The organism is Kitasatospora sp. NPDC101155 (assembly GCF_044768305.1).
Taxonomy (GTDB): domain Bacteria; phylum Actinomycetota; class Actinomycetes; order Streptomycetales; family Streptomycetaceae; genus Kitasatospora.
Window position 1 is genome coordinate 146560 of sequence record NZ_JBIWPN010000002.1, and the last position, 56198, is coordinate 202757.

The 56198-nt window shown below is 72.4% G+C and carries 52 protein-coding genes (2 of these 52 only partly in view); 24 read left to right on the forward strand and 28 right to left on the reverse strand.

Features of this window, described 5'->3' with window-relative positions; all coding sequences use genetic code 11:
* From ACIRYZ_RS03175 to ACIRYZ_RS03195, 5 genes are all read right to left on the reverse strand, one after another.
* Nucleotides 1–288 carry the 5' portion of a hypothetical protein gene (locus tag ACIRYZ_RS03175; protein ID WP_402938808.1) on the reverse strand. The gene continues 945 nt to the left of window position 1, outside the view, so only the first 288 of its 1233 coding nucleotides appear in the window; it begins with the start codon at nt 286–288; the stop codon falls past the left edge of the window.
* Nucleotides 288–1109: an SAF domain-containing protein gene (locus ACIRYZ_RS03180; RefSeq protein ID WP_402938811.1), complete on the reverse strand. Its 822-nt coding sequence runs from the start codon at nt 1107–1109 to the stop codon at nt 288–290. The genes ACIRYZ_RS03175 and ACIRYZ_RS03180 overlap by 1 nt, the downstream gene beginning before the upstream one ends.
* Nucleotides 1110–1228: 119 nt before the next feature.
* Entirely contained in the window at nt 1229–2032 is an 804-nt protein-coding gene (locus tag ACIRYZ_RS03185; protein WP_402938813.1) for a hypothetical protein, read from the reverse strand.
* 128 nt (nt 2033–2160) lie between these two features.
* The gene (locus tag ACIRYZ_RS03190) at nt 2161–2784 is read right to left on the reverse strand and encodes a hypothetical protein (protein WP_402938816.1); all 624 of its coding nucleotides are present in this window, start codon (nt 2782–2784) and stop codon (nt 2161–2163) included.
* Nucleotides 2785–2920: 136 nt separating this feature from the next.
* Entirely contained in the window at nt 2921–3772 is an 852-nt protein-coding gene (locus tag ACIRYZ_RS03195) for a hypothetical protein (RefSeq protein WP_402938818.1), read from the reverse strand.
* Between the two features lie 142 nt (nt 3773–3914).
* Here ACIRYZ_RS03195 and ACIRYZ_RS03200 point away from each other — a divergent pair, with 142 nt between their 5' ends.
* The 6 genes from ACIRYZ_RS03200 to ACIRYZ_RS03225 all read left to right on the forward strand — a co-directional run bounded on the left by ACIRYZ_RS03200 (nt 3915) and on the right by ACIRYZ_RS03225 (nt 10141).
* Nucleotides 3915–4373, forward strand: coding sequence for a pyridoxamine 5'-phosphate oxidase family protein (locus tag ACIRYZ_RS03200; protein WP_402938820.1), 459 nt, complete (start codon nt 3915–3917; stop codon nt 4371–4373).
* Nucleotides 4374–4558: 185 nt separating this feature from the next.
* Complete coding sequence (locus ACIRYZ_RS03205; protein WP_380614796.1) at nt 4559–5011, forward strand: MaoC family dehydratase; 453 nt, start codon at nt 4559–4561, stop codon at nt 5009–5011.
* Nucleotides 5012–5295: 284 nt separating this feature from the next.
* A complete protein-coding gene (locus ACIRYZ_RS03210) occupies nt 5296–6516 on the forward strand; it encodes an MBL fold metallo-hydrolase (protein ID WP_402939504.1) in 1221 nt (406 codons plus the stop codon).
* 313 nt (nt 6517–6829) lie between these two features.
* Nucleotides 6830–7525 carry a response regulator transcription factor gene (locus ACIRYZ_RS03215; RefSeq protein ID WP_402938823.1) on the forward strand — a complete coding sequence of 232 codons (696 nt, stop codon included), beginning with the start codon at nt 6830–6832 and terminating at the stop codon, nt 7523–7525.
* Nucleotides 7518–8624 (forward strand): sensor histidine kinase, encoded by a 1107-nt coding sequence (locus ACIRYZ_RS03220; protein WP_402938826.1) that lies wholly within the window; start codon nt 7518–7520, stop codon nt 8622–8624. Before ACIRYZ_RS03215 ends, ACIRYZ_RS03220 begins: the two co-directional genes overlap by 8 nt.
* A gap of 281 nt (nt 8625–8905) precedes the next feature.
* Entirely contained in the window at nt 8906–10141 is a 1236-nt protein-coding gene (locus ACIRYZ_RS03225) for a serine hydrolase domain-containing protein (protein ID WP_402938829.1), read from the forward strand.
* Nucleotides 10142–10267: 126 nt separating this feature from the next.
* On the opposite strand, the gene ACIRYZ_RS03230 is transcribed toward ACIRYZ_RS03225, so the two are convergent.
* The gene (locus ACIRYZ_RS03230) at nt 10268–10429 is read right to left on the reverse strand and encodes a hypothetical protein (protein ID WP_402938832.1); all 162 of its coding nucleotides are present in this window, start codon (nt 10427–10429) and stop codon (nt 10268–10270) included.
* 126 nt (nt 10430–10555) lie between these two features.
* Here ACIRYZ_RS03230 and ACIRYZ_RS03235 point away from each other — a divergent pair, with 126 nt between their 5' ends.
* Together ACIRYZ_RS03235 and ACIRYZ_RS03240 are read left to right on the forward strand one after the other, a co-directional pair.
* Nucleotides 10556–11464, forward strand: coding sequence for an acyl-CoA thioesterase (locus ACIRYZ_RS03235; protein ID WP_402938834.1), 909 nt, complete (start codon nt 10556–10558; stop codon nt 11462–11464).
* Nucleotides 11465–11564: 100 nt separating this feature from the next.
* Complete coding sequence (locus tag ACIRYZ_RS03240; RefSeq protein WP_387615530.1) at nt 11565–12215, forward strand: TetR/AcrR family transcriptional regulator; 651 nt, start codon at nt 11565–11567, stop codon at nt 12213–12215.
* Nucleotides 12216–12294: 79 nt separating this feature from the next.
* Here the strand turns inward: ACIRYZ_RS03240 and ACIRYZ_RS03245 are convergent, their stop codons facing one another.
* Nucleotides 12295–13506, reverse strand: a complete 1212-nt coding sequence (locus ACIRYZ_RS03245; RefSeq protein ID WP_402938837.1) for a sulfite oxidase — start codon at nt 13504–13506, stop codon at nt 12295–12297.
* A 212-nt stretch (nt 13507–13718) separates the two neighbouring features.
* On the opposite strand from ACIRYZ_RS03245, the gene ACIRYZ_RS03250 reads away from it, so the two are divergent.
* From ACIRYZ_RS03250 to ACIRYZ_RS03260, 3 genes are all read left to right on the forward strand, one after another.
* Nucleotides 13719–14498: an alpha/beta fold hydrolase gene (locus ACIRYZ_RS03250; protein ID WP_402938840.1), complete on the forward strand. Its 780-nt coding sequence runs from the start codon at nt 13719–13721 to the stop codon at nt 14496–14498.
* A gap of 42 nt (nt 14499–14540) precedes the next feature.
* On the forward strand, nt 14541–14912 hold the full coding sequence (locus ACIRYZ_RS03255; protein WP_402938842.1) for a MerR family transcriptional regulator: 372 nt from the start codon (nt 14541–14543) through the stop codon (nt 14910–14912).
* 364 nt (nt 14913–15276) lie between these two features.
* Nucleotides 15277–15462, forward strand: a complete 186-nt coding sequence (locus ACIRYZ_RS03260; RefSeq protein ID WP_402938845.1) for a hypothetical protein — start codon at nt 15277–15279, stop codon at nt 15460–15462.
* A 374-nt stretch (nt 15463–15836) separates the two neighbouring features.
* Here the strand turns inward: ACIRYZ_RS03260 and ACIRYZ_RS03265 are convergent, their stop codons facing one another.
* Nucleotides 15837–17633 (reverse strand): DUF2398 family protein, encoded by a 1797-nt coding sequence (locus ACIRYZ_RS03265; RefSeq protein WP_402938848.1) that lies wholly within the window; start codon nt 17631–17633, stop codon nt 15837–15839.
* 232 nt (nt 17634–17865) lie between these two features.
* Between ACIRYZ_RS03265 and ACIRYZ_RS03270 the strand changes: the two genes are divergently transcribed.
* A complete protein-coding gene (locus tag ACIRYZ_RS03270) occupies nt 17866–18573 on the forward strand; it encodes a lysoplasmalogenase (RefSeq protein WP_402938851.1) in 708 nt (235 codons plus the stop codon).
* 71 nt (nt 18574–18644) lie between these two features.
* Here ACIRYZ_RS03270 and ACIRYZ_RS03275 read toward each other — a convergent pair whose 3' ends face one another.
* The 7 genes from ACIRYZ_RS03275 to ACIRYZ_RS03305 all read right to left on the reverse strand — a co-directional run bounded on the left by ACIRYZ_RS03275 (nt 18645) and on the right by ACIRYZ_RS03305 (nt 26436).
* Nucleotides 18645–19232, reverse strand: coding sequence for a hypothetical protein (locus tag ACIRYZ_RS03275; RefSeq protein WP_402938854.1), 588 nt, complete (start codon nt 19230–19232; stop codon nt 18645–18647).
* Between the two features lie 163 nt (nt 19233–19395).
* Nucleotides 19396–20199 (reverse strand): exodeoxyribonuclease III, encoded by an 804-nt coding sequence (locus ACIRYZ_RS03280; protein ID WP_402938857.1) that lies wholly within the window; start codon nt 20197–20199, stop codon nt 19396–19398.
* 100 nt (nt 20200–20299) lie between these two features.
* Nucleotides 20300–22087 carry a gamma-glutamyltransferase gene (ggt, locus tag ACIRYZ_RS03285; protein WP_402938860.1) on the reverse strand — a complete coding sequence of 596 codons (1788 nt, stop codon included), beginning with the start codon at nt 22085–22087 and terminating at the stop codon, nt 20300–20302.
* Between the two features lie 302 nt (nt 22088–22389).
* The gene (locus ACIRYZ_RS03290) at nt 22390–23496 is read right to left on the reverse strand and encodes an ROK family glucokinase (RefSeq protein WP_402938862.1); all 1107 of its coding nucleotides are present in this window, start codon (nt 23494–23496) and stop codon (nt 22390–22392) included.
* Nucleotides 23493–24377: an ATP-binding cassette domain-containing protein gene (locus ACIRYZ_RS03295; protein WP_402938865.1), complete on the reverse strand. Its 885-nt coding sequence runs from the start codon at nt 24375–24377 to the stop codon at nt 23493–23495. Before ACIRYZ_RS03295 ends, ACIRYZ_RS03290 begins: the two co-directional genes overlap by 4 nt.
* Complete coding sequence (locus ACIRYZ_RS03300) at nt 24374–25420, reverse strand: ABC transporter permease (protein ID WP_402938867.1); 1047 nt, start codon at nt 25418–25420, stop codon at nt 24374–24376. The genes ACIRYZ_RS03295 and ACIRYZ_RS03300 overlap by 4 nt, the downstream gene beginning before the upstream one ends.
* A complete protein-coding gene (locus tag ACIRYZ_RS03305) occupies nt 25417–26436 on the reverse strand; it encodes a sugar ABC transporter substrate-binding protein (protein ID WP_393024495.1) in 1020 nt (339 codons plus the stop codon). The genes ACIRYZ_RS03300 and ACIRYZ_RS03305 overlap by 4 nt, the downstream gene beginning before the upstream one ends.
* A gap of 310 nt (nt 26437–26746) precedes the next feature.
* Between ACIRYZ_RS03305 and ACIRYZ_RS03310 the strand changes: the two genes are divergently transcribed.
* Entirely contained in the window at nt 26747–27886 is a 1140-nt protein-coding gene (locus ACIRYZ_RS03310) for an alpha/beta hydrolase (protein WP_402938869.1), read from the forward strand.
* A gap of 76 nt (nt 27887–27962) precedes the next feature.
* Here ACIRYZ_RS03310 and ACIRYZ_RS03315 read toward each other — a convergent pair whose 3' ends face one another.
* The gene (locus tag ACIRYZ_RS03315) at nt 27963–29570 is read right to left on the reverse strand and encodes a PucR family transcriptional regulator (RefSeq protein WP_402938870.1); all 1608 of its coding nucleotides are present in this window, start codon (nt 29568–29570) and stop codon (nt 27963–27965) included.
* Between the two features lie 425 nt (nt 29571–29995).
* Between ACIRYZ_RS03315 and ACIRYZ_RS03320 the strand changes: the two genes are divergently transcribed.
* The 5 genes from ACIRYZ_RS03320 to ACIRYZ_RS03340 all read left to right on the forward strand — a co-directional run bounded on the left by ACIRYZ_RS03320 (nt 29996) and on the right by ACIRYZ_RS03340 (nt 36799).
* Complete coding sequence (locus ACIRYZ_RS03320; RefSeq protein ID WP_402938871.1) at nt 29996–30883, forward strand: FAD binding domain-containing protein; 888 nt, start codon at nt 29996–29998, stop codon at nt 30881–30883.
* Nucleotides 30880–31371, forward strand: coding sequence for a (2Fe-2S)-binding protein (locus ACIRYZ_RS03325; RefSeq protein ID WP_393024483.1), 492 nt, complete (start codon nt 30880–30882; stop codon nt 31369–31371). Before ACIRYZ_RS03320 ends, ACIRYZ_RS03325 begins: the two co-directional genes overlap by 4 nt.
* Entirely contained in the window at nt 31368–33734 is a 2367-nt protein-coding gene (gene pucD, locus ACIRYZ_RS03330) for a xanthine dehydrogenase subunit D (RefSeq protein WP_402938873.1), read from the forward strand. The genes ACIRYZ_RS03325 and pucD overlap by 4 nt, the downstream gene beginning before the upstream one ends.
* A 307-nt stretch (nt 33735–34041) precedes the next feature.
* On the forward strand, nt 34042–35526 hold the full coding sequence (locus ACIRYZ_RS03335; RefSeq protein WP_402938876.1) for an NCS2 family permease: 1485 nt from the start codon (nt 34042–34044) through the stop codon (nt 35524–35526).
* Nucleotides 35527–35617: 91 nt separating this feature from the next.
* Nucleotides 35618–36799, forward strand: a complete 1182-nt coding sequence (locus tag ACIRYZ_RS03340; RefSeq protein WP_402938877.1) for an XdhC family protein — start codon at nt 35618–35620, stop codon at nt 36797–36799.
* 268 nt (nt 36800–37067) lie between these two features.
* On the opposite strand, the gene ACIRYZ_RS03345 is transcribed toward ACIRYZ_RS03340, so the two are convergent.
* From ACIRYZ_RS03345 to ACIRYZ_RS03400, 12 genes are all read right to left on the reverse strand, one after another.
* Entirely contained in the window at nt 37068–37760 is a 693-nt protein-coding gene (locus ACIRYZ_RS03345) for a hypothetical protein (RefSeq protein ID WP_402938878.1), read from the reverse strand.
* Nucleotides 37761–37913: 153 nt separating this feature from the next.
* The gene (locus ACIRYZ_RS03350; protein WP_402938879.1) at nt 37914–39674 is read right to left on the reverse strand and encodes an SDR family oxidoreductase; all 1761 of its coding nucleotides are present in this window, start codon (nt 39672–39674) and stop codon (nt 37914–37916) included.
* Complete coding sequence (locus tag ACIRYZ_RS03355; protein ID WP_402938880.1) at nt 39671–40570, reverse strand: M24 family metallopeptidase; 900 nt, start codon at nt 40568–40570, stop codon at nt 39671–39673. The genes ACIRYZ_RS03350 and ACIRYZ_RS03355 overlap by 4 nt, the downstream gene beginning before the upstream one ends.
* A gap of 22 nt (nt 40571–40592) precedes the next feature.
* Complete coding sequence (locus ACIRYZ_RS03360; protein ID WP_402938882.1) at nt 40593–41681, reverse strand: PDR/VanB family oxidoreductase; 1089 nt, start codon at nt 41679–41681, stop codon at nt 40593–40595.
* Nucleotides 41682–41796: 115 nt separating this feature from the next.
* Nucleotides 41797–42714, reverse strand: a complete 918-nt coding sequence (locus ACIRYZ_RS03365) for a metal-dependent hydrolase (protein WP_402938883.1) — start codon at nt 42712–42714, stop codon at nt 41797–41799.
* A gap of 215 nt (nt 42715–42929) precedes the next feature.
* The gene (locus ACIRYZ_RS03370; RefSeq protein ID WP_402938885.1) at nt 42930–43709 is read right to left on the reverse strand and encodes an IclR family transcriptional regulator; all 780 of its coding nucleotides are present in this window, start codon (nt 43707–43709) and stop codon (nt 42930–42932) included.
* Between the two features lie 327 nt (nt 43710–44036).
* Complete coding sequence (locus tag ACIRYZ_RS03375; protein WP_402938887.1) at nt 44037–45497, reverse strand: catalase; 1461 nt, start codon at nt 45495–45497, stop codon at nt 44037–44039.
* Between the two features lie 62 nt (nt 45498–45559).
* A complete protein-coding gene (gene alc / locus ACIRYZ_RS03380) occupies nt 45560–46819 on the reverse strand; it encodes an allantoicase (protein ID WP_402938889.1) in 1260 nt (419 codons plus the stop codon).
* Nucleotides 46820–46862: 43 nt separating this feature from the next.
* On the reverse strand, nt 46863–48242 hold the full coding sequence (gene allB / locus ACIRYZ_RS03385; RefSeq protein ID WP_402938890.1) for an allantoinase AllB: 1380 nt from the start codon (nt 48240–48242) through the stop codon (nt 46863–46865).
* 114 nt (nt 48243–48356) lie between these two features.
* Nucleotides 48357–49499, reverse strand: coding sequence for a glycerate kinase (locus ACIRYZ_RS03390; protein ID WP_402938892.1), 1143 nt, complete (start codon nt 49497–49499; stop codon nt 48357–48359).
* 385 nt (nt 49500–49884) lie between these two features.
* A complete protein-coding gene (locus ACIRYZ_RS03395; protein WP_402938894.1) occupies nt 49885–50778 on the reverse strand; it encodes a 2-hydroxy-3-oxopropionate reductase in 894 nt (297 codons plus the stop codon).
* A gap of 158 nt (nt 50779–50936) precedes the next feature.
* Nucleotides 50937–51779, reverse strand: a complete 843-nt coding sequence (locus ACIRYZ_RS03400; RefSeq protein ID WP_402939506.1) for a TIM barrel protein — start codon at nt 51777–51779, stop codon at nt 50937–50939.
* A gap of 216 nt (nt 51780–51995) precedes the next feature.
* On the opposite strand from ACIRYZ_RS03400, the gene ACIRYZ_RS03405 reads away from it, so the two are divergent.
* The 6 genes from ACIRYZ_RS03405 to ACIRYZ_RS03430 form a co-directional block, all read left to right on the forward strand.
* Nucleotides 51996–52241, forward strand: a complete 246-nt coding sequence (locus ACIRYZ_RS03405) for a thiamine-binding protein (RefSeq protein WP_402939509.1) — start codon at nt 51996–51998, stop codon at nt 52239–52241.
* Complete coding sequence (locus ACIRYZ_RS03410; RefSeq protein ID WP_402938896.1) at nt 52238–52618, forward strand: helix-turn-helix domain-containing protein; 381 nt, start codon at nt 52238–52240, stop codon at nt 52616–52618. Before ACIRYZ_RS03405 ends, ACIRYZ_RS03410 begins: the two co-directional genes overlap by 4 nt.
* A 203-nt stretch (nt 52619–52821) precedes the next feature.
* Entirely contained in the window at nt 52822–53325 is a 504-nt protein-coding gene (gene uraD, locus ACIRYZ_RS03415; protein WP_402938898.1) for a 2-oxo-4-hydroxy-4-carboxy-5-ureidoimidazoline decarboxylase, read from the forward strand.
* 108 nt (nt 53326–53433) lie between these two features.
* Entirely contained in the window at nt 53434–53769 is a 336-nt protein-coding gene (uraH, locus tag ACIRYZ_RS03420) for a hydroxyisourate hydrolase (RefSeq protein ID WP_393024432.1), read from the forward strand.
* Between the two features lie 30 nt (nt 53770–53799).
* Nucleotides 53800–54720 (forward strand): factor-independent urate hydroxylase, encoded by a 921-nt coding sequence (pucL, locus tag ACIRYZ_RS03425; RefSeq protein ID WP_393024429.1) that lies wholly within the window; start codon nt 53800–53802, stop codon nt 54718–54720.
* A 272-nt stretch (nt 54721–54992) separates the two neighbouring features.
* Nucleotides 54993–56198, forward strand: partial view of a nucleobase:cation symporter-2 family protein gene (locus ACIRYZ_RS03430; protein ID WP_402938902.1) — the 5' portion only. The gene runs 273 nt beyond the window's last position; 1206 of the gene's 1479 nt are visible here — the first part of the coding sequence; the start codon lies at nt 54993–54995; its stop codon lies off the right edge, out of view.

Consider the following 56198-nt stretch of genomic DNA (forward strand, 5'->3'; position numbering starts at 1 on the left):
GGGCAGCAGCAGCCGCTCGGCGTTGCCCTCGGGCGAGAGGTCGATCAGCTGCTCCCAGATGGTCTGGGCGAGCAGCCCGCGGCGGTCGGCGACGGCGAGGTTGCGCAGCCCGTACACCGCCTCGACCCGGCCCTCCAGGGCGCCCGCGAGCACCGCGCCGCCGTCCGGGTCGGCCTCGACCAGCAGGATCCGCCGACCGGGCGGCAGCGGCCAGGCCAGCAGCAGCGCCAGGGCGGTCGTGGTCGCGCCGGGCGCGCCCGGACCGCCGACCACCGCGATCACCGCCATCAGGCGCCGCCCGTTCCGGCCGGGGTCGCGGGCGCGGTGGCCACGCCGGAGGATGGTGCGCCGGTGGGGGCCGCCGACGTAGCGCCCGAGGGGGCCGCCGACGTAGCGCCCGAGGGGGCCGCCGCAGCCCCGGTGCCGCTGGGGACGGCGCGCGGCGCCAGCAGCACCTGGATCCGCCCGCCGGCCACCCACTGCGCGAGCCGCGGCCCGTCCGCCGAGCCGACCGCCACGTCGATCACCTGGCTGCCGTCGGTGTCCACCCGGCCGACCGTGATGACCGTCGCGGGCAGCGAGTCGGCCCGGCCGTTGTCGGGGGTGTTGACCACGACGATCTGCACCCCGGGCTGGAGCCGGCTGGCGGGCAGCTGGCTGCGCTTGGCCGACACCCCGACCACGATCTGCCCCGGCTGCACCGACAGTCCCTGCGCCAGGTCGGAACCGGTCAGCATGGCCCCGCGCTTGAGGTCGGTGGCGGCCCGCATGCCGACCGCCTTGCCCCGGTCCTGGGCGGACACCGGCCGCAGCGCCGGATCGCCCGCGATCCGGGCCACCACCAGGTCGTCCTCGGTGATCACCTGCCCCCAGGGCACGTCCCGGGCCAGCGCCAGCACCGCGACCCGCTGTCCGGTGCTGTTGTAGAGGGCGGCGCCGCCCAGCCCGCCGGCCGCGATCAGCGCGACCGCCATCGCCAGCACCGCCGGGCGCCGCCGCCGGGCCCGCATGGTCCGCCCGGGCGCGTGCGGCACCGCCCGCCCCCGGCCGCGGCCCGCGCCGCGGCCCTGCTGCTCCTGGCCCGGCTGCTCCGGTACCGCCACGGACACCGCGGCACCTGCGGGTGTGCCGGATCCCGGCGTCGCGAATGTACGGTTCTCCACCGGGTTCCGCCCTTCCCTCGTTCGCTGTCTGACTGATCAGTGGCCGAACGGCCGCCGTAGCGCGGTCAGTTGAGGACCTGCACCTCGGCGACCTTGAGCGCGAGGTCCGATCCGCGCGGCATGTCGATGTCGAAGGTCTTCGCGTTCGGCCCGGTGATCACCACATGGGCCCGCCAGTGCGCCGTCACGGTGCCGGTGAAGACACCCCCCTGCCGGGCGCCCGAGCCGACCGCGAACTCGTAGCCGCAGTCAGGGGATTTCGCGTCCCCGTACTTGGGGTCGTACGGCGTCCCGGCCGTGGCGCAGTCCACCACCATCCCCTGGCCGAAGTCCCAGGTCATGCCGTTCAGTTGCGCGGTGACGGTGACCGAGGCACCCGGAACCGCGAGCGAACTCGGCTTGGGCGCCACCATGCCCTCGGCCCAGAGCCAGACCGGCGCCTTCACCACGGCGGTGTCCTTGGGCGCGACGCTCGCCTTGGGCGTCGGGAAGGCCATCCGGTCGGCGAGCAGCTTCGCCTGGACGGTCAGGTCGATCACCGGGGTCGCGCCCGGCGCGTTGCCTTGGAAAACGATTTCGGCGCCACCCTGCCCACCGTTCGTCTGCGGGCAGACCTTCGTGTAGAGCGAGCCCTCGGACGGCTTGTGTCCCTTCCAGGCGTCGTCACCCTCGGCGGGCGGGTTGTCCAGGGGTCGGAAGTAGCAGCCCCAGTCGCTGTTGAAGTAGCCGCGCTCCGGGTCGTAGCAGGCCCACTGGACGTCGTGGTAGCTGCACAGCTGCGGGCCGCTGTTCCCACCGTCGCCGCCACCGCCCTGCGAGGGGCGGGGAGTCGACGTACTTCCTCCGCTGCCCGCGTGCGAGCAGATCACGCTCGGGGCACATTGTTCGGCTCCGACGTCCGGTGGTTCGTCCGCCGTCGCCGTTACCGCCGAGGACAACAACAGCCCGGCGGACAACGATGCGACGACCGCGAATCGCCGGGCCGGTTTCCGCGAGTTCAGCATGTCCGGTCCACCTCCCGCTTGAAGTCGTAGATCAGCCAGTGCGCTTGGAACCATCGCAGGGAAGCGGTCGCGACATAGCGGTTCAACCGGTCGGCCGGTTCCTTTGCGGTGCGGGTGACGGCGTCGACGCGGTGCCAGTCCGAGAGGTCGACGCAGTCCTCGATCACGGCGGCCTGCGGATCGGCTTTCAGGTCAATGGTCTTCACCACGGCCGAATTCCGCGGCGTTCCGGTCATCACCAGTTTGGCGTCGTGGAGTTGACGGAGGCCGACCAGGGTGTCGGACAGGGCCCGCCCGGAGGAGTACGCCTCAAGCGCGGAACCGTCCGAATCCGTACGCCCGAAAGCCTCGGCCTGAGCCTGCCACCAGTCCTGATATGTCCTCAAGGCCAGTCGGCCCCGGGCCCCTTCCGGACCGTCGGTCGGCGCGATCGAGGCGTTTACCGAACCACCCGAAGGGGTTAACGGGTTCACTCCCGCAACAGTGGCCGCAGGCGACCCGAGACGATCGACGGAACCGTCGGCACCACCGCTCGCACAAGCACCGAGCAGCAACACCAGAACCGCCCCACCGACCACAACCGCCCCAGGACGCAACACATTTCCGCGCTGCCGCATCGCCCACCTCGTCGCGACCGAGCCGATCCGTGATCCACGGCCGCCAGGAGAATTCCGCCGTCCCACGGGTGTTTCCGCTGGGGATCGATTCTTCGCCAACCCACCCCATCACGGCAACACCTCAGGCCCCCTGACCTTACGCGGAAGGCGGTTCCGTCGGGGCGCTTTCCCGCCACAGAACGGCCAACAGTTCTTCGGAAAGCGACAATCCGGCCAATGCGCCCCGAACCGCGGCCCGATTGCGCATCAACAGGCGTCCACTGCGCGGCGGAACGAGCAGGCGCGCGACCGGCGCACCCGAACTACCGGCCGGCTCTCCCCCGTCCAGCAACCCGGCGACGGCGGGCTGGAGGTCCAGCGGGGCGACGGCCGCGGGGGCACCCGGGACGCCGTGGCGCAGGACGGTGGTGAGCGCCCGGCTGAACGAGCCCTCGCCGCCCGGCAGTACGGCGTCCCGGCCGCGTCTGCCCGGACTGTAGCGGCCGATCCGGCCCCACAACGGAACCCGGGAGTAGCTGAGCAGTTCACCCGCGCTGTCCTCGCCGCCGCGCTCCAGCGCCGCCCAGGTGTCCCGGTCGGCCACCGCATCGACCAGCAACAGCGCCTCCTCGTGGTCACCGTGCACCATCGCGCTGACCACCCAGTCCCAGGCCAGGCCGCGCCGGTAGGCGTTGGCGGCGGTGCTGCCGCCGGTGACCAGGGCGAGCCGGCGCCCGCGCGGGTCGGCGACCAGCTGGCCGACCAGGCAGACCACCAGCCAGCGGCCCGGCTGCTGGGCCGCGTTCCGGACGGCGGTGAGCATCGCATTGGCGTCCGCGTCCGGCGCCGTACCGACGACCCGGCAGCCGGCCGCGCCGGTGTCGAAGCACATCCCGGGCAGCACCTCGGTCAGCAACCGGGCCCCCTCCGACGCGCGCGCCGAACCGCCGTACGCCCGGTCCGGCCCGCCGTCCGCCCCGATCACCACCAGATCGACCCCGCCGGCCATTCGTCCGCCCCCCTCCTCCACCATTCCTCCACCCGCCGGGCAGGCTACCGCTCCGGGCGGCCGCCGAGGGGGCTCCCGGCCCGTCCGCTCAGGGACCATGGGCCCTATCGACGCGCGTACCGACCGGAGGACGATCGGACGCATGGAGCGTGAGGACCGTGTGGAGACCCTGAGCGAGGCCGAGAGCCTGCGGCTGCTCAGCACCGTGCCCGTCGGGCGCGTGGTGTACACCGAGCACGCACTGCCGGCCGTGCTGCCGGTCTCCTTCGAGGTCCTGGACGGGCGGCTGGTGCTCGCCGTGCGCCGGGGAAGTGCCACCGCGCGCGGGGTTGACGGCTCGGTGGTGGCCTTCCAGGCGGACCTGCTGGACCCGGTCACCCGCACCGGATGGAGCGTGCTGGTGCACGGGCGGGCCGACGCGGTGAGCGACCCGGAGCAGGTGCGGCGGGTGCTGCGCTCCGGGCGGCGGCCGTGGGTGGGGGACCCGGAGCCGCTGTTCATCGCGTTGGTGCCGGAGCTGGTCAGCGGGCGGCGACTGTTCCCGACCGGGCAGGGCTCGCGGGGGTCGGGCCCGCTGGGGCGTACGGCGCTGCGGCCCTGAGCCCTCCCCTCCTTCCTCTCGTCGTCGGTGCACTCGTCACCGGTGCACTCGTATCAGTGCTCTGCCGTCGTCAGTGCTCTGTCGTCGGTCCTCTCGTCGTCGGCTCCTGACAGGAACCGGTGGGTAGGCATACGCTTCCGGCGTCCTGACCCCTTGCCGGGCCCGTCCCCTTCCAGGAGCGCACCGTGACGACCTTCGCCTCCCTCGCCGAACTGACCGCCGCCGTCGGCACCGAACTGGGCACCAGCGAGTGGCACACCATCGACCAGCGGCAGATCGACCTGTTCGCCGAGGCGACCGGGGACCACCAGTGGATCCACGTGGACCCGGAGCGGGCGAAGGAGAGCCAGTTCGGCTCGACCATCGCGCACGGTTACCTGACCCAGTCGATGATCCCGGTGCTGGCCAAGGAGTGCTACGGCGTCGAGGGCGTGCGGATGGCGCTGAACTACGGCTCGGACAAGGTGCGCTTCCCGGCTCCGGTGCCGGTGGGTACGGCGATCCGGGCCACCGCCGAGCTGATCTCGGCCACCGAGGTGCCGGGCGGGGTCCAGGCGGTGGTCCGGTTCACCATCACGAGTGAGCGAAGCGCCAAGCCGCACTGCGTCGCGGAGGCGATCACCCGTTTCTACGCGTAGCGCCGGCGCGGTACCGCGACCCGCGTCGAGTACGCCGATTGGACCGTGCGGGACTCTCCACCAGGTCCGGACGGCGCACGGAGCGTAGTCTCCGACGAGATGGTTGTCGTACCGCAGTGGCCTCATCTGCCCCTTGGGTGCGCGCCCCGGCATGCCCGGTAGCCGTGACCGTCCCTGGAGGAGCCGTGCCCCGCCCCGTCCCGTGGTTCTCCCGCCTCGCCGGTCTGATTTCACAGCTCGTCCCGCCGTCCGCCGGGCCGGCCGCCGACCGCGCCGTCCCGGGCCTGGCCGGACTCCCCCGCGCGGCCTGGCACCGGGTCCGGACCGACGCCTTCGGGGCCGAGCCCCGAGGCGAGCGGCTGGCCCGGATCCGCCGCTCGCCCCAGTTCGTCGACGGAGCCTTCCGCAACCCGGTGCCGACCCGCCGCCTGGTGTACGAGCGGAGCCCGCTGGAGATCGCCCGCGCCCAGCTGACCGGGAACAAGACCCGCCGGTCGCCGACCGCCGCCGTGCCGGTGCACCGGCTGCTGCCGGTCGACCTGTCCACGCCACCGGAGTCCGGGCTGCGGCTCACCTGGCTCGGGCACGCCACGGTGCTCGCCGAGATCGGCGGGCGGCGCGTCCTGATCGACCCGGTCTGGGGCGAGCGCTGCTCCCCGTTCGCCTGGACCGGGCCCAAGCGGATGCACCCGGTACCGCTGCCGCTGTCCGAACTCGGGCCGGTGGACGTGGTGGTGGTCTCACACGACCACTACGACCACCTCGACATGGCCACCGTGCGGGCACTGATCGGCAGCGGCGCGGCGTTCGCCGTACCGCTGGGGGTCGGGGCGCACCTGGAGCACTGGGGGGTGCCGACGGCGCGGATCGTCGAGCTGGACTGGTGGGAGTCGGCCGAGGTCGCCGGGCTGACCCTGACCGCCACGCCGGCCCGGCACTACTGCAGCCGCGGGCCGCGCACCAGCACGCTGTTCCTGTGGTCGTCCTGGGTGGTCGCGGGCGGCGGGCACCGGATCTTCCACAGCGGGGACACCGGCTACTTCCCGGGCTTCGCGGAGATCGGGCGCCGGCTCGGACCGTTCGACGCGACGATGATGCAGGTCGGCGCGTACAGCGAGTTCTGGCCCGAGGTGCACATGTCCCCCGAGGAGGGCGTCCGGGCGCACCTGGACCTGGGCGGCGAACTGCTGCTGCCGATCCACTGGTGCACCTTCAACCTGGCGACCCACCCGTGGGAGGAACCCGCCGAGCGCGTCGTCACCGCTGCCCAGATCCTCGGCGCCCGCCTCGTGGTGCCCCGCCCCGGCAAGCCCTTCGAACCCGCCGACCCGCCGGCGCTGCGGCTCTGGTGGCGCGCGGTGGCGGCGGCCCCGCGTGGCATCGAGCCGCTGGTCACCGCCGAAGCGCAGACGGCGGCGCGGACAGGGGCACGGACGGAAGCACGGACAGAGATGCGCGAACCGACGACAGGTTTCAGCGAACAGATTTCAAACTCTGTCATCTGAAATCTGTTCGCCGACAGCTGTCAGCCGCACGCCAACCGCCAGGTCCGCCGTAGCGGTCTGTGCACGTCGTGCTGGATGCCCGAGAGCGAGCCCGACATCCTCTTCTGCGACGGCGGCAAGTACCGCAACTTCAGCCGGCTTCTCCAACTGTTCGCGTGACCGCTTCTGCGGCCCTACAGCCGAAGCGCCGCCCGAAGCCACCTCTTATGGCTTCGGGCGCCGCTTTTCGTGGTGCGGTGTCAGGCGCGGGTGGTGCGATGTAGCGCTGAAGAAGCATATGTCGGCGATATGCCGTGCTGCTTAGGCTCCAGGTATGCGCGTGTTGATCGTGGAGGACGAGCCCTACCTGGCCGAAGCCGTCCGGGACGGTCTGCGGCGGGAAGCGATCGCCGCCGACATCGCCGGCGACGGCAACTCCGCTCTGGAACTGCTCAGCGTCAACTCCTACGACCTTGCGGTCCTCGACCGCGACATCCCCGGCCCCTCCGGCGACGAGATCGCCCGACGAATCGTCGCCTCCGGCAGCGGCATCCCGATCCTCATGCTCACCGCTGCCGACCGGATCGACGACAAGGCGTCCGGGTTCGAGCTCGGCGCCGATGACTACCTCACCAAACCGTTCGAGCTCCGGGAGCTCGTCATGCGGCTGCGGGCGCTGGACCGCAGACGCGCGCACGCCCGACCCCCGGTCAGCGAGATCGCGGGCCTGCGGCTGGACCCCTTCCGTCGGCAGGTCTTCCGTGACGGACGCTACGTCGCGCTCACCCGGAAGCAGTTCGCCGTGCTCGAAGTCCTCGTCGCCGCCGAAGGCGGTGTCGTCAGCGCCGAAGAACTCTTGGAGCGGGCCTGGGACGCCAACGCCGACCCCTTCACCAACGCCGTCCGCATCACCGTCTCCGCCCTGCGCAAACGACTCGGCGAACCATGGCTCATCGCCACGGTGCCCGGCGTCGGCTACCGAATCGACACCGGCATGGACACCACCCACCCTGGCAGCACTCATGAATAGGCGCCCAGGGCTCAGCGCCCGCCTGAAACTCACCATCAGCTACGCCGGATTCCTCCTCATCGCCGGCACTCTCCTGCTGGCCGTGGTGTGGGTGTTCCTGCTGCGCTACGTACCCGACAGCCCCCAGGGCCTTCTCGGGGTCGCACCCAACCGCTACCTCCTCGTGCGCGTGTTCGCCCCCGCCGCGGCCATAGCACTGGCCTTTCTGCTGGCGTTCGGCCTCCTGGGGGGATGGATCCTCGCCGGCCGGATGCTCGCACCACTCACACGGATCACAGACGCGACACGGATGGCCGCGAACGGATCACTGTCCCACCGGGTCCGCATGCAAGGTCCCCGAGACGAATTCCGCGAACTCGCCGACGCGTTCGACATCATGCTCGAACAACTCGAATCCCACGTCACCGAACAGCAACGATTCGCCGCGAACGCCTCCCACGAACTGCGCACCCCACTGGCGATCTCGAAGACACTCCTCGACCTCGCCCGCAACGACCCCACGCGGGATCAGGGCGAAATCATCGAACGCCTCCACACCGTCAACACGCGGGCGATCGACCTCACCGAGGCCCTCCTGCTGCTCAGCCGCGCCGACCGCAAGAGCTTCACCCGCGAGCCCGTCGACCTGTCCCTCATCGCCGAAGAAGCCACCGAAACGCTGCTTCCCCTCGCCGAAAAGCGCCAGATCACGCTCGACGTCACCGGCGAGAAGGCACAGACCCCCGGCTCTGCGGCGCTCGTTCTGCGGATGGTGACCAACCTCGTCCAGAACGCCATCGTCCACAACCTCCCCTCCGGCGGCACCGTAACGGTCCACACCGAATCGCAGCACGACGCGAGCGTGCTGCGGGTCGAGAACACTGGCCAGAGGGTCCCGGCGGAACTCCTACCGACCCTCACCGAACCCTTCCAACGCGGAACGGAACGCACACGCACCGACGAACATGTCGGGGTCGGCCTCGGGCTGGCCATCGTGCACAGCATCGTCCGGGCACACGACGGGACCGTCGACCTCGCACCCCGCCCCACCGGCGGTCTCCTCGTCACGATTCGACTTCCCGGCACGCCGCAGGCATCGCCCCCGAGTGGTGCCCACTAGATCGTTGATCGGCTCCGCGAGGGAGAGGGCGTTCACGGTGGGGGCAGGTGGGCGGGCGTGACGGCGAACTCGTCCTGACCATCGCACTGCCGGCATGCGCCAGTTCCTTGATGCCGGGGATTCGGTGTATCGCGGGCGTATCGAAAACCGCATACGCCACCGCAACAGCCTTCCGTCTTCAGTGGAGGCACGGGGACCACATGGGTGGGTGATCGATTGCCGATAGCGGTCGCCGGTAGACCTGCAACGGTCGATTTGTCGATCAGGAAAGGACCGTGATCATGGACTCGGATTCCGTACGTGGTATCAATCGGCGGCGGCTGCTCGGGTGGGGCGGGTTGGCGGCCGCCGGCGTGGTGGCGGCCGGCGCGCCGCTGGTGGGCGCCCGACCCGGCCGCGCCGACCCGGCCGCGACCGACTCCGACATCCCACCGGCCACCCGTCCCGGCGGAGCCTACGACCAGTACCTGGCGAAGCTGGCCGCCGAGGGGAAGTTCTCCGGCGTGGTGCTGTTGTCGCACCGAGGCAGGACGGTGCTGTCCCGCAGCTACGGCATGGCCGACAGGGAGAAGGGGATTCGCAATCACGAAGGCATCGCGTTCAGCCTCAGCTCGGCGGGCATGCCGTTCGGCGCGGTGGCCATCTTGCAGCTGGCACAGCAGGGCGGGCTGAGCCTGTCGGACACGGTGGGCACCCACCTGAAGGGCTTCGCCAAGGACATCGCCGAGCAGGTGACCATCCACCACCTGCTCTCCGGCACCTCCGGGCTGAGCACCCCGGACGAGGACGTGCAACGCGTCTTCCAGAGCCGGGAGGAGGTGTACGGGTACTACGAGCAGTGGGTCCGGCAGTCCGAGCTGGTGGCTGTCCCCGGCACTCGCACCAGCCACTCCGGCGCCGATGTCGGCATCCCCGCGTTGATCGTGGAGGCCGTGAGCGGCAAGACGTACTGGGACTACGTGCAGGAGAACATCTTCGGACGCTGCGGCATGACCGGCTCGGCGTTCCACACCAGGCCGCAGTGGCTCACCGACGAGCACATCGCGCACCCGTACATGACGCTGGCCGACGGCAGCCAGGTGGACGCGGTCCGCAATCTGGACAAGGGCAGCCCGCACCCGGACGTACTCGGCAAGAACCCGGGCCGCGGCTTCATCGATGCCCCCGGGGTCGGCGGCTTCGCCACCGCGCCGGATCTGGTCCGGTTCGCGCGCGCGCTGGGCGACGGCACGGTGCTGGACCGGCCCTGGGCCGAGTTGCTCACCGGAGCCAAGATCCCCCACGGTGGTTCGTCGTTCGGGGCCTACGACATGCCGGTCCACATCGTCAACGGCCAGTGGGTCTTCGGGCGCGGCGGTGGCAACCCCGGTGTCAGCGCCAACTGGAACATCTACCCGTACACCGGCTGGGTCGGCGTAGTCCTCGGCAACTGCGACGGCCTGCCGCCGCAGGAGATCACCGGGCGGGAGATACAGGCCGTCACCGGGGCTTCGCCCGGCGACGGGGGTGGTGGCTGAAACGGTCCGGCGGCAGACACGGAGAGAGGGGATCTCCTCCAGCCCGGTGTGCCGGGCACGCGCAGGGCGCCATCGGCGGTTCCGTTTCGAGGTCGGCTTATCGGACTTCCACTGTCTGATGGCTCGTCAGGGTGACGCCGCAGTAAATGCCGAATTTACTGCGGCGGCGCCGGAAGGAGTCGACGGGATGACGCCGCCGGAGGTGGCCAGGTCGAGGCTCCGGCCGGCGGCGCCGTCCAGGACGGCCGACGGACGCAGATAGGCGTACGCGTGTGCGGATTGCGCCATGCGGAGCACGCTGGGTGACGGGCCTGACAGCCCGTCGGGGTCACCGTGGAGTGAAACACGTTCTATCCGTCGAAAGCGTTACCCAGGTCACACCGCCACACGGTTGGCTTCTGCCACTATGGCCCGGTGACCGACCTGACCGAACAGCAGATCCCGACCGAGCAGGCGCCCCGCCCGGCCGCCCAGTTCGCCGAGCTGCTGGAGATCGAGCAGCTGGATGAGAACACGTTCCGGGGGCACTGCCACGCCGGGGCCCCGATGCGCGCCTTCGGCGGCCACGTCGCCGCCCAGGCCCTCGCCGCCGCCGGACGCACCTGCGACGGACAGCGCGCGGTGCACTCGCTGCACAGCTACTTCCTGCTGCCCGGCAACCCGACCCGGCCGATCGACTACGAGGTCGAGCGGCTGCGCGAGGGCCTCACCTACGCCACCCGCCGGGTCCGCGCGGTGCAGGACCGGAACGAGATCTTCAGCCTCACCGCCTCCTTCAAGCGCCCCGAGCCGACCGGCGAGCGCCACCGCGAGATGCCGCCGGTGCCCGCCCCGGAGACCCTGCCCGACGCCTTCTCACAATGGGACGAGGAGCTGCGCGCCGCGATCAAGGCCTCCGACGGCTTCCGCGACCTCGAACTGCGCTTCGTCCCGGCGGACGCCCCGGGCGTGCCGCCGGCCGTCCCGGGGATGCCGCAGCAGTTCGTCTGGGTACGCATCGCCACCCCCTTCCCGGTCGACGACCCGCTGCTGCACACCTGCGCGCTCACCTACCTGTCGGACCTCACCCTGGCCTCCACCGCCGGGCTGCACGAGCAGCCCAACTTCTTCCAGCGCACCGAGCCGCCCCGGCTGCTGATGGCCTCGCTGGACCACGCGATGTGGTTCCACCGCCCGTTCCGGGCCGACGAATGGCTGCTGTTCGCCCAGCGCAGCCCGTCCGCCTCGGACGGCCGGGGCCTGTCGCTCGGCGAGTTCTACGACCGGGACGGCCGACTGGTCGCCTCGGCCGTCCAGGAAGCGCTGATCCGCAGGCTGTCCTAGCCGGCGCGGGCCCCCGGACACCGCGGTGGCCACCGGGCGAACGGAAGGGGGCCGGTCGGCGTCATACTCCTGAGCGGCCCCGGCCCGTATCATGGTGCGGGTGACCAAGGTTGACCTGTCACCACGGCCGGTGGAGGCGATGTCTCCGCGTCAGCTCGAACGCCGCGAAAGCCTGATCGCGGCCGCGCTCGCCCTGGTGAACGAGATCGGCGTCGAGCGGCTGCAGATGAAGCAGGTCTGCGAGCGGTCCGGAGTCGCCCTGGGGACGGCGTACCGCTACTTCTCCTCGAAGGACCACCTCCTGGCGGCGGCGATCGCCGAGTGGCACCGCCTGCTGCTGGCCGACCTGGTGGCCGAGCTGCGCGGACCCCGCGCCGGGCTGGGGGCCACCGACCGGGCGGTCCGGTTCGTCCGGGGCGGGATGCGGGCCTACCAGCGGCAACCCGAGCTGGCGCGCCTGCGGGTGGCCGTCGCCGCCTCCACCGACCCGTTCGCCAGCGAGGCCCTGCAGGGGATGGCCCGGGCCGACAGCGCGGCCCTGCAGGCGGTGACGGCCGAGGTGCCGGCGGCGGCCAGCGACCTGGTGCGGCACATCGTCGCGCACGCCTGGCAGGGGGAGCTGACCGCCTGGGTGACCGGCCGCACCACTCTCGGGGACGCCCGACGGCGGCTGGAGGACGTGGTGCGGCTGGTGCTGAACCCGTACGAGACCCACTACCCGGCCCCGTACGAGGTCCAGTCCACCGGCTGAGCCCCGGGCACGCGGGCTCAGACCACCGTTGGCCCAGAGCACCGTTGGCCCAGAGCACCGTGGACCCAGGCCGCCGCGGTCAGACCACCGTCACCGGGTGCGCCACCACCGCGCCGAACAGGTAGCCCTCCCGGTTGAACGGCGCCCGCTCCGGCTGGCCGCCGCCGAGGCGGTCCGTCGCGCGGGCGCGCAGCTCGTACGGGCCGGGCCGCTCGGGGCGCCAGTCGACGCTCCAGCGCGTCCAGTTGTCGGCGCGCGGCTCCTCCCGCAGCTCGGCGGGCCGCCAGGTCCGGCCGCCGTCGGTGCTCACCTCGACCCGGTCCACCGGGGCGGCGCCGGACCAGGACCGCCCGTGCAGCCGATGCTCGCGCCCGGCCGCCAGCACCGCGCCGACGGCCAGTTCGAAGGCCGACTTGACCAGCTGGGTGCTGAGCGGGGCGCCACCGCCGGGCGGGTAGTCCGGGCCGAACATCCGGTAGAAGTCGGTGTTCCACGGCGACTGGAGCGGGTGGTCGGCCACCTCGATGCTGCCGACCCACTTGATCGAGGCGATGCCCACCCAGCCGGGCACCACCAGCCGGGCCGGCGCGCCGTGGTCGGGGGTCAGCGGCTCGTCGTTCATCTCGTAGGCGAGCAGTACGTCGTCCAGCGCCTTGGCGACCGGCAGCGGGCGGCGCACCGGGCCGTAGTTCTCGCCGCCGACCACGTAGTCCGGGTCCAGGCCGACCGGCAACAGGTCCACCGCGTCGTCGGTCAGCCCGGCCGCCCGCAGCAGCTCGGCCAGCCGGACCCCGCGCCAGCTCGCCGAGCCGATGCCGCCGAGCCTCCACGGCGTGCCGGGCACGCTCTGGTGCTGCTGGCTGCGGTAGTAGCTGCGCCCGTTGCCGGCGCACTCGATCAGCGCGTCGATCCTGGTCGACGGCAGCGCCCGCAGGTCCTCCAGGGCGAACTCGACCGCCCGACCGGCCGTCGGGGCGCCGCGCAGGCCGCTGCCGAACAGCCTCAGCCGCCAGCGGTCCGGATCGATCAGCGGGGTACCGGTGTGGTTGCGGACGAAGAACCGTTCCGTCGGCACATGGCGGCCGATCACGGCCTTGCCGTCGGCGTCGCGCAGCGCGTCCCAGCGCATCTCGGCGTTGGTGTCGTGCGGGACGAACCACTCGGCAGGAAGCGGTTTGACGATTCCGGGCACGGGCCTGGGCACCTCCTCGGCAGCCGCGCGGCCCGGGGCGAACACCGGCGCGGCCGACGCGGGCACGGTGAGCGCCCCGGCGGCGGAGCGCGGCGGCATCCGGACGGCACTGTCCGGATGGCGCTCCTTCCCTCAGCGTAGGCGCTCCGGCGCGTCACGTAACCACGAACGCCGACCGGACTTCCCGCCCGGTCTCCGCCCGAGCGGCCGCCGTGATCCTCCACTTGACCTTCTCACCGGTGTGAACTCCTAGCGTTCCCGTTGTCGGAGCAATCCCACGCGATCCCGTCCGCCCCACCGAGGAGGCCCTCATGCCGTCCACCAGCACGCCGTTCGCCCCGCTCGCCCGGATCGTCCAGGGCTCCGGCCCCGGTCTGCTGCTCGCCCACGGCGCCGCGGGCAGCGCCCGGGACAACTGGGGCCCGCTGCTGCCCGACCTCGCCGCGCACCGCACCGTCGTCGCCCCCGACTACCCCGGCTCCGGCGACAGCCCGTACGAGCCCGGCGAGCCCACCCTCGACGAGCTCGCCGAGCGGCTGGTCGCCGCCGCCGACGAGGAGGGCCTGTCCACCTTCGACCTGGCCGGCTTCTCGCTGGGCGCGGCCGTCGCGGCCCGGATCGCCACCCGCCACCCCGAGCGGGTCCGCTCGCTGCTGCTGCTCGCGGGCGTGGCCGGCGGCTCGGCGCGGCTGAGCATGCTCTCGGAGCTGATGGTCGCGCTTGAGGACCGGCCGGCCGACCTCGCCCGGCTGATGCTCACCGTCGTCTTCGGCCACAGCTGGGTGGACGCGCTGCCCGCCGAGCAGCGCGCGGAGCTGGAGGAGGCGCTCAAGTCCCCGCTGCCCGCGGGCTTCCGGCAGCAGTTCCGGCTCGCCGCCCGGGTCGACGTGCGCGAGGAGCTGGCCGCGATCGCCGTCCCGACGACCGTCGTCGGCACCGCCGAGGACATGCTCGTCCAGCCGTCCCAGCACCGCCTGCTGGCCTCTGGCATCCCCGGCGCCCGCTTCGTCGAACTCCCTGGCGGACACCTGCCGACGATCGACGCGCTGCCCCAACTGCGCGACGTGATGCTGGAGTTCGTGAAGGCCTGAGACAGGTGGGAACACCCCGCCCACCGGCCGCGTTGCCCGATCATGCGCATCGGAGAACTCGCCCGCCTGACCGGGGTGTCCACCCGCCTGCTCCGCTACTACGAGGAGCAGGGCCTGCTCCGGCCCGCCCGCACCACGGCCGGCTACCGGGAGTACGGCGAGGAGGACACCGTACGGGTGTGGCAGATCCGCAGCCTGCTCGCGGCCGGACTGTCCACCCGGGTCATCGCCGAACTGCTGCCCTGCGCCACCGGCCCGATACCTGTGCTGGAGGCCTGCCCGAACCTGGTCGCCACCCTGCGCGGCGAACTCGCCGACCTGGACGCCCGGATCGACGACCTCACCCGCAGCCGCCGGGCCCTCTCCCGCTACCTCGCCGCCACGCACCAGCCGAGCGAGCATCAGGCGGCCTGACGCTCCCTTTCGACGACCTGACGGGACGTGGACCCCCACCGGGATTCACCACGGCGTGAAGGTGGCCGCTACCACGCCCCGACGGTTGCCACCCCGCTGACCGACTCCGCGTGGACCCGGCCGCCGGCCCTCGCGCCTCCACCGCGCCCACGACCTCCGCGACGCCGTACGGATCGCGCCGTACGGGTCGCCGTACGGGTCGCCGTCGGCGAGGCCTTCACCGAACTCGGACGACCCCGCTGACCAGCGCATACGCCCCATCCGCCGGCCGGGTGGGGCGTATGCGGCCAACCGACGCCCAACCCCCGTCCGGACTTCACCCGCGCGTACCGACCGTTCACACCGCCCTGAGAGCCTTCCTGTCATGAACGCCAGCCCTCAGGCGCCCTACCAGGAACCGCGCTTCCCCCTCCCCCAGCGCCACCGCCGCCTCCTCGCCTGCACCGCCGTCCTCGCCTCCATCGCCCTCGGCACCCTCGGTGTCGGCGCCACGGTCGAGACCCTCCAGCACGGCCCCCTCGCCGCCGCCGCCACCACCGCCAGCAAGTAGCCGGCCCCACCCAGCACCGCCATCCACCCCGGACGCGGTGCTTTCGCGTTCCCGCCCCCGGCAGGCTCGACGGCCCTACCGGCGGTCGCCACCGACCGCCGGGGCACCGAACCGGTGGTCGACGGCGGACTCTTCTCGGCCCGCTGCTTCCCGGGCCACCGACTCGGGGCGGCCCGGTCGACTTCCTGCGGTTCACCTTGGCCGGGGCAGCAAGCGCGAAGCGCGAGAAGTCGGCCCGGTCGACTTTCCGCGCGAGCACCGCCGTCTCGCCGGGGACACGTGCCGCACGCGGGAGGAGCACCGACTGCGGCCGCCTCACGCTGCCCTGCGCCCCGCTCCTGCCCGCACGGGCGGGCGGGCGGTTCCGGCTTCTGCTACGCCCGCTGCTCCGCGCGTGCCGCCGCCGGGGGTGGGGTGGCCGGGCGGGAGTGGCGGCCGGTGCCGGGGGTGGGGTGGAGGTCGGGCGCCGGGGCGTAGCGGGCGGCCGGGGGACGGAGGAGCCAGGTGGTGCGGGGGGTGGGGGTGATGAGGCCGAGGCGGTGGAGGAGGTCGAGGGCGTCGCGGCGGAGGGCGGTGCGGTCGGCGAGGTAGTGGGTGGGGAGGCCGTACTCGTCGGTGATGTCGCCGAGGACGCCGTCTATCAGGGCGTCCGCGATCGGGACGTCGCCCTCGGCGGTCTCGCCGGGCAGCGGGCGGACCTCCTCGACCAGGCGCTCGACCAGTAGCAGGGCGGCCTGGGCGAGGGTGCCGGTACCGGGGAGGGCGAGGTCGGTGAGTTCGGCGGCCGGGTCGAGCAGGGCGACGCCCTCGGCCCGCAGTTCGGTCTCCAGGCCGAGGAAGTCGGCGAGCGCGGCCGGGCCGCTGAGCCGGTGCTCCTGCAGCCAGCTACGCCGGTCCTCGGGGAGGTCGGCGGCGAGGACGGCGGGCGTCTCGGCGAGGAGGCGGCGGACGGCGGTGGCGGGCTCGGCCTCGGCGGCGCGGCGGATGAGGTCGGCGGCGTCGTCGGCGAGGGCGGGCGGACCGGCCGGAACGGCGCGGGCGAGTTCGCGGTCGACGGTCAGCACGAAGGCGGAGTCGGCCGGGTCGGACGGCAGTTCGCCGAGCACCTGCCAGCTGGCGAGCGCGGCGAGCGCCAGCGCGAGGTCGGCGGGCGCGGCGGCGAGTTCGGGCGCGGCGGCGCGCATCGCGTCGAGCAGTCGCCCGTACCGGAGTTGCCGGGGGGCGTCGACCAACAGCGCGAGGGCGAGCGCGAGTTGGGCGTAGCCGGCCGGGGTGAACGGGGCGCCGGTGGCGGGGTGTTCGAGGCGGCGGGCGGCACCGGGGCCGAGGCCCGCCTTGCAGAGCCGGGCGTGCCAGGGGCCGACGACCAGGCGGTAGCCGAGCAGGGTGTCGAAGCGTTCGATGAGCCAGTCGCGGTGACGACGGATCAGCGGGAAACCGTCGGCGTGCGGGCCGGAGGCGGTGACCAGCGGGTGGGCGAGCAGCAGCCGGGCGGCGATACGGCGTTCGGCGTCCGGGAGCTCCGCGTCGGAACGATCCTGCGAGCCGGCGGTCGCGCCCGCGGGCGCCCGGAGCCGCTCCGGCTTGCGGTGCCTGCCGGGCCTGCCCGGCTTGGCGCCTGACCGGACGACGGGCAGTGCGGCCTCGTCGCGCCGGGCGCGGCGCAGGCCGCCGTCGGTCCGGGCCTCACGGGCACGCGGGACGGTGGCGCCGTGGGCGGTCGGGCCGTGCCACCAGCTGATGCCGGGGTCGGCGGGCTCGGCGGGGGAGCCGAGGTGGCGGGCGGGGTAGAGGCCGAAGGAGGCGGTGCACAGGTCGTCCGCGGTGCCGGGGGTGGCGGCGGCGAACCAGTGGGCGAGCCGCAGCAGTCCCGGGTCGGGCGAGAGGACCTCTCCGACCGCCTGCGGGCCGTCAGCACCGCCCTCGGGGGCGGGCTCAGGTAGCGCGTCAGCATCGGCGGGATCGAAGTCCGGCTCGGAGGCCGGCAAGGCGTCCGGCGAAGCGCCCGACGAGAGGTCCGTCGAAGAGCCCGGTGAGGAGCCCCGCGGGGAGCCGGCTTCGCGTACGGCGAGGACGGCGTCGGCGGCTCCCCGTCCTGCCCCGCCCGTGCGTCCGTCCGGCCTGCCGACGGCCACCCGGGTGGCGCCGACCGCGTACTCCTGCTGCTCCATGTCGGGATCCAGACTAGTCGGTGACCGGGTCACCCGGTGGCACCAACCGCTCTCCTGAGCAACTCTCCGCAAGAGCCCTCGAAGCGGCCGCGCGCCCTCCGCTACCCGGGCGTCCCGTCATCCGCCGCACCCGGCCCGGGTTACGCACCGGTAACCTGCTGTTCCCCGGCCCGGTCGGCTCCCTTAGGGTCGGTGGATCCCCCACCCGAGTGACTCCGGAGGCAGCAGCCGCATGAGTATCCGTACGACCACCCGTGCCACCGGCCTCGGCGAGCGCCTGCGTTCGGCCACCGGCCTGCTCGGCGGCTTCGCGGCCGCCTCGGCGACGCACCTGGGCTCGATCCTGTCCGGGGCCTCGGTGGTGCAGAACGCCACCAAGCCCGCCCTGATGCCGCTGCTGGCCGCGCACAGCGTGACGGCGGCCACGACGGCCGGGCGGCAGGCACCGAAGCTGCTGGCGCCGGCGCTGCTGGCGAGCGCGGGCGGGGACGTACTGCTGCAGCTGAAGAACGACCCCGCGTTCCTGGCCGGCATGGGCTCCTTCGCCGCCGCACACGTCTGTTACGTGACGATGTTCGTCCAGCGCGGGGCGCTCACCGACCGCCGTCGCACACTGGTGGTCGCGGCCGCGTACGCGACGGCCTGGGTGGGCCTGGTCAGTCAGCTCTGGCCGGACCTCGGGGAGCTGAAGGTCCCGGTGGCCGGCTACAGCCTGCTGCTCACCTCGACGGCCGTCTCCTCGACCGGGCTGGGCTGGCGGACCGGGTTGGGCGGGGCGCTGTTCCTGCTGTCCGACACGCTGATCGCCACCCAGCTGGCGAAGTGGCGCGAGCTGCCGGGGCATCAGTTCTGGATCATGGCGACATACGTCCTGGCCCAGTACCTGCTGGCCAGCGGCATCCTCCAGCACGAGGAGCGGCAGGAGCGGGCGGCCCTCTGACGCAGCACCGCACCGCCGGTCCCGTCAGGGGCCGGCGGTGCGACGCGGCAACGCGAAGGAGGCGAGGGCCGTCAGGCGCCACGCCTCCGGAGCAGCCAGAAGCCGCCGACACCGCCCACGACCAGCGCCAGACCGCCGGCCAGCTCCCCCGGGTTGCCCGCGACCGAACCGCCGAGGCCGGAATTCACCGCGCCGTTCGGGGCGACCTGCTGGCTGCCGACGCCGGACTGGCCGAGCGAGCCGGCCCACTCCCCCGCGGCCTTGCCCCACTCGCCGAGCCCCTTGTCGGGGCTGGCGTCCGCCACGGTGGTGACCGTGACGCCGGTCGAGAAGGCGCTGCCGTTCGGACAGGTGCCGTCGACCTTGCTGTCCCCCTGGTGCTGGGAGGCCAGCCGGGCGGAACCGGTGTGCTTGCCGTCCGCGCCCAGGGTGAGCGTCGCGGGGCCGCCCTCGAAGGCGGCGGAGTGCGCGGTGACGGTCTTGGCGTCGGGCTTGTCCGACTTCTCGCAGGAGACCGTGACCGTCACGGTCTGGCCCGGTGCGGCCCGGGACGGGCTGACTGAGGCCGCGCCGTCCCTGGCTGAGGCGAGGGGGGCCGTCAGACCGGTCAGTACCGTCGCACCGATCAGGGCGGCGGCGGCCGTACGCATGGGGCGCATGCCGGAACCTCCGGGATTCTCGGGCGCAGCCGGGGGACTCCCATGTCCACGTGGTGTTTCAACTGCACCCGGTCATTCACCGACGGTAGGAAGGCACTCCACGCTCGGCCACCGCTCAGGACCGTTCGAGCGACAGCCCGTCACCCAGCGTGATTCTCGTGACTCAGAGGTCGAGGTCCACCACGACCGGGGCGTGGTCCGAGGTGCCCTTGCCCTTGCGGGCCTCGCGGTCCACGTAGCTGTCGGTGACGGCGTCGACGAAGGGCTTGTTGGCATAGGTGAGGTCGATCCGCATGCCCCGGTTCTTCGGGAAGGCCAGCTGGCGATAGTCCCAGTAGGTGTAGGGGCGGTCGTACTTGAGCGGGCGCGGCAGCACGTCGTGCAGGCCGATCCCGTCGAGCGCCTCCAGCGCGGCGCGCTCGGTGGGGGTGACGTGGGTGAGGCCCTCGAAGGCGGCGACGTCGTAGACGTCCTCGTCGGTGGGGGCGATGTTGAAGTCCCCGAGGACGGCGAAGGGGCGCGGGCCGGCCGCGTCCTCGGCGGCGGCCTTGCGCAGCGCCTCCAGCCACTCCAGCTTGTAGTGGTAGTGCGCGTGGCCGACCTCCCGGCCGTTGGGCACGTAGACCGACCAGACCCGGACCGGGCCACAGGTGGCCGCGATGGCGCGCGGCTCGACGTCGGGCAGCAGGGCGCCGTCGGCGAGGAAGCCGGGCTGGTCGGGCAGGCCGCGCACGACGTCCTCCAGGCCGAGCCGGGAGACGATGGCGACGCCGTTCCACCGGCCCGTGCCGTGCGCGGCCGTCTCGTAGCCGAGCTCACGGACCTCGTCGTACGGGAAGACGTCGGCCGCGCACTTGAGCTCCTGGAGGCAGAGCACGTCGGGCTTGGCGCTCTCCAGCCATGCCAGGAGCTTGGGCAGCCGCGCGGTGACGGAGTTGATGTTCCAGGTGGCGATGCGGACGGTCACGGCGGGCGGCCTTCCCGGTGGTTCGGTCGGTACGGACGGGGGTGGGCCCCCGAGGAGGCCCACCCCGAACATACCGCCCGCCTCCGACAGGCCGATCCGATCAGCCCGCGGGTCGGACCACCGCGGCCGAGCCGCCGCCGCGCCGCACCGGTTCGGCGGCGGCCACCCAGCGGCCGTCCGGCAGCCGCTCCACGCCCGTGGCTGCGCCTATCTCGGCCACGGACGTGAACTGGTGCCCGAGGCCCTCCAGCTCGGACCGCTCGGGCAGTGCCAGGAAGCCGGGCTCGGCCTGGGTGGCGACGGTGTTGCGCTGGCTGGCGCGCGGTGCGGCGATGGCCTGCTCCAGGCTCAGGCCGCGGTCGAGGCGCCCGAGCAGCACCTGCAGGGTGGTGGTGATGATGGTCGCGCCGCCCGGGCTGCCGGTGGCCAGCAGCGGCTCGCCGTCGCGCAGCACGATGGTCGGGGACATCGAGGAGCGCGGCCGCTTGCCCGGGCCGGGCAGGTTGGGGTCGGGGACGCCCGCGGTGAGCGGGGCGAAGTCGAAGTCGGTCAGCTCGTTGTTCAGCAGGAAGCCCCGGCCGGGGACGGTCATGCCGCTGCCGCCGGTCTGCTCGATGGTGAGGGTGTACGAGACGATGTCGCCCCAGCGGTCGGCGACCGTCAGGTGGGTGGTGTTGGGGCCCTCGTACGGCTCGGCGACGGCCTGGCCGGTGTCGGCGCAGTCGGCCGGGTGGCGCGGGTCGCCGGGGGCGAGCGGGCTGGTGAGGGCGCGGTCGGGGCTGATCAGGCAGGCCCGAGAGGCGGCGTAGCGCTCGGAGAGCAGTTGCCTGGTCGGAACGTCGCTGAAGGCCGGGTCGCCGACCCAGCGGTTGCGGTCGGCGAAGGCGATCCGGGAGGCGTCCAGGAAGTGGTGGTAGTACTGCGTGCTGCTGTCGGTCGAGAGGTCGCCGTCCTCCAGGATGTGGAGCGCCTCGCCGACGGTGGTGCCGCCGGAGCTGGAGGGGGCCATCGAGTAGACGTCGTAGTCGCGGTACGCGACGTGGGTGGGCTCCTGGCGGCGGACCTGGTAGGCGGACAGGTCGGCGGTGTCGACCTTCCCGGGACGGGCGTTGCGGCCCGAGGCCGGGTCGACCGGCGGGTGTTGCACGGTGTTGACGATGTCCTTGGCCAACTCGCCCTGGTAGAAGGCCTTCACGCCGTCCTTGGCGAGCAGCCGGTAGGTGGCGGCGAGGTCGGGGTTGCGCAGGACGGTGCCGGCCTCGGGGGGCTTGCCGCCGGGCAGGTAGAGCTTGGCGGTGGCCGGGAAGTCCTTGAACCGGTCGTAGTTGTCGGCCGTCTGGCCACGGAAGGTGTCGTCGACGACGAAGCCGTTCTCGGCGATCCGCTCGGCGGGTTCGAGGTTCTGGGCGAGCGAGCGGGTGCCCCACTGGCGCAGGGCGGAATCCCAGGTGGCGGGGGTGCCGGGGACGCCGACGGACAGGCCGCTGGTGACGGCGTCGGCGAAGGCGAGCGGCTTGCCGTCCTCCAGGAACAGCCCGCTGTCGGCGGTACGGCCGGCCACCTCGCGGCCGTCGATGGTGTGCACCCGGCCGGTGGCGTGGTCGTAGTAGACGAAGTACCCGCCACCGCCGACCCCGGACGAGTACGGCTCGGTCACCCCGAGCGCCGCCGCGGCCGCGACCGCCGCGTCCACCGCGTTCCCGCCCTTGCGCAGCACCTCGATCCCGGCCGCGGTGGCGTCGGCGTCCACGCTGGACACCGCTCCTCCCCACCCCACCGCCTCGGGCGCCTTCGTCGGCGGCGCCGCGGCCCCGGCCGGCCCGGTGGTGGCGCACACCAGGGCGGTGGCGAGCAGCAGTTGTGGCGCGAGACGGGTCAGAGCCCTCATCCGAGTCCTCCTGGGTCGACGTCAACTCATCAGTTGTTCCACAGGAGGAGTGATCCGACAACCGCACCGTGCCACTACCAACGGGTAGTTGACGCGGCGGTGGACGGCAGGACGGCGGGCGCCGCGGCGGCGGAACGCCGGGGAACAGCGAAGAGCCGACAGATTTCAGCAAACAGAAAACGAAATCTGTTCGCTGAAATCTGTCAGCTGAAAGTTGTCCCCCGCCAGGGCCGCCCCGGGGCCCTGGCCGGACCCGCAGCCGGCGCCGCGCCGCCCCACCCCGAGGCGCCCCGCCTCCACAGCTACAGCGTGCTGCGCTCCACCCGCCGCCGCTTGATGGTGCGGAAGCGGCGGGCGACCTGACGGGCCAGGTCGGCGGCGCCGACGAGCCCGGCCTCGTTGCCGAGCGCGGCGTGGACGATGGTGGCCTCGGGGCGGAATCCGCGGCCGGTGAGGGTGCGGCGGAAGGTGTCGCGGGCCGGCCCGATGAGGAGGTCGCCGGCCTCGGAGACGCCTCCGCCGATGACGAAGCGGCCCGGGTCCAGGGCGGCGGCCAGGTTGGCGATGCCCACGCCCAGCCAGGTGCCGACCTCGTAGAGCAGCTCGGTCGCGGTCGGGTCGCCGTCCTGGGCGGCCTCCGTGACCAACGGCCCGGTGATGCCCTCGACCGTGCCGCCCGCCCGCGCGAGCAGCGGCTGCACCACCGGGGACTCCTCGGCGACCAGCTCACGGGCGTCCCGTACCAGCGCGTTGCCGGAGGAGTACTGCTCCCAGCAGCCCCGGTTGCCGCACGGGCAGCGGTGGCCGCCGGGCACCACCTGCATGTGCCCGAACTCGCCCGCCAGGCCGAACTTGCCCCGGTCGACGTAGCCGTCCCGGACCACCGCGCCGCCGATGCCGGTGCCCAGGGTGAGCATCACCATGTGGTCCTCGCCGCGCCCCGCGCCGAAGCGCCACTCGGCCCAGGCGGCCGCGTTGGCGTCGTTCTCCACGATCACCGGGAAGCGCAGCCGCTCGCTGAGCACCTGCTGGAGCGGCTCGTTGCGCCAGTTGAGGTGCGGGGCGAAGAGCACCCGGGAACGGTCGGCGTCGACCCAGCCGGCCGCGCCGATGCCGACCGCGTGGACGTCGTGCCGGTCGGCGAGCTGCAGCACCAGCTCGACGATGACGTCCTCGACGATCTTGGGGCTCTTGCTCTTGTGGGGGGTGTCGGTGCGCAGCTTCTCCAGCACCTTGCCCTCACCGTCGACGACTCCCGCGACGACCTTGGTGCCGCCGATGTCGACGCCGATGGTGGGCAGCCGCAGTATCCCCGCGGGCAGGGCGCGGCGCCGGCGCTCGGCGCGCGGGCCGAGGCCGAGCAGGGTGGGCAGGACGGCCGGCCGGGTGCTGCCTTGGGGGCTGGTCACGGCTGCGGACGCTCCTCACGGGAATCTCGGGGGTCACTGGAATCACGGAGATCACGGGAATCGGGGCCGATGCGGGGCTCGGCGGAACCCGGCCGGGCCAGCTCGTGCGAGAGCTCGGCGAGGTCGGAGCCGCCCGCCATCTCGGTGGTGAGCTGCTCCAGGCCGATCTCGGCACGCGGGTGGCTGCCGGCCATCCGCCCCCGCTTGAGCAGGGTGAAGTGGTCCCCGACCAGGTAGGCGTGGTGCGGGTTGTGGGTGATCAGGACGACCCCGAGCCCGGCGTCGCGGGCCGCGGTGACGTACTTGAGCACCACCCCGGACTGCTTGACGCCGAGCGCCGCGGTCGGCTCGTCCAGGATGAGAACCTTGGCGCCGAAGTGCACGGCGCGGGCGATCGCCACGCACTGGCGCTGGCCCCCGGAGAGGGTGCCGATCGGCCGGTCGACGTCGTGCAGGTCGATGCCCATCCGGGCGAGCGCCTCGCGGGTGGTGGCCCGCATGCCGTCGGCGTCCAGCCGCAGGCCGCCCCAGCGGCGCATGCCCCGCTCGGAGCCGAGGAAGAAGTTGCGCCAGACCGGCATCAGCGGGACGACCGCGAGGTCCTGGTAGACGGTGGCGATGCCGCGGTCCAGGGCCTGGCGCGGGGAGTCGAGGCGGACTTCCTCACCACCGACGGTGTAGCGGCCCTCGTCGTGCTGGTGCAGCCCGGCGATGATCTTGATCAGGGTGGACTTGCCGGCCCCGTTGTCGCCCAGCACGCAGCTGATCTCGCCGGCCCGCAGGGTCAGCGAGACGTCCTGCAGCGCCCGGACCGTCCCGTAGGTCTTGCCGACGCCTTCCAGAGACAGAAGCTCGCCGCCCAGGGAGAGTTCGGCAGTCATCGCGGCCCCCGTTCCGCCCGGCGCTTGACGTAGGCGTTGAGCAGCGCGGCCAGCAGCAGCATCGCGCCGAGGAAGAACTTGAACCAGTCCGGGTTCCACTGGGCGTAGATGATCCCCTTGCTGGCCATCCCGAAGATCAGCGCACCGAGTGCGGAGCCGACCACCGAGCCGTAGCCGCCGGTGATCAGGCAGCCGCCGATGACCGCCGCGACGATGTAGATCAGCTCGTTGCCGACGCCCTCGCCGGACTGCACGGTGTCGAAGGAGAACAGCAGGTGCTGCCCGAGCACCCAGGCGCCGAAGCCGACGCCCAGGTAGAGCACCGTCTTGGTCCGGGCCACCGGCACGCCGACCGCGCGGGCGGCGGCCGCGTCGCCGCCGACGGCGAAGATCCAGTTGCCGAAGCGGGTGCGCAGCAGCACCCAGCTGCCGACCGCGAGCAGGCCGAGCCACCACCAGACGGTGGCCTTGACGGTCAGTCCGCCGACGGTGACCTCGGAGGCGAACAGCCAGCGGCAGGACTCGAAGCCCTGCATGTCCGCGATCGACTTGGTGGAGACCGTTCCGGAGATCGCCTTGGTGACGCCCAGGTTGGCGCCGGTCAGCATCAGGAAGGTGCCCAGGGTGACGATGAAGCTGGGCAGCTTGGTGCGGCCGAGCATCCAGCCGTTGAACCAGCCGACCGCCAGCGTGGTCACCAGCGAGACCAGGACGCCGACCCAGGTGACCGCGGTGAACTGGTACGAGACCATCGAGGAGGTCAGCGCGGCGGTGGTGCCCAGGACGCCGGCCGACAGGTCGAACTCGCCGCCGATCATCAGCAGCGAGACCGGTACGGCCATGATCCCGATGGTGGACGCCGCGTAGAGCACGGTGCCGAGCGAGGAGACCCGCAGGAAGGGCTCGGCGGTGGTGGCGAAGACCGCGAACACCGCGACGGCGGCAATCAGCGAGCCGAGCTCCGGGCGGGCGAGGATCCGTCGCAGGGCCGCCGGGCGGTCCTGGAGCAGGCCGTCCCGGGCGAGGAGGTCGGGGGTGCTCACCTGGTCCCCCTCGCGACGTACTCGGCGAGCGCGTCGGCGTTGTCCTTGGTCAGGATCTGCGGGCCGGTCGCGACGGGCTTGCCGCCGCCGAGCATGTCCAGGTTGGACTTGTACAGCCAGAGCAGGTCGACGCCCTCGTAGCCCTGGAGGTAGGGCTGCTGGTCGACGGCGAAGCCGACGCTGCCGGACTTGAGGCCGGCCACCACCTGCTGGCCGAGGTCGAAGGTGTCCAGCTCGACGTTCCGGTGGGTGTCCTGGATGGCCTGCAGCCCGGTGGCGGCCATCGGGCCGGAGAGGGTGAGCACGGTGTCGATGTCCGGGTCGGACTGCAGCTTGGCGGAGATCGCGGCGCGGGCGTCGGGCATGTCGACGCCGTTGACGTAGAGCACCTGGAAGGCGGCGCCGGCCTTGGACTGGGCGCCGGAGCAGCGCTGCTCCTGGCCGACGTTGCCCTGCTCGTGGATCACGCACAGCACGTTCTTGCGGCCGCGGGAGGCCAGCTCCGCGCCGGCCGCCTGGCCGGCCGTGGTCTCGTCCTGGCCGATGTGGGTGAGCGCGCCGAACTTGGCGGAGAACTCCTGGCCGGAGTTGATGGTGATCACGGGGATGCCGGCCGCCTTGGCCTTGCCGAGGACGTCGGCCATGGCGTCGCCCTTGGCGAGGGTGACCAGCAGGCCGTCGACCTTCTGGTCGATGGCGGCCTGGACGAGCTGGACCTGGTTCTGGGTCTGCGCGTCGTTGGAGTACAGGAAGGTGATGTTGTCCTTGGCGGCGGCCTGCTCGGCGCCCTTGCGCACGCTGTCCCAGAACGCGTCGCCGGCGCCGGCGTGGGTCACCATGGCGACCTTCCAGCGCGGGGTGGTGACGGCGCTGCCACCGGCGGCCGCGGCCTTGGCGCGGGCCTCCTCGGCGCGTCTGCCTCCGGTACTGCTGCAACCGGCCGCGGTGACCGCGAGGGCCAGGACGGCGCACACGGGCCAGAAGCGGCGGGACGGGCGAAAGCGGGTTGTGCTCATCCCCATAGTCTCTCTGGCCCGGCCGCGGGCGATCGCACCGCCTCGCCCAGCGGCGCGCACCGCGCGGGAGGTAAGGTGCCCCGGGGGACCTTCCTGGTAGTTCGCTGAACATCTGGTCCGGACCACGGCCGTCCGGGTGGCAGACTAGGCGCCGATCCGAAGCTGGGGCATCACCGCGACGTGATGTTCCTCTCAGGTTCCGCACAGATTCGGACGGCAACCGATCACCGGTTCTCAGCCGTCTGATGCCATTGACGTGCGTCCGGGCGAGTGGGACCCGGACGGCGAGCGACCCGGATACGAGAACTTGATGGAACTGACAGGTACGCCATTCTTCATCCTCACCGTCATCCTTGTGCCGGTCTCCATCGCAGTGGCGTTGCTGTTCTGGGGGAAGGTGCGCGGCCCCCATCCGGTGCAGGTTCTCTCCCGGATCGTCATGATCATGTTCTGTCAGGTCACGGCCGTGCTGATGGTCTTCGTGATGGTCAACAACGCCAACCTGATCTACGGCAACTGGGACGACCTGCTCGGCACCGGTGACCACGTCCGCGCGGTGCCCTCGGTGCCGCCGGCGGACCCGGCCGGGGGCAACGCCCAGAACGGCCAGTCCGGCGACGCCGGCAAGCAGCCCCCGAAGGTGCTGCAGAAGTTCGGCGGCGTGAACGACCCGGCGGTGCCCGGCGACGTCCAGAAGACCGACCTCAAGGGCCAGGTCTCCGGTGTCGACGGCGAGGTGCTGGTCTGGCTGCCGCCGCAGTACAACGACCCGGCGTTCAAGGACAAGAAGTTCCCGGTGGTCGAGCTGATCCCGGGCTACCCCGGCTCCTCCTCCACCTGGTACGGCACCCTCAAGGTGTCCGAGCAGCTCAAGCCGCTGATGCAGCAGGGCAAGGTCGCGCCGTTCATCCTGGTCTCGCCGCGCACGCTGCTGCTGGGCAGCCACCAGGACGCGGGCTGCACCGACATCCCCGGCAAGATCAACGCCGACGCCTGGATCACCCGCGACGTCCCGCAGATGGTGATGGACAACTTCCGCGCCGACCCGTCCGCGGACCGCTGGGCGATCGCCGGCTACTCGGCCGGTGCCCACTGCGCCGCCAAGCTCTCGCTGGCCCACCCGAACCGCTACCGCGCCGGCATCGCGATGTCCGGCTACAACGACCCGGCGAGCGAGCCGGACTCGCTGGTCGGCAAGGACGCGAAGCTGCGCGAGGCCAACAACCCGGTCAACATCCTCAAGACCGCCCAGCAGCCGCCGAAGGTCGCCCTGCTGGTCAGCGGCGCCAAGGGCGACGGCTACGAGGACGGCCAGGCGATCGCCGCCGTGGCCAAGGATCCGACCAAGGTCCAGGTCGAGGAGAGCACCGGCCCGCACACCACCGACATGTGGAAGCGGATGGTCCCCAGCGCCTTCGAGTGGCTGACCACGATCATCCCGGTCCAGTAACCGACCGTCAGCACGACCGAGGGCCCGCCGCGAACGTTCGCGGCGGGCCCTCGGCGTTCTCCCGGGCCGGGTGCCGTCAGGCCAGCTCCAGCGCCAGGTAGAAGTCCACCCGGTCCTCCAGCCGGGAGAGGTCCCGCCCGGTCAACTCCTCGATCCGGCCGATCCGGTAGCGCAGGGTGTTGACGTGGACGTGCAGCTGCCCGGCGCAGCGGGTCCAGGAGCCGTCCGAACGCAGGAAGGCCTCCAGGGTGCGCACCAGGTCCGCCTGGTGCTCGATGTCGTACCCGATCACCTTGTCCAGCAGCCGGCTGCGGAAGGCGCGGCGGACCTCGTCCGGGACGGCGGCCAGCAGCAGCACGTGCGAAGCCAGCTCCTCGGGGCCGGCCACGCAGACCCGGCCGACCCGGGCGGCGGCGATCCGGCGGGCGTGCCGGGCCTCCTCCAGGGCCCCGCGCAGGCCGCCGGCCTCGGAGGCGGGGGCGGAGACACCGAGGGTGATCCGCCCCTCCGAGCCGAGTCCGGCCTCCAGCGGGGCGAGCAGGTCGCGCAGGGTGTCGGCGGGCACCGGGCTGTCCAGGGCGGGCAGCACCACCACGGCGCCGTTGCCCGAGCCGGCGACCAGCGCGCGGTCGGTGGTGCCGCCGAGCGCCTCCTCCAGGACGGCCCGCACCGTGCCGTCCGGCAGGCCGGTGCCCTCGGCGCTGAGCACCAGCCAGGAGTCGTCCTGGGGCTGGGACTTGGGCTCGGGGCTCTCGTAGCGGGCGGCCATCGCCGAGGAGGCGTACAGGGTGCGGCTGATCTCCGCCGGGTCGGCGTCGCGGCGCAGCAGGGCGAGCAGTTCGTCGGCCAGGCGGCGGCGCAACCGGCGGCCCTCGTCCCGGCGGTGGCGTTCGGCGGCGACCAGCCGGGCCAGGTTGTCGGCGAGCTGCTGGCGCTTGGTGGTCCACTCGGTGACGTCGCCGGCGACTACGAGCAGCCAGTCGGCCAGCAGCCAACCGGCCTGTGGCGCCTCGTGCTCGGCGGAGGCCGCGGCGGGCAGCAGCGAGTAGGCGCCGCCGGCCAGTCGGGCCCGGTGCGGGGGACGGCGGCGCTGGCGCTGGGCGGCGAGGTGGGCGCGGACCAGCTGGTCGCGGTCCTCGGCAGTGAGCCGATCGGCGGGACCGGCGATCACCGCGCCGGTCGGGGTGAGCACCCAGCAGTCCAGGTCGAGGTCGCCGCCGAGCAGGTCCAGCACGGCGTCCAGCCCGCCGCCGCCGGCCGCCGAGACCAGCAGCCGGTGCCGGTCGACCAGGGCGGCGAGGTCGGCGGCGCGGTCGGCGGAGACCTGACGGCCGATGAACTCGGTGACGGTGCCGAAGGCGATGTCGTCGGGGACGGCCAGCAGCGGCATCCGGTGCCGGCGGCAGGCCTCGACCAGGTCCTCGGGCACCGGGCCGACCTCGGCCTCGCCGGCCGCCAGGGCGACCGCGCCGCCGGCCGCGATGGTCCGGACGAAGCGCTCGGAGTCGGCCGGGCCGCCGCGCCAGAGCATCCCGGTGAGCACCAGCTCGCCGCCGTGCAGGTAGCGGCCGGGGTCGTGCAGGTCCGTGGTCATCACGCCGCTGACCTGCCGGTCCAGCTCCTCCTCGGCCGCGAGCAGGCGCAGTCGCGGGGCGCCGGGGGCGAGCAGGTCACGGACACGCATCCGCGGACTCCTTAAGGGGGCTGGACCAGAAGGCTGGAACAGGGGGCTTGAGCAGGGGGCTTGAGCAGGGCTGGAACGACGGCTGGGACGGGGATCAGGGGGCCTGATCGGGGGGAAGCGATGGTCGGACGTCCGGTCCGGGGGTGACAGTGTGCCCGAACATCAGTGCTCGGCGTTACGTACCAGCGGGTCACCGGGTCACGAGCCCGTAGACCGTCCGTCACGGCCGGATTACGGTCGTAGGTAGCACTCGGCGAACACCTGGGCTGCGGGATTGTCTCCCTTAGAGGAACGTACAGGATGCCGGGCGGGACCACAGCCGGGGCTTCATGCCATCGGTGACTGCCAGTGGCCCCCGTCACAGGAGTTCACTGGGCGACACGCCACCGGACACCCGGTAGGCGAAGACTTGAGGAGACACCCGCATGGAGTTCCTTCGGCCCGCCACCTGGGACGAGGCTCTCGCGGCGAAGGCTGAGTACCCGACCGCGCTGCCCATCGCGGGTGGCACGGACGTCATGGTCGAGCTGAACTTCGACGTGCACCGGCCATCCGCGATTCTCGACCTGAACCGCGTCACCGAGCTCACCGAATGGACGAACGACGGCAACGTCGTCCGGCTCGGCGCCTCCGTCCCGTACGCCCGGATCATCGCGGAGCTGTCCGGGCCGCTGCCCGGGCTTGCGCTGGCGGCCCACACCGTCGGCTCGCCGCAGATCCGCAACCGCGGCGGCGTCGGTGGCAACCTGGGCGCGGCCTCCCCGGCCGGCGACTCCCACCCGGCGCTGCTGGCGGCCGGGCGGGACGTGTTCGTCGAGGCGGCCTCGGTGCGCGGCACCCGGATGATCCCGATCGACGAGTTCTACGTCGGGGTCAAGCGCAACTGCCTGGAGGCGGACGAGCTGATCCGGGCCGTGCACATCCCGGTCGCGGACGGCCCGCAGCAGTTCTCGAAGATCGGCACCCGCAACGCCATGGTGATCGCGGTCTGCGCGTTCGGCTTCGCCCTGCACCCCAGGAACGGAACCGTCGGCACCGGTATCGGTTCGGCTGCCCCCACGCCGCGCCGCGCCGTCGAGGCCGAGGAGTACCTGCAGGGCGTGCTCGCCGAGCGCGGGCTCTGGCAGTCCGGCGAGCTGCTGGGCACCGAGGTGATCCAGCGCTTCGGCGAGCTGGTGAAGGCTGCCGCCTCCCCCATCGACGACGTCCGGGGCACCGCCGACTACCGGCGGCACGCGCTGGCCGTGATGGCCCGCCGCACCCTCACGTGGTGTTGGAACGACTACAGCAAGCAGATCAGGAGCGCGGCATGAGGGTCACGTTCACCGCCAACGGCAAGCCGGTCGAGGCCGACGACGTGTGGGAGGGCGAGAGCCTGCTCTACGTGCTGCGCGAGCGCGTCGGCCTGCCGGGCTCGAAGAACGCCTGTGAGCAGGGCGAGTGCGGCTCCTGCACCGTCTACCTGGACGGCGTGCCGGTCTGCTCCTGCCTGGTCGCGGCCGGCCAGGTGCAGGACCGCGAGGTGCGCACGGTCGAGGGCCTGGCCGAGGAGGACGGCGAACTGGGCCTGGTCCAGCAGGCGTTCATCGACGCCGGCGCGGTCCAGTGCGGCTTCTGCACCCCGGGCCTGCTGGTGCAGACCGACGCGCTGCTGGAGCGCGACGCCCAGCCGAGCGACAACGACATCCGCGAGGCGCTGTCGGGCAACCTGTGCCGCTGCACCGGCTACGAGAAGATCATGGACGCGGTGCGGCTCGCCTCCGCCCGCAAGTGCGCCGGTGAGGGGGCTGGTTCGGCATGACTGCCCGTACCATCCAGGGTCAGAAGAACCTGCAGAACATCAACCAGGCGTCCAAGGACGGCATCGGCGGCTCGCCGCTGCGCCCGGACGGCAACCTGAAGGTCAAGGGCGAGTTCGCGTACTCGTCGGATCTGTGGCACGAGGACATGCTGTGGGGTATGGCGCTGCGCTCGCCGCACCCCCGGGCGAACATCCTCTCGGTGGACATCTCCGAGGCGCTCAAGGTGCCCGGCGTCTACGCGGTGCTGACCCACGAGGACATCCCCGGCGCCAAGTACTACGGCCTGGAGATCCAGGACCAGCCGGCCCTGGCCATCGACAAGATCCGGTACCACGGCGAGGCGATCGCGCTGGTCGCCGCCGACCACCCGGAGACGGCCCGCCGCGCGGTGAAGAAGATCAAGGTCGAGTACGAGGTGCTCACCCCGATCGTCACCGAGGAGCAGTGCCTGGACCCGGAGACCCACGGGTACGTGCACGAGCCGCACGAGTACAAGTCGCACGCGTACGGCAACATCTGCCACGAGCAGAAGCTGGTCTCCGGCCTCGGCGTGACCGACGAGGTGCGGGCGATGGCGGACGTCATCGTCAGCGGCGACTACGAGGTCGGCATGCAGGACCAGGCCTTCCTCGGCCCCGAGTCCGGCCTCGCGGTGCCCGCCGAGGACGGCGGCATCGACCTTTACATCGCCACCCAGTGGCTGCACGTGGACCGCGAGCAGATGGCCCCGGTGCTGGACCTCCCGGAGGAGAAGGTCCGGCTCACCCTGGCCGGCGTCGGCGGCGCCTTCGGCGGCCGCGAGGACATCTCGATGCAGATCCACGCCTGCCTGCTGGCCCAGCACACCAACAAGCCCGTCAAGATCGTCTACTCCCGGGACGAGTCCTTCTACGGCCACGTCCACCGCCACCCGGCCCGGATGCACTACGAGCACGGCGCCACCCGGGACGGCAAGCTGGTCTTCGCCGACTGCCGGATCGTGCTGGACGGCGGCGCGTACGCCTCCGCCTCCCCCGCCGTGGTCGGCAACGCGGCCTCGCTCGGACACGGCCCGTACGTGATCCCGAACGTCAAGATGCACGCCATCGCGCTCTACAGCAACAACCCGTCCTGCGGGGCGATGCGCGGCTTCGGCGCAGTGCAGGCGGCGTTCGGCTACGAGTCGCAGATGGACAAGCTGGCGGCCGAACTCGGCATGGACCCGGTGGAGCTGCGGCAGCTGAACGCGATGTCGGAGGGCGACTTCATGCCCACCGGCCAGCAGATCGACTCGCCCGCGCCGGTGGCTGAACTGCTGCGCCGCGCCAAGGAGATGCCGCTGCCGCCGCCGCTGGACACCGCGCACCTGGACGTCCGCGCGCTGCCCGGCGCGCTGTCCAACACCTCGCACGGCGAGGGCATCGTGCGCGGCGTCGGCTACTCGGTCGGCATCAAGAACGTCGGCTTCTCCGAGGGCTTCGACGACTACTCCACCGCCCGGGTGCGCCTGGAGGTGATCGGCGGCGAGCCGGTCGCCATGGTGCACACCGCGATGGCCGAGGTCGGCCAGGGCGGCGTCACCGTGCACGCCCAGATCGCCCGCACCGAGCTGGGCGTCGAGCAGGTCACCATCCACCCGGCCAACACCGAGGTGGGGTCGGCCGGTTCGACCTCCGCGTCGCGCCAGACCTACATGACCGGCGGCGCGGTGAAGCTGGCCGCCGAGGCCGTCCGGCGGGAGCTGGTCGAGAAGGGCCGCCGGCGCTACGGCTGGACCCACAAGGACATCACACTGGCCGGCGGCAAGGTCGTCTCGGAGAGCGCCGGTGTGCTGGTCTCCATGGTGGACCTGCTCGGCGACGAGGCCATCGACCTCACCCGCGAGCACCACCACCGGCCCACCCAGGCCTTCGACAAGGAGACCGGCCAGGGCTTCGGCCACGTCCAGTACACCTTCTGCGCCAACCGCGCAGTGGTGGACGTGGACGTGGAGCTGGGCCTGGTCAAGGTGGTCGAGCTGACCGCCGTCCAGGACGTCGGCAAGGCGCTCAACCCGCTCTCCGTGGTCGGCCAGATCCAGGGCGGCTGCACCCAGGCGCTCGGGCTCGCGGTGATGGAGGAGATCATCGTCCGGGACGGCAAGGTGCGCAACGCCTCCTTCACCGACTACCTGATCCCCACCATCCTGGACACTCCGCCGATCCCGGTGGACGTCCTCGAACTTCCCGACCCGCACGCCCCGTACGGGCTGCGCGGCGTCGGCGAGGCGCCGACCGTGTCGGCGACGCCCTCGATCGTGGCGGCCATCCGCAACGCCACGGGCCTGGCGCTCAACCGGATCCCGGTCCGGCCCGAGCACCTGACCACCGAACAGCCCGGCTGATCCCGGCAGTTCGCCCCCCCCGGGAGCACGACCCCCGGAGGGCTCCGGATGCCTCCGCAACCCTCCGGACGTACGGACCTCCCCGGGGCGGTGACGCGTCTTCCCCACCGCCCCGGGGGCCTCCCCCACCCGCTGCCCTGCCCACGCCGGGGTTCCGCAGTGGTGCGCACCACCCTCATCTGCACCGCTGGCACTCCCCGACGAGTGCCCCCACAGTGAGTCGATACCGTCCCCCTGTGCCAACTTCGTTGACTGGCAGTCAGGTCGGCTCGCCCACCCCAACCCCCTTTGACACTTGGGAGTGGACATGACCAGGATCCCCACGGAGCCCGGCACCACCGAAGCAGACAGACCCGCCGGGGACGAGACCCACCCCTCGTCCCCGGCACCACGCCCGAACGGCGCGCTCGACGCCTACTTCAAGATCTCGGCCCGCGGCTCGACCCTCGCCAACGAACTGCGCGGCGGCCTGACCACGTTCATGGCGATGGCGTACATCATCCTGCTCAACCCGCTGATCCTCAGCGGCGCGGACGTCAACGGCGTCAAGCTCGACCACGCCGCGCTGACCACCGCCACCGCGCTCGCGGCCGCCGTCACCACCCTCCTGATGGGCCTGGTCGGCAACGTGCCACTGGCCCTGGCGGCAGGGCTCTCCGTCTCGGGCGCGGTCTCCGCGCTCGTCGTCCCCCACACCACCTGGTCGCAGGCCATGGGCCTGTGCGTGATCTACGGCCTGCTGATCGTGCTGCTGGTGGTCTCCGGGCTGCGCGAGAAGATCATGAACGGCATCCCGCTGCCGCTCAAGCACGCGATCACCATCGGCATCGGCCTGTTCGTCACGATCATCGGCCTCTACAAGGCCGGCTTCATGCACACCGGCGGCCCCACCCCGCTCTCGCTCGGCCCGGCCGGCGAGCTGACCGGCTGGCCGGTGCTGATCTTCTGCGTCACCCTGCTGGCCATCTTCGTACTGATGGCGCGCGGCATCCGGGGCGCGATCCTGATCGGCATAGCCGGCGGCACCGTGCTCGCGATGATCGTCAACCAGGTCGCCCACGTACCGGCCTCGGCCTGGAAGAACTCCGTCCCGGTGTGGCCCGGCAGCCCGGTCTCCGCGCCCGACTTCAGCCTGTTCGGCCACGTCGACCTGTTCGGTGCCTTCGGCAGCCACGGCATGGGCGCGATCAGCGCCTTGGTCGCGGTGTTCACCCTCGTCCTGGCCGGCTTCTTCGACGCGATGGCCACCATCATCGGCGTCGGCACCGAGGCCGGACTGGCCGACAAGCAGGGCCGGATGCCCGGCCTGTCCAAGGCGCTGTTCATCGACGGCGCCGGCGGCGCGGTCGGCGGCCTGGCGGGCGCGTCCGGCCAGACGGTCTTCGTCGAATCCGCGACCGGGGTCGGCGACGGCGCCCGGACCGGCCTCGCCTCCACCGTCACCGGCGGACTGTTCGCCCTGATGCTGTTCTTCTCGCCGCTGGCCGGCATCGTCCCGGTCGAGGTCGCCTCCGCCGCCCTGGTGGTGATCGGCTCGATGATGATGAGCCAGGCCCGGCACATCGACTGGTCCGACCGCGAGGTCGCCATCCCGGCCTTCCTGACCTGCGTGCTGATGCCGTTCACGTACAGCATCACCGCGGGCGTCGCGGCCGGCGTCATCTCGTACTCGGTCATCAAGGCCGGCCAGGGCAAGTGGCGCGAGCCCGGGCTGCTGATGTGGATCCTCACCGCGGTCTTCGTGCTCTACTTCGCGCTCACTCCGATCAAGTCCTGGCTGGGCGTGCACTAGGCACCCCGTGCGCACCACCGCCGCCGTACGGGATCGCTTCCCGTACGGCGGCTCTCCCGCTACTGTCGAAACCGTGTAAGGAGCCTCAGACATGCAGGACATCGCCGAGCAGCTGCAGGCCTGGCACGCGTCCGGGCGCTCCTTCGCCGTGGCCACCGTGGTCGGTGTCTCCGGCAGCGCCCCGCGCGACCCCGGGGCGGCACTGGCCGTGGACGCGGCCGGGGAGGCGGTCGGCAGCGTCTCCGGCGGGTGCGTCGAGGGCGCGGCGTACGAGCTGTGCCAGGCCGCGATCGAGAGCGGCGAGCCGGTGCTGGAGCGCTTCGGCTACAGCGACGAGGACGCCTTCGCGGTCGGGCTGACCTGCGGCGGGATCCTCGACGTGTTCGTCCAGCCGGTCGTACCGGGGGCGGACCCCGGCATGGACGCGGGCCTCGCGTTCATCGCCGCCGGGACCCCGGTCGCGCTCGCCCGGGTGATCGCCGGACCGGCCGGACTGCTCGGCGCCACCCTCGCGGTCACCGCCGACGGCGTCCGCGGGGCGCTCTCGGTGGGGCCGTCCACCGTCGGCGCGCTGGAGCGGGCGCTCGTCGCCGAGGCCCGGGCGATGCTGGACGCCGGACGGACCGGCCGGATCGTGCTCGGCCTGGACGGGCGGCCCTGCGACGAGCACGAGCAGGGGACCGTCACCTGCTTCGTCGAGTCCTACGTGCCCGCGCCCCGCATGCTGGTCTTCGGCGCGATCGACTTCGCCGCCGCCGTGGTGCGGATCGGCAAGTTCCTCGGCTACCACGTCACGGTCTGCGACGCCCGGCCCGTCTTCGCCACCACGCGCCGCTTCCCCGAGGCGGACGAGGTGGTGGTCGACTGGCCGCACCGCTACCTCGACTCCCAGCTCGGCCGGATCGACGGGCGCACCGTACTGTGCGTGCTCACCCACGACGCCAAGTTCGACATCCCGCTGCTGGAGCGCGCCCTGCGGCTGCCGGTCGGCTACGTCGGCGCGATGGGCTCGCGCCGCACCCACCGCGACCGGGAGGCCAAGCTGCGCGAGGCCGGGCTGACGGACGCCGAACTCGCCCGGCTGCGCTCCCCCATCGGCCTCGACCTGGGCTCCCGCACCCCCGAGGAGACGGCGGTCTCGGTCGCCGCCGAGATCGTCGCCCACCGGCGCGGCGGCAGCTGCCTGCCGCTGAGCGCCGGGAACGGACCGATCCACCACGACCTGACGGCCGCTCCCGAGGACACCGGGACGCCCCGGACGCACGCCGCCTGAGCGTCGCGCCGCGTGAGCGTCACGCTGCGTGCCCGCCGGGCGGCGGGGCGCCGGAGGAACGGACTCGCCGCCGGTTCGGCGGCTGACGGCTGCCGACGGGAGCGGACGACGGAAGGCCTCCCGGTGCCGCTCGGGGAGCGGGACCGGGAGGCCTTCCGGGTCAGCGGGACGGCGGGGTCGGCGGACCGTTCCGGGGTCCGTCGGCCCGACGCCGTCGCGATGGCTGGGCCTGCCGCCGCGGACCGCTGGGATCGAGGGGTGTCGGGGACTACTGCACCTGGCAGCCGCGCTGCCAGTTCCAGCCGACGAAGGTGTGGCGCAGCTGCACGTCGAAGGTGCAGGAGTAGGTGAGGTCGGGGTTGAGGGTCAGGTACGTGTGGTGGGTGTTGTCGTACCAGTTGCCGGTGACGTCGAAGATCCCCTTGTAGGAGAAGTCCGCGTGGGCCTGGGAGTTGACCACGGCGCAGTTGGTGGTGCAGTCGTCGCTGTTGGTGGCGGAGGCCACCGACCAGCCGGCGTTCCACGGCTCGCGGTTGAAGCCCTGGGTCACGGTGGTGGCCGCAGTGGTGATCTGGCCGTCGGTGGTGTTCCAGTCGGAGGTGGTGTACAGACCGGTCATCCGGATGTTGCAGCAGTCGTACATCTCGTTCGCGCTGGTGATCCGGCGGTGGCCGGTGGCGGTGGTGCCCGCCGCCAGGGCCTTGGCGGCGGTGCGGGCGGTCGGGGCGGCGGCCGGGACGTAGGTCACCGGGCCCTCCTGCGGCTTGCAGTCCGAGCCGATCGTCACCGTCTGCTGGACCGACATGCCCGCGGGCGGGACCGGCAGCGAGCCGGTGAGCGTCACACCGTCGCAGGTTCGAGCGCTCGGCACATCGGCGGCGGGTGCCGCGACGGCCCCCGGGGCCATCGCCATGAGCAGACCGGCCGCACCGAGCGCTACCGAAACCAGACGCTTCTTCACAGTCCCTGTTCCCCCTCGTGAGTTACCTGCCGGTCAGCCTAGGGTGGCCGGTCACCGGGTCCGAGAGCGTTGGCAGGAAACTGCAACTCCTGATGTCGCCGGGGCTGCCGGGACTGCTGGGGTCCCTGCGGCGGCAGGGGCCCCAGCGCGGTTTCAGGTCACGTTCAGACGGGCAGCCAGGCGCAGCAGGCCGGGGCTGAGGCGGGAGAGCAGGCGGGCGGCCTTGGCCTCGGGGGTGACCGGGACGACGGACTTGCCGGTGCGCACGGCGCCGACGATGGCGGCGGCCACCTTCTCCGGCGGGAAGCCGCGGCGGGCGTAGAGCCTGGCGGCGCGGGCCTGCTTGGCGGACTGCTCGGCGGCGGTGGTCGCGGAGAAGGTGGAGGTGCGGGTGATGTTGGTGTTGACGATGCCGGGGCAGATGGTGGAGACGCCGATGCCGTGACCGACGAACTCGGCGCGCAGGCAGTCCGAGAGCATGAACACCGCGGCCTTGCTGGTGGCGTACGCGGTGAGCGCCTTGGCGGGCAGGTAGGCGGCGGCCGAGGAGACGTTGACGATGTGGCCGCCCTGGCCGCGGTCGGCCATCAGGGTGCCGAAGGCGCGGCAGCCGTGGATCACGCCCCAGAGGTTGACGTCCAGGACGCGCTGCCACTCCTTCTCGGTGGTCTGCAGGAAGGTCCCGGAGTGGCCGATGCCCGCGTTGTTGACCATCACGTCGGGCACCCCGTGCTCGGCGGCGACGGTCTGCGCGAAGGCGTCCATCGCGGCGCCGTCGGAGACGTCCACCCGGTAGGCGCGCGCCGTCGGGCCGATCAGCGAGGCGAGTTCGGCGGTGCGCTCGGCGGCCGCGAGGTCGAGGTCGCAGACCACCACCCGGGCGCCGTCCTCGGCGAAGGCCAGCGCGGTGGCCCGGCCGATGCCGCTGCCGCCGCCGGTGACGACCACCAACCGGCCGTCGCCCTCGGCGGCTCGGGCGTCGCCCGTGCTCCCGGTCTCGATCCGGGCGGTGAACTCGCGGACCATGCCGGCCACGGTGGCCCCCTTCTCCAGCAGCGCCGACCAGTGGCCGGCGTGCAGCGTGCGTCGGGTCAGGTCGGATGCCCAGCGCTCCAGGCCCTCGGACAGGTAGGTGCCGACGTAGCGGTCCCGGGTGAGAGTGATCAACTGGACCGGCACCTCGGTCGGCCGCTCGCGCGGACTGCCCATCGTGGGACGGAAGTTGGCGCGGTACAGCTCGATGCCGCGGACGGCGTCGCGGCGCAGCGTGCGCTGGGGGTGGTCGGCGCGCGGGGTGACGTGCTCCAGGTCGCGCAGCACCCGCGGCCAGGCCCGGGCCAGGCCGAGGCGCCAGACGGCGGGGGCGAGGAAGGGCAGGTGGAAGGCGGTGATGTACCAGGAGTGCAGGCCCTGGTGGAGCAGCTGCCTGAGGTGGCGCGGGGTGGGGCGGCGCAGCCGGTGACGCAGCCAGTAGCCCATGTGGTCCAGGGACGGGCCGGACATGGTGGTGTACGAGGCGATCCGCCGCTCGGCGCCGGGGGTGGTCACGGCCTCCCAGGACTGGATCGAGCCCCAGTCGTGGGCGAGCAGGTGCACCGGGCGGTCCGGGCTGACCGCGTCGGCGACGGCGAACAGGTCGTCAGCGAGCTGCTCCAGGCGGTAGCCGCTCCGGTCCGCGGGGACGCCCGACTCGCCGGCGCCGCGCACGTCGTAGCGGACCACGTGGTGGTCGCGGGCGAGGTCGGCGGCGATGTCGTCCCAGACGGCGTGGGTGTCCGGGTAGCCGTGCACCAGGAGGACGGTGGGGGCCTCCGGGTCGCCCTGCTCGAAGACGGCGAGCGGGAGGCCGCCGGAGTGGACGGTCCGGCGGCGGATCGGGGGCGTCGGGGGCGTCGGGGTCGTCGGAGTCGTCATCGGGTGGCCTCCAGGGCGGTCGGCTCGTCGGTGGCGGCCGGCTCGTCGCTGGCGGCCGGCTCGTCGCTGGCGGTCCAGCGGCGGACGTGCGGGAGGTCGTCGTCGAGCCAGTAGGCGTCGCCCTCGGTGATCACCAGCAGTTCCTCGAACTTGATGCCCACGCCGCGGAAGCCGATGTGCGGCTCGACCGCCCACAGGCCCGGCGTGGGCGCGTGCCGGGACGAGCGGCCGTCCGCCCACAACGGCGAACGGCCGTGCAGGCGCTCGGAGATGAGCTCGCGACCGAGGGTTTGCAGGGTGCGCACGCCGAAGCCGAAGACGTTCACCCCCGCCGGGCCGCGCACGGTGGTGCGGGTGACCTGGTGGCCGATCACCCGCCCCGGGTAGACCTGGTGGCGGTTGTCGTAGCCGTGCGCGGCGATCTGCGCGTCCACGGCCGCGTACACCTCGTTGAGCGGCTTGCGGGCGCGCACCTCCGCGAGGATCAGCTCGCGGTAGACCTTGAGGTCGGCGGCCAGACGGTCCCACACCTTGTTCTCGCCGGCCTTGCCGCCGTAGCCGATGTCGGCGGTGTAGCCGTCCACGACGGGCGCGCAGTCCAGCACGTACGGCATGCCCTCCTCAAGGCGGCGGTTGCCGGCGAAGAACTGCAGCGGGGTGTGGAAGTGCCGGAAGGCCGTACGGTCACCGAACCAGGCGAAGGGGACGTGGAAGAAGTCCTGCACCCCGGCGGCGACCAGGCGGCGGCGCAGCTCGGCGGTGGCCTGCCGCTCGGTGACACCCGGTTCGATCCAGGCGGCGACCTGTTCGGCGCAGTGGTAGGCGAGTTGCTGGGTCTCGCGGAAGCGGTCGAGCTCGCGCTCGGTGTAGCGGAACGTCGGGATCGCATTCGCCATCGGGGGCATCGGGGGGCTCCTTCTAGACGTCGAGCACGAGGGTCTCGCCCTCGGCGGCCCGTGAGACGCAGGGCAGCAGGGCGCCGGCGGCGCGCTGCTCGGGGGTGAGGCGGCGGTCCCGGTGGTCGGGCGTGCCGGACCGCAGGCGGACCTCACAGGTGCCGCAGAAGCCCTGGTGGCAGGAGTACGGGAGGTCCGGTCGGGCCTCGCGCAGCACGTCCAGGGCGGAGCGGTCGACGGGGACCTCCAGGGTCGGACCGTCGGTGCCGAGCCGGACGGCGAAGGGCTTGCCGTCGGTGATCGGGGCGGCGCCGAAGCGCTCGAAGTGCAGGGCGGAGGCCGGGGACTCGTCCAGGGCCTGCTGGACGGCGGCGAGCATCGGGGCCGGGCCGCAGCAGTAGACGGCGGCGCCGCGCGGGGCGGGGGCGAGCAGTTCGGCGCCGGTGGGGACGCCACCGTGCTCGTCGTCGGTGCGCAGCACCACGCGGTGCGGGTCGAGGGCGCGCAGCTCGTCCGCGTACGGGAGGGTGTCGGCGCTGCGGCCGACGTGGACGAGCTGCCAGTCCAGGCCGTGGCGCTGGGCCTCGCGGGCCATCGGCAGCAGTGGGGTGATACCGATGCCGCCGGCGAGCAGCAGGACGGTGGGCTCGGCGCAGAAGGCGAAGCCGTTGCGCGGGCCGCGGGCGGTCAGGCGGGCGCCGGGGTGCAGGGTGTCGTGGATCTCGACGGACCCGCCGCCGCCCTCGGGCAGCTTCCGGACGGCGATCCGGTAGCTGCGGCGGTCGGCCGGGTCGCCGCTGAGCGAGTAGTGGCGCTCGCGGCCGGAGGGCAGGACGAGACGCAGGTGGGCGCCGGGCTGCCAGCGCGGCAGCTGGCCACCGGAGGGGTCGGCGAGGCTCAACTCGATGACGTCTGCGATGAGTTCGCGGCGGGCGGTGACCACCAGCTGGAGCTGCGCGGCGGGTCGGCTGAGCGGGCGGCGCGGGCTGCGCCGCAGCAGGGGGCCACCGAGGGCCTGCACGTACCGGTCCTGGATCGCGGTGAGGCGGGTCAGGAAGCGGTCCGCCCGGGGGCGGCCGTACAGGTCGGGGGGCGGGGTGAGCAGATCCATCCGGCGATCCTTGGCATGGGGAGGGGTGGCGAGTGTGGCTGACGAGCGTTCAGGTTTCAGCGAACGGATAACAGATGACGTTCTCTGTTCTCTGAAAGCTGTCGTCTGAAATCTGTCAGCTGTTCGCTGCGGCGGCGCGGGCTGCCGGAGAGGAGGCGAGGTAGCCGAGGGCCTGACTGGAGGAGCCCTCCTGGGTCGGGTGGTAGCCGGGCTTGAAGTACCGCAGGCCGGAGCGAAGCGACTTGACCGGGTCAGGCAGCAGCCCACGCTTGGTGATCCGGTACGCCTCCAGCCAGCTCGGTCGCAGCCGCCCCCTCAGCGTCGGGTCGGCGGCCAGCAGGAAACGCACACCGCGCACCCAGAGCTGCACCAGCAACGGGCCGGCCATCATCATGGTGCGCACCCGGCGCATGTAACCAGGGTCCAGGTGGACCAGCAGGTCGAAGGCGACGCTGCGGTGTTCGACCTCCTCGGCACCGTGCCAGCGCAGCAGGTCGAGCATCGTCGGGTCGGCCTCGGCCCGGTCCAGACCCGGGGAGTTGAGGATCCAGTTGCCAAGGAACGCGGTGTAGTGCTCGATCGCCGCGATGGCGGCGACCCGCTCGATCAGGCCCTCGCGCTGCTTCACGGGACTCAGCCCAGGCCGCTCCCCGAGCACCCGCTGGAAGACCCAGGCGACCTGGCGAACGTACGGGCGCGGGTCGAGCCCCTGGCCGAGCAGGTGGTCCAGCACCTCCTGGTGCGCCTCGGCGTGGATGGCCTCCTGCCCGATGAACCCGAGCACCTCCTCGCGCAGTTGCTCGTCCCGGATGAGCGGCAGCGCCTCCTTGAACACCTTGACGAACCAGCGCTCACCCTCGGGCAGCAGCAGGTGGAGAACGTTGAGGATGTGGGTGGCCATCGGCTCGTCCGGGACCCAGTGCAGCGGCAGTCGGGCCCAGTCGAAGCGGACGTCCCGGGGCTCCAGGACGAGGCTGTCGTGCACGCGCACGGCGGGGGCGGCGACGGCGGGGACGGGGGTGGATCGGGGCATGGCAGGCCCTCCTGACCTGGGAGCGGCGGCTCGGCTCAGGGAAACGTACTCGCCGGTAGTGGCAGCGACAAGGGTTTCGGCGCCCCTTATCGACATCGAGTCTAATAAGTGATGCGCACTGGAGGGCGCCTCCGGAAACACTCCGTCGGAAAGCAGCGGTAAGCAGACGGGCCCCGCCGGACGCGATACGTCCGACGGGGCCCGGCGACCTGGGCTCAGACCGCCATCGCCAGCATCAGCGGCGCCGCCCGGGCCGCCAGCAGTTCGGCGGCGGCCTTCAGCTTGTGGATATTGCCCACCGGCATCGAGGTGGCCAGGCAGCCGACCGTGCTGCCCGCCGTGATCGGCACCGCCGCGCACACCGTGCCGAGCGCGTACTCCTGGATGTCCAGCACCGGCACCGTCGCGGGTTGCCGCTCCAGCCGGTGCATCAGCTGGTCGGTGTCGGTGACCGTACGGGAGGTGAGCCGGGCGACCGGGTGTCGGGAGAGGTGGTCGCGCCGCCCGTCCACGTCCAGCTGGCTGAGCAGGCACTTGCCGATCGCGCTGGCGTGCGCGGTGGCACGGAAGTCCACCCACTCCTGCACGGCAGGCGCGTAGTCGGCCGCCGAGACCGCCTCGACCGACAACTCCCCGTCGTAGTACCGGCTGAAGTACACCGCAGCGCCCAACTCGTCCCGGAGTTCAGCGAGTTTGCGGTTCAGCCGGGCCTTGACGAGCTGCTCCCGGTTGTGCTGGCCGAGCAGGGCGAAGGTGCCGCCGAGCACCCAACCACCGTCCTGGCACTGGAGGTAACCCTCGATCTCCAGGAGCTCCGCGAGCCGCCGGACGGTCGGCAGGCCGAGCGAGGTCTCCCGCGCCAGGGCGACCAGGGTGGCGCCGTCGGGGTGCCGGTCGACGGCCTCCAGCAGTCTGAGGGCGTGCTGCAGGGAGGTGAACGGGCCCGGCAGGCCCTGGTCCAGCGCGGCGTGACGACCCGGGGCTGGTGTCGACATGTCGTCCCCTTCCGATGTCCCCCCACGGAGCGACCGCGGGCAGCCTCCAGCCTAGCCATCAGGTGGCCTCGGCAACTGGCGTCCGTGAATATCCGTGAACATTCCGTGGAGCAGCTGCCGGTTGGCTGGTACAAGGGGCCCCGCCGGTACGAGCGGGCCCACCCGTACAAGGGACCCCGCGGGACGACGACAGCCGCACAACGCCCGACGAGCCCCTCCCCCACTGCCCGGGGGGAGAGGCCCGTCGTACGGCCGCCGGGGTGCGGGCCCGGCGGCCGGTGAGGGTGCGGAAGAGTCAGTCAGTCAGTCCCCGGCCCCGAGTCGGGCTCAGCCCTCGTCGCCGGCGCGCAGCTTGGCGACGGCGGCCTCGAGCCGGGCGCCGTACTCCTCGTCGGCGGCGTGGAAATGGGCCAGGTTCTTCTCCACCACGTCGTCCCGCGTCACCTGCGCCAGGAAGCCCGCGATGTTGGCGATCAGGCGGGTCTTCTCGCCCTCCGACATCAGCCGGTACAGCTCGCCGGCCTGGAAGAAGTCGTCGTCCTTGGTGTGGGCCGGCGTGGTGCAGGTGCCGGTATAGCCGTCCACCTTGACCGGCGCGGCGAGCGCGCTGTCGCTCTGGGCCGGGCCGTCGTAGGAGTTGGGCTCGTAGTTCTTGCCGCGGCCGGCGCTGTTGACGGCCATGAAGCCGTCCCGCCCGTAGTTGTTGGCCTCGGTGGCGCGCGGGGCGTTCACCGGCAGCAGGGTGTGGTTGACACCGAGGCGGTAGCGCTGGGCGTCGGCGTAGGCGAACAGGCGGCCCTGGAGCATCTTGTCCGGGGAGGGGCCGATGCCGGGCACGAAGTTGTTCGGCGAGAACGCGGACTGCTCGACCTCGGCGAAGACGTTCTCCGGGTTCTTGTTCAGCACCAGGCGGCCGACCTTGACCAGCGGGTAGTCGGCGTGCGGCCACACCTTGGTGAGGTCGAAGGGGTTGAAGCGGTAGTCCGCGGCCTCGGCGACCGGCATCAGCTGGACGTAGAGGGTCCAGGACGGGAACACCCCGCGCTCGATGGCCTGGTGCAGGTCGCGCTGGTGCGAGTCGGCGTCGGCGCCGACCACCTCGGCGGCCTGGTCGCCGTCCAGGCTGCGGATGCCCTGGTTGGTCTTGAAGTGGTACTTCACCCAGTAGGCCTCGCCCTCGGCGTTGACCCACTGGTAGGTGTGCGAGCCGTAGCCGTTCATGTGGCGGTAGGACGCGGGGATGCCGCGGTCGCCGAACAGCCAGGTGATCTGGTGGGTCGAGGCCGGCGAGTGGGCCCAGAAGTCCCAGACGTTGTCCGCCTCCTGCACGCCGGTGTACGGGTCGCGCTTCTGCGAGTGGATGAAGTCGGGGAACTTGATCGGGTCCTTGATGAAGAACACCGGGGTGTTGTTGCCGACGAGGTCGTAGTTGCCGTCCTCGGTGTAGAACTTCAGCGCGAAGCCGCGCGGGTCGCGCACCGCGTCGCTGGCGCCCAGGTTGCCGGCCACGGTCGAGAAGCGCAGGAAGACCTCGGTGCGCTTGCCGACCTCGGACAGGAACGCCGCCCGGGTGTACTGCGACACCTCGTCGGTGACCTCGAAGTAGCCGTACGCGCCGGAGCCGCGGGCGTGCACGACGCGCTCCGGGATGCGCTCGCGGTTGAACCGGGCCAGCTTCTCCAGCAGGTGCTGGTCCTGGATCAGCAGCGGGCCGTACTCGCCGGCCGAGGCCGAGTTCTGGTTGTCGGCGACCGGGGCGCCGGACTCCGTGGTCAGGATCTTGGACATGGAGGGGGTCCTTCAGGTGTCGATAAGGCGGTGCGTGGAGAGGTGGACGGGCCGCGCGGGGCTCAGACGCCGAGCAGGCGCCAGAGCGCCGACCGACGGCGGGCCGAGTGCTCGCCGTCGGGGCCGTCGGCCGGCTGGAGGCCGGCCACCGCGGCGGTGGCCGCGGCCGGGTCCGCCAGCGGGCGGGCGGCGGCCAGCGCGGCGGCCTCCTCGCCGGTCAGGCCGGCGGCGGTGAGCGCGGCGGCGGCCTCGGCGGCCGGGACGGCGTTGAACCAGCGCAGCGCGAGGGCCGCGCGGCCTGCCTCGGTGAGACGGCCGGTGAGCCGGAGGCGGGCGAGCCCGCCGTCCGGGTAGACGTTGATCCGCACGTGGGTCACCGGGCGGCCCACGTCGAGCCGGAAGCGGTGCCGGGTGTCGGGCTGCAGGCGGGTGCGGGGCAGGATCTCGAACCACTCGCCGTCGGCCGGGTCCTGTCCGGTCGAGGCGTCGAAGCCGACCAGGTCGGCCCAGCCGGGGGCATTGGCGACGAAGTGGGTGGTGTCCACCTCGGCGGCCAGGACCTCACCGCCCCCGGCCAGGGCGATCTGCACCCAGTCGTTGGCCTTGTCGCGCCGACGCCGGGTCTCCCAGCCCTCGCCCATGACGGAGGCGCGACCGGGAGCGTTCAGGTTGTGCGGGGAGGAGAAGTAGCGGTCGGAGGCCGCCTCGGCGACGCCGCCGTACTCCTGGGCGGCCAGGTCGAGGGTGAGGCCGTCCAGTTCGCGCGGGTCGGGCAGCACCTCGCCGTGCACCCGGAGCCGGGCGACGCCGCCGTCCGGGAAGATGTTCAGCCGCACGTGGGTGTAGCGGGTGTCGTCCTGGACGGCGAACTCGTGGGCGGTGTCCCCCTGGAGCGGGGTGCGCGGCACGATGACGGTCCACTCGGCGTCCTGCAGCTCCTCGGGCGAGGGGTGCCCGGGTACGGAGGCGGCCTCGACCGAGGCGCTCTCCGGGTAGTTGCCGGTGAAGTGGGCGGTGTCGACGATCAGGCCGCGGATCACGCCGCCGACGCCGAGCCGGACGATCGCCCAGTCGTGGTCCTGGTCGGTGGGGTGCGGCTGGTCGGCGGAGACGCCGCGGCGGCGCTTGGACTCCCAGCCGTCCATGATCTGGCCCTTGTGACCGAAGGTGTGCGGGCGGAACTCGGCGGGCTTGGCGACCAGCAGGTTCTCCGCGTCCGCGAAGGTGTCCTCATTGGTGGCGACGACGCCCGCGCCGAGCAGCCGGGAGGCCAGGTTGACCAGCTCGGTGAAGGGAGCGCTCGGGGTGTCGGCAGTGGTCACTGACTCTCCTCAGAAAGGCGGTGTCGGTTCAGGCGGTGTCGGTTCAAGAAGCGGTGCCGGAAAGGGAGTCGGCCGGCCGGGTGAGCTGACGGCCGAAGGGCTCGGCGCCGGTGTCCACCGCGCGGCCGCGCAGCCAGGTGGTGCGGACGACACCGGTCAACGTCCGTCCCGCGTACGGGGTCACCGGGTTGCGGTGGTGCAACTCCCGCGCGTGGACGGCGAATTCGCCGTCGGGGTCGAAGGCGACCAGGTCGGCGTCGCAGCCCACCGCGATGGCGCCTTTGGTCCCGGTGAGGCCGACCAGCTCGGCCGGTCCGGCGGACATCCAGCGCACCACGTCGGCCAGGGTGTGGCCGCGTCGCCGGGCCTCGGTCCAGACGGCCGGCAGGCCCAGCTGCAGCGAGGCGATCCCGCCCCAGGCGGCCGCGAAGTCGCCGCTGCCACCGTACTCCGGCAGCAGTTTGAGGTCGGGGGTGGACGGCGAGTGGTCGGAGACCACGGCGATGAACTCACCGCGCCCCAGGGCCTCCCAGAGCGCGTCCCGGTTGGCCTCGTCGCGGATCGGCGGGCAGCACTTGAAGGCGGTGTCGCCGTCCGGCACCTGCTCGGCCGCGAGGGTCAGGTAGTGCGGGCAGGTCTCGGCGGTGACCCGTACGCCGTCCTCGCGCGCCCGGCGCAGCAGCGGCAGCACGGCCGCCGAGGAGACGTGCAGGATGTGCACCCGGGCCCCGGTGCGCCGGGCGGTTTCGAGCAGGTGGGCGACGGCCGCGGTCTCCGCGTCGGCGGGACGGGAGGCGAGGAAGTCCCGGTAGTGGGCGCCGGGTTGCTGCGGCGCGGCGGCCAGCACGCCGGGGTCCTCGGCGTGGATGATCGCCAGCGCCCCGATCCGGGCCTGTTCGGCCAGCGCGGCCTCCAGGTCGGCGCCCTCGACGTGCGGGAACTCGTCGACGCCGGAGGGGGCGAGGAAGCTCTTGAAGCCGAACACGCCTTGCCGGTGAAGGGGTTGGAGGTCCGGGACGTTGCCGGGGACGGCGCCGCCCCAGAAGCCGAGGTCGACCCAGGCCTGGCCCTCGGCGGTCTTCCGCTTGACGGCCAGCCCCTCCACCGTGGTGGTGGGCGGGATCGAGTTGAGCGGCATGTCGATGATCGTGGTGACGCCGCCGGCCGCGGCGGCCCGGGTGGCGGTGGCGAAGCCCTCCCACTCGGTCCGGCCGGGCTCGTTGACGTGCACGTGGGTGTCGACCAGGCCGGGCAGCAGGGCCGTGTCGCCGAGGTCGACGAGCTGGCTGTCGCCGACCGCGAGCGAGCCGTACGCGGCGACCTGCTCGATCTTCCCGTCCCGGATCAGCACGTCCGCGGGGCGCTCACCGCCGGGCAGCGCCGCCCGACGGGAGCGGATCACCGTCGGCTGGCTGAAAGGCATGGGGGACCTCCGAAACCTGGGAGTTGGGGGTGATGGAACACGGGTGGAGGCGAAGGATTGCCGGGAGCCTAGGCCCGCCTTCAACAAAACGTCAATGGAGGAACACACGAGGGCTCAGCCCGGCAGCAGCTCCTCGGCCAGCCGTTCCCCCGCGACCTCGGCCAGCTCACCGGCCCTGGTCATGCTGTCCCCCGGCTGCTCGGCCAGGTCGGTGAGGGCGATCGCGGCGGTGAAGCCGGCCGCGCGCCACTCAGGCTCGGAGAGCTCCAACCGGCCCGCCACAGCGGCCACCCGAACCCCCGCCCGGGCAGCCGCCGCGGCGACTCCGGCGGGGGCCTTGCCATGGAGCGTCTGCGCGTCCAGGCAGCCCTCGCCGGTGACGACGAGGCGTGCCCCACGCACGGCCTCGTCGAAACCCAGCAGTTCGAGCAGCAGCTCGATACCGGGTCGCATGGTGGCGCCGAGCAGGGCGAGGGCGGCGAAGCCCACCCCGCCCGCGGCCCCGGCGCCGGGGGCCTCCCGCACGTCGCGCCCGGTGACGGCGGCGACCTGGTCGGCGAAGCGGGTCAGGCCCTCCTCCAGGACCACCAGGTCGTCCCCGTCGGCGCCCTTCTGCGGGCCGTAGACGGCGGTCGCGCCGCGCGGGCCGAGCAGCGGGTTGTCCACGTCGCAGGCGACCACGATCTCGACGCCGGTCAGCAGCTCCGCCAGGCGGCCGACGTCGATCCGGTCGAGCTTGCGCAACGCGGCCCCGCCGGGCGGCAGTTCGGTGCCGTCGGCGTCGTGCAGGCGCACCCCGAGCGCCTGCACCATGCCGGCGCCGCCGTCGGTGGAGGCGCTGCCGCCGAGGCCCAGCACGATCCGCTTGGCGCCCATCGAGACCGCCCGGCCGATCAGCTGGCCGACCCCGTAGGAGCCGGCCGCGAGCGGGGCGGTGCGGCCGCCGGGCAGCCGGGCGAGGCCGGAGGCCTGGGCCAGCTCGACCACGGCGGTGTCGCCGCGGACGGCCAGCGCGGCGTCCACCGGCAGGCCGGTCGGGCCGGCCACCTTGGCCGCGACCCGGGTGAAGCCCGCCGCGAGCGCGGCGGCCAGGGTCCCCTCGCCGCCGTCGGCGACGGGCAGCTCGCGCACCTCGGTACCGGGCGCGGCTCGCCGGATGCCGGCGGCGATCCGGGCGGCGACCTCGGCACCCTCCAGGGTGCCCTTGAACTTGTCCGGAGCTACGACCACATGGCCCTGGTGGGGGGTGGGGGGCATCGCGTGGTCCTCACTTCCGTACGGGGTCTGGCGGTGGTTCGACAAGCATGGGTCCGGTGGCCTCGGGGATGCGAGACCCTCCCGGGTGGTGCGACCCCCTCCCCGCCGTTCTCCCCCAGCCTTCGGCCGGGAGGTACCCCCACTCGTCCCGCTTCCGACGTACGAGGGGCTCCCCTCGGCGGGGAGGGGGACAGGCGACGCGCAAGGCACGACCGAAGTGCCCCCGGGGAGGGTGCGCGCGTCACCGGTTGGATCGACCGGCGGGCGGGTGGATGAGCCCCGGCCCGCACGCCGGTCGGGCCTGACCTCCTGGCGGCGCGGGCACGACCGGATCAGGTACACGCCGCCAGGAGGAGCTTGTTCGGGCCGAAGGCCCTGGTCGGGGTTACTTGACCTCGCGGCCGGAGAGCCGCTCGACGCCGCGCAGCAGCGCCGAGTGGTCCAGCGAGCCGTCGCCGTTGGCCCGGGCGGAGGCGACCAGCTGGGCCACCACGGCGCCGACCGGCAGCGCGGCGCCCACGGCCCGGGCGGCGTCGGTGACGATGCCCATGTCCTTGTGGTGCAGGTCGATCCGGAAGCCGGGGGCGAACTCGCGGTTGAGCATGTTCGCCTTCTTGCGGTTGAGCACGGTCGAGCCCGCCAGGCCGCCGCCGAGCACGTCCAGTGCGGCGGCGAGGTCGACACCGGCGTTCTCCAGGAACACCACGGCCTCGGCGAGCACCTGGATGTTGACCGCGACGATCAGCTGGTTGGCGGCCTTGACGGTCTGGCCGGCGCCGTCGGGGCCGACGTGGATGACCGTGGTGCCCAGCGCGTCGAACAGCGGCTTGGCCTCGGCGAAGTCCGCGGCCTCGCCGCCGACCATGATCGACAGCACCGCCTCGATCGCGCCGGCCTCGCCGCCGGAGACCGGGGCGTCCAGCGTGCGCACACCCTTCTCCCGGGCGGCCTTGCCGACCTTGATGGAGGTCTGCGGGGTGATCGAGGACATGTCGATCACCAGGGTGCCGGCCTTGACGTTCTCCAGGACGCCGCCCTCGCCGAGGATGACCGCCTCGACGTGCGGGTCGGCCGGGACCATGGTGATGACGACCTCGGCGTCCTTCACCGCGTCCGCGATGCCGGCGGCGCCCTGGCCGCCGGCCGCGATGACGGCGTCGATCGAGGCCTGGGAGAGGTCGAAGCCGGTCACCTGATGGCCGGCCTTGACCAGGTTGACGGCCATGGGCTTGCCCATGATGCCGAGGCCGACGAAGGCAATCTTGCGGGAGGCGCTCATCGCGTCGAGTTCCTTACGTGTGCGGGGTGGGTGGTGGCTTGCCGGGCGACGGACGGGACGCGGGCACGCCCCCGGACCGCGCCGCCGGGCCGGCTACCGGGCTGCGCTGCCGGACTGCGCGGGCGGATTGCGCTGCCGGATTGCGCGGGCGGGCCGCGCTAGTGGGCGGCGCGCAGCTCGCGCGGCAGCCAGCCGAAGCTGTCGGCGCTGACGCCGGTGGAGGGGCGGTACTCCAGGCCGATCGAGCCGCTGTAGCCGGCGGCGCTGAGCCGGGCGAACAGATCCTCGAAGTCCAGGTCGCCGGTGCCGGGCTCGTTGCGGCCCGGGTTGTCGGCGATCTGCACGTGGCCGATCCGGTCGGCGTAGGTGTCGATGACCGCCGCCAGGTCCTCGCCGTTCTTGGCCAGGTGGTAGAGGTCGCAGAGGAACTTCGCGTTCCCCAGGCCGGTGGCGGCGTTGACCTTGTCGACCACCTCGACCGCGGCGGCGGCGGAGACCAGCGGATAGTCCGGCGACTCGGCCTTGTTGAGGGCCTCGACCAGCAGGATCGCGCCGATCTCGTGCGCCGCCCCGGCGGCGATGACCAGGTTCTCCAGCGCGAGCGCGTCCTGCTCGGCCGGCTCGACGCCCTCGACCCGGTTGCCGTACAGCGCGTTGAGCGCGGTGGCACCGAGCGAGTCGGCGAGCTCCGCCGCGACCGGGACGTTGGCGCGGAACCGCTCCTTCTCGGACGGGACCGAGACGGTGCCCCGGACGCCCCGGCTCAGGTCGTCCAGGAAGTTGAGGCCGGTGAGCCGGACCCCCGCGTCGCTGAACGCCTTGCGCAGCGCGTCCAGTTCGGCCCGGGAGGGGCTGTGCTCCGTGCCGAACGGCCACCAGAGCTCGGCGGCCGTGAAGCCGGCCGCGGCAGCCGCGGCGGGGCGCTCCAGCAGCGGGAGTTCGCTGAACAGGATCGACAGGTTGACCGTGAAGCCGTGCTTGGCAGCCGCCGTCACGTCCATCACCTCTCACTCTCTTCCTTCATCCTCAACTTCCACGATCCGGAAGAGGGATTCTGTGTGGTGGAAGCATCTCCGGCTCGCCGAGCGAGTGTCAAGGGCGCCGCAACATTTTGTTGAAGCAGCTGGACGGCGCCCGCCTCCCAGGCCCACGGCTGTTCGATCACCCAGCCCCTGCCCGCCGCCACCCCCGCTCGATACAGTGAGCACGTGCGATTGATGGTGGAGTTCACGACAGAACCGTTCGAACTGGACACGTTCCCCGAGCACGCCGCGACGGCCCGCAAGGTCGTCGACGAGGCCGGCCTGAACGTCTCGGTCGGCCCCTTCGGGACCGGCGCCGAGGGCGAGGCCGACCAGGTCCTCGCCGCGGTGACCCGACTGCTCCGGGAGACCCTGGACGCCGGCGCGACGCGGATCTCGGTCCAGGTCAGCGTGCTGGGCGAGGAGGGCGGTACGCCGTGACCGAGCACGCGGAACACCCGCTCGCCGCGGCGGTCAAGCCGCTGCTGGACGCGGTCGGCGCGACGCCCGTCCCGCTGGACGAGGCGAAGGCCGAGGACGTCGTCCTGGAGTGGGAGGGCACTCCGGCCCTGGCCGTCCGACTGCCGCACCTGAGCAGTGCGCTGGACCGGCTGCTGGCCGAGATGACCCGCCAGTTCGACGGCCGGCCGCTGGCGGAACTCGACCGCTGGGAGAAGCAGCGGGTCGTCGCCCTCCTGGAGGAGCGCGGCGCCTTCACCGTCCGCCACGGGGTCGAGACGGTCGCCTCGGCGCTCGGCGTCAGCCGCTTCACCGTGTACAACTACCTCAACCGCCAGGACGGCACGAAGTCCTCCTGAACGGCCCGCGAAGCGAGTGACCCCGCCGCCGGAGAAAGTGTGGATCGGCCCAGGGCGGGGCACACTTGGCGAATCGCACACGAAAGGGCCCGGCATCGCGAGCCGGTTCAAAACGTAACCACCAACCGTTCAACAAACTGTTGACGGCCGGGTGGGGTCGATCTAGCTTTTCCGGGTGGCACCACTCTTCAGGAGGTCCACTCGTGACCAACCACCCCCACGCCCTTGACGCCCTGGCCGCGGCCGATGCCGCGGAGCTGGAAGGGCTCCTGCTGGAGGTATGCTCCAGCCCCGGTTGGGCCGCCGCGATCGCGGCGGCCAAGCCCTGGTCCAGCCGCGAGGCCCTGCTCGCCGCCAACGCGGCGGCGATGGCCGCACTGAGCGACGCGGACCTGCGCGACGCGATGGCCGGACACGCCCGGATCGGACAGCCCAAGACGGGCGACGCCACCTCCGAGCGCGAGCAGGCCGGCATCCAGGGTGTGGATCAGGCGATCCTCGACGAACTGCACGAGGCCAACGCCGCCTACGAGGCGAAGTTCGGCCACGTGTTCCTGATCTGCGCGACCGGCCGCACCGCGGCCACCATGCTCGCCGCCCTGCGCGAGCGCCACCCCAACGACCCCGCCACCGAGGCGGAGATCGTCCGGGGCGAGCTGCGCAAGATCAACGACATCCGACTCAACCGCCTCCTCGACGAGTCCTGACGCATCGTCAAGAATGCTTCGTGGACCGGCGCATGCCGTCCGGATGCCGCATCTCCACCGGAGAACCGGCGCACCACCACCTCTGCCATCAGTAAGGTCACCTCACCCATGACTGGCATCTCCACCCACGTGCTCGACACCAGCCTCGGCCGCCCGGCCGAGGGCGTCCCGGTCGAGCTCGCACTGCACACCGAGGGTGGCTGGCAGGTGCTCGGCACCTCCGCCACGGACTCCGACGGCCGGGTCAAGGACCTGCCGGCCGTGGAGGCGGGCTCGGTCGTCCGGCTGCTCTTCGACACCGGCGCCCACTACGCGCAGCTGTCGACGGAGCCGCCGTTCTTCCCCGAGGTCTCGATCGTCTTCACGGTCGCGCCCGCGCAGCACCACTACCACGTGCCGCTGCTGCTGAACCCGTTCGGATACTCGGTCTACCGCGGAAGCTAGTAGACCGACCTGGAAGCTTAGGAGCCTGTCATGGCCCACGTGCTCGGTCAGAACCAGTACGGCAAGGCGGAGAACCGCATCGTCCGGGTCTACCGCGACTCCACCCGCCACGAGATCAAGGACCTGAACGTCTCGGTCTCCCTCCAGGGCGAGTTCGAGGATGTCCACCTCACCGGGTCCAACGCCAACTGCCTTCCCACCGACACCACCAAGAACACCGTCTACGCCTTCGCCAAGGAGTACGGCATCGAGTCGGCCGAGGCGTTCGGCATCCTGCTGGCCCGGCACTTCGTCGACGACACCGAGCGCGGCGTCGTGCACAGCGCCCGGATCCGGATCGAGGAGTACGCCTGGGACCGGATCAAGACGCCGGACAACTCGGCCCGCTTCATCGGCTCGGAGGAGGTCGGCCACTCCTTCGTCCGCAACGGCCAGGAGACCCGCACGACCGAGGTCGTCTACGACGGTGAGAAGGTCCAGGTCATCTCCGGCCTCAAGGACCTCATCGTCATGAACTCCACCAACTCGGAGTTCTGGGGCTACATCAAGGACAAGTACACCACCCTGCAGGAGGCGTACGACCGCATCCTCGCCACCCAGGTCACCGCCCGCTGGAAGTACGGCTACAGCGGCCGGGACGGCGAGGCCCAGCCCAACTGGAACCGCTCCTACACCCACGTGAAGCGGCACATGCTGGAGGCGTTCGCCGAGACCTACTCCTACTCGCTGCAGCAGACCCTGCACGCGATGGGCACCCGGGTCCTCAACAACCGCGCCGAGGTGGACGAGGTACGCCTCGAACTGCCCAACAAGCACCACTTCCTCGTCGACCTGGAGCCCTTCGGCCTCAAGAACGAGAACGAGGTCTACTACGCCGCGGACCGCATGTACGGCCTGATCGAGGGCACCGTGCACCGCGAGGGCGTCGTACCGGTCATCCCGGTCGTCTGACCTCCCCCCGCCCCAACCCCATGGACTCCGCCCGGAGTCGCCGCACCCTCCGGCCCCCACGGGCCGGTCGAGTCCGGGCGGTCCGCACCACCGGCACCATCCGCACCACCTGTTTCTCCACCCCCACCAACCGGAGTTCGTGTTCGCCTCGCGGCGGCCGGCCCGGGGCACGGGAGAAGCGCTCCGAGGGATCCTTGCTCCGCCGTCCCGCCCTCGGGGGGTCTCCAGCGCCACGGGCGCGCCGGGAGCCACGGGCACAAGAGGGGCTCGACATGGCACCCAGCAACACCAGCAGTTCAGACGGCGGTTCCACCCCAGCAAGAACCCCAGGCCCGGACGGCACGTCACACCGCCTCCCCGGCAAGCCGTCCGGGTCCGCCAACCATCCCGTGGACGAGGTGCTGCCTCCGGTGAAGCTGTTCTCCACCGGGCTCCAGCACGTCGCCGCGATGTACGCGGGGGTCGTCGCACCCCCGCTCATCGTCGGCGCCGGCGTCGGGCTCTCCGCCGCCGACCTAGCCCTGCTCATCTCGGCCAGCCTGTTCACCGCCGGACTGGCCACCCTGCTCCAGACCCTCGGCGTCTGGAAGATCGGCGCGCGACTGCCGTTCGTGAACGGCGTCTCGTTCGCGGGCGTCGCGCCCATGATCGCCATCGCCAAGGGCTCTATCGAAAGAACGGGGGGCCCGAAGGACGCCCTCCCGGTGATCTTCGGAGCGGTGATCGTCGCGGGGGCCCTGTGCTTCCTCGCGGCGCCGTACTTCTGCAAGCTCATCCGGTTCTTCCCCCCGGTCGTCCAGGGCACCGTGATCACCCTCATCGGGGTGTCCCTGCTCCCGGTGGCGGTCAACTGGGCGCGCGGCGGCTCGCCGAGCGCCCCCGGGTACGGCTCCATGCGGGCCGTCGGCCTCGCCGCGATCACCCTCGCCGCGGTGGTGCTCTGCAACCGGCTGCTGCGCGGCTTCTGGCAGCAGCTGTCCCTGCTCATCGGTCTGGCGTTCGGCACCCTGATCGCCTTCCCGCTGGGGCTGGCCGACTTCAGCGCGGTCCAGGACGCGAAGGTCTTCGCCCTCCCCTCTCCGTTCCACTTCGGCGCGCCGATGTTCGACGGATCCGCGATCGTCTCGCTCTGCATCGTCATGGTGGTCTCGATGACCGAATCCACCGCCGACATGCTCGCGCTCGGCAAGATCGTCGACCGTAAGGCCGACGAAGCCACGCTGGCCGCCGGCCTGCGGGCCGACGGACTGGCCACCGCGCTCAGCCCCGTGTTCAACGGCTTCGCCGCCAGCGCCTTCGCCCAGAACATCGGGCTGGTGGCGCTGACGAAGATCCGCAGCCGCTTCGTGGTCGCGGCCGGCGGAGGCATCCTGATCCTGCTGGGGCTCTTCCCCGTGCTCGGTTCGGTCGTCTCCCTGGTCCCGCAGCCCGTCCTCGGCGGCGCCGGGATCGTGCTCTTCGGCACGGTCGCGGCGAGC

Coding starts and splice junctions, on each gene's coding strand:
- ACIRYZ_RS03190 (WP_402938816.1), bottom strand. CDS start 2,784: ATGCGGCAGCGCGGAAATGTGTTGCGTCCTGGGGCGGTTGTGGTCGGT.
- ACIRYZ_RS03195 (WP_402938818.1), bottom strand. CDS start 3,772: ATGGCCGGCGGGGTCGATCTGGTGGTGATCGGGGCGGACGGCGGGCCG.
- ACIRYZ_RS03200 (WP_402938820.1), top strand. CDS start 3,915: ATGGAGCGTGAGGACCGTGTGGAGACCCTGAGCGAGGCCGAGAGCCTG.
- ACIRYZ_RS03215 (WP_402938823.1), top strand. CDS start 6,830: ATGCGCGTGTTGATCGTGGAGGACGAGCCCTACCTGGCCGAAGCCGTC.
- ACIRYZ_RS03220 (WP_402938826.1), top strand. CDS start 7,518: ATGAATAGGCGCCCAGGGCTCAGCGCCCGCCTGAAACTCACCATCAGC.
- ACIRYZ_RS03225 (WP_402938829.1), top strand. CDS start 8,906: ATGGACTCGGATTCCGTACGTGGTATCAATCGGCGGCGGCTGCTCGGG.
- ACIRYZ_RS03230 (WP_402938832.1), bottom strand. CDS start 10,429: ATGGCGCAATCCGCACACGCGTACGCCTATCTGCGTCCGTCGGCCGTC.
- ACIRYZ_RS03245 (WP_402938837.1), bottom strand. CDS start 13,506: ATGCCGCCGCGCTCCGCCGCCGGGGCGCTCACCGTGCCCGCGTCGGCC.
- ACIRYZ_RS03250 (WP_402938840.1), top strand. CDS start 13,719: ATGCCGTCCACCAGCACGCCGTTCGCCCCGCTCGCCCGGATCGTCCAG.
- ACIRYZ_RS03255 (WP_402938842.1), top strand. CDS start 14,541: ATGCGCATCGGAGAACTCGCCCGCCTGACCGGGGTGTCCACCCGCCTG.
- ACIRYZ_RS03260 (WP_402938845.1), top strand. CDS start 15,277: ATGAACGCCAGCCCTCAGGCGCCCTACCAGGAACCGCGCTTCCCCCTC.
- ACIRYZ_RS03265 (WP_402938848.1), bottom strand. CDS start 17,633: ATGGAGCAGCAGGAGTACGCGGTCGGCGCCACCCGGGTGGCCGTCGGC.
- ACIRYZ_RS03270 (WP_402938851.1), top strand. CDS start 17,866: ATGAGTATCCGTACGACCACCCGTGCCACCGGCCTCGGCGAGCGCCTG.
- ACIRYZ_RS03275 (WP_402938854.1), bottom strand. CDS start 19,232: ATGCGCCCCATGCGTACGGCCGCCGCCGCCCTGATCGGTGCGACGGTA.
- ggt (WP_402938860.1), bottom strand. CDS start 22,087: ATGAGGGCTCTGACCCGTCTCGCGCCACAACTGCTGCTCGCCACCGCC.
- ACIRYZ_RS03295 (WP_402938865.1), bottom strand. CDS start 24,377: ATGACTGCCGAACTCTCCCTGGGCGGCGAGCTTCTGTCTCTGGAAGGC.
- ACIRYZ_RS03305 (WP_393024495.1), bottom strand. CDS start 26,436: ATGAGCACAACCCGCTTTCGCCCGTCCCGCCGCTTCTGGCCCGTGTGC.
- ACIRYZ_RS03310 (WP_402938869.1), top strand. CDS start 26,747: ATGGAACTGACAGGTACGCCATTCTTCATCCTCACCGTCATCCTTGTG.
- ACIRYZ_RS03315 (WP_402938870.1), bottom strand. CDS start 29,570: ATGCGTGTCCGTGACCTGCTCGCCCCCGGCGCCCCGCGACTGCGCCTG.
- ACIRYZ_RS03320 (WP_402938871.1), top strand. CDS start 29,996: ATGGAGTTCCTTCGGCCCGCCACCTGGGACGAGGCTCTCGCGGCGAAG.
- ACIRYZ_RS03325 (WP_393024483.1), top strand. CDS start 30,880: ATGAGGGTCACGTTCACCGCCAACGGCAAGCCGGTCGAGGCCGACGAC.
- pucD (WP_402938873.1), top strand. CDS start 31,368: ATGACTGCCCGTACCATCCAGGGTCAGAAGAACCTGCAGAACATCAAC.
- ACIRYZ_RS03335 (WP_402938876.1), top strand. CDS start 34,042: ATGACCAGGATCCCCACGGAGCCCGGCACCACCGAAGCAGACAGACCC.
- ACIRYZ_RS03340 (WP_402938877.1), top strand. CDS start 35,618: ATGCAGGACATCGCCGAGCAGCTGCAGGCCTGGCACGCGTCCGGGCGC.
- ACIRYZ_RS03350 (WP_402938879.1), bottom strand. CDS start 39,674: ATGACGACTCCGACGACCCCGACGCCCCCGACGCCCCCGATCCGCCGC.
- ACIRYZ_RS03355 (WP_402938880.1), bottom strand. CDS start 40,570: ATGGCGAATGCGATCCCGACGTTCCGCTACACCGAGCGCGAGCTCGAC.
- ACIRYZ_RS03360 (WP_402938882.1), bottom strand. CDS start 41,681: ATGGATCTGCTCACCCCGCCCCCCGACCTGTACGGCCGCCCCCGGGCG.
- ACIRYZ_RS03365 (WP_402938883.1), bottom strand. CDS start 42,714: ATGCCCCGATCCACCCCCGTCCCCGCCGTCGCCGCCCCCGCCGTGCGC.
- ACIRYZ_RS03370 (WP_402938885.1), bottom strand. CDS start 43,709: ATGTCGACACCAGCCCCGGGTCGTCACGCCGCGCTGGACCAGGGCCTG.
- ACIRYZ_RS03375 (WP_402938887.1), bottom strand. CDS start 45,497: ATGTCCAAGATCCTGACCACGGAGTCCGGCGCCCCGGTCGCCGACAAC.
- allB (WP_402938890.1), bottom strand. CDS start 48,242: ATGCCTTTCAGCCAGCCGACGGTGATCCGCTCCCGTCGGGCGGCGCTG.
- ACIRYZ_RS03390 (WP_402938892.1), bottom strand. CDS start 49,499: ATGCCCCCCACCCCCCACCAGGGCCATGTGGTCGTAGCTCCGGACAAG.
- ACIRYZ_RS03395 (WP_402938894.1), bottom strand. CDS start 50,778: ATGAGCGCCTCCCGCAAGATTGCCTTCGTCGGCCTCGGCATCATGGGC.
- ACIRYZ_RS03400 (WP_402939506.1), bottom strand. CDS start 51,779: ATGGACGTGACGGCGGCTGCCAAGCACGGCTTCACGGTCAACCTGTCG.
- ACIRYZ_RS03405 (WP_402939509.1), top strand. CDS start 51,996: ATGGTGGAGTTCACGACAGAACCGTTCGAACTGGACACGTTCCCCGAG.
- uraH (WP_393024432.1), top strand. CDS start 53,434: ATGACTGGCATCTCCACCCACGTGCTCGACACCAGCCTCGGCCGCCCG.
- pucL (WP_393024429.1), top strand. CDS start 53,800: ATGGCCCACGTGCTCGGTCAGAACCAGTACGGCAAGGCGGAGAACCGC.